General features: G+C 34.8%; 52 protein-coding genes (2 of these 52 only partly in view). 16 read left to right on the top strand and 36 right to left on the bottom strand.

The annotated features are described in order from the left end of the window. The 5 genes from MKS83_RS21750 to MKS83_RS21730 form a co-directional block, all read left to right on the top strand. On the top strand, positions 1-411 hold the 3' portion of the coding sequence (locus MKS83_RS21750; protein ID WP_240581325.1) for an SDR family oxidoreductase. Its footprint begins 327 nt before the window's first position; only the last 411 of its 738 coding nucleotides appear in the window; its start codon lies off the left edge, out of view; its stop codon occupies positions 409-411. Between the two features lie 78 nt (positions 412-489). Next, positions 490-1,500 carry a hypothetical protein gene (locus MKS83_RS21745; RefSeq protein ID WP_240581324.1) on the top strand — a complete coding sequence of 337 codons (1,011 nt, stop codon included), beginning with the start codon at positions 490-492 and terminating at the stop codon, positions 1,498-1,500. A 98-nt stretch (positions 1,501-1,598) separates the two neighbouring features. Continuing rightward, a complete protein-coding gene (locus MKS83_RS21740) occupies positions 1,599-2,438 on the top strand; it encodes an SDR family NAD(P)-dependent oxidoreductase (RefSeq protein ID WP_240581323.1) in 840 nt (279 codons plus the stop codon). Positions 2,439-2,923: 485 nt separating this feature from the next. Then, a complete protein-coding gene (locus MKS83_RS21735) occupies positions 2,924-3,838 on the top strand; it encodes a helix-turn-helix domain-containing protein (protein ID WP_240581322.1) in 915 nt (304 codons plus the stop codon). A 78-nt stretch (positions 3,839-3,916) separates the two neighbouring features. Then, positions 3,917-4,957, top strand: a complete 1,041-nt coding sequence (locus MKS83_RS21730) for a tetratricopeptide repeat protein (protein ID WP_240581321.1) — start codon at positions 3,917-3,919, stop codon at positions 4,955-4,957. Between the two features lie 55 nt (positions 4,958-5,012). On the opposite strand, the gene gldG is transcribed toward MKS83_RS21730, so the two are convergent. The 5 genes from gldG to kbl form a co-directional block, all read right to left on the bottom strand. Next, on the bottom strand, positions 5,013-6,683 hold the full coding sequence (gene gldG / locus MKS83_RS21725; RefSeq protein WP_240581320.1) for a gliding motility-associated ABC transporter substrate-binding protein GldG: 1,671 nt from the start codon (positions 6,681-6,683) through the stop codon (positions 5,013-5,015). 4 nt (positions 6,684-6,687) lie between these two features. After that, positions 6,688-7,416 carry an ABC transporter permease subunit gene (locus MKS83_RS21720; protein WP_240581319.1) on the bottom strand — a complete coding sequence of 243 codons (729 nt, stop codon included), beginning with the start codon at positions 7,414-7,416 and terminating at the stop codon, positions 6,688-6,690. A gap of 82 nt (positions 7,417-7,498) precedes the next feature. Next, positions 7,499-8,044: a CopD family protein gene (locus tag MKS83_RS21715; protein ID WP_100376937.1), complete on the bottom strand. Its 546-nt coding sequence runs from the start codon at positions 8,042-8,044 to the stop codon at positions 7,499-7,501. A gap of 108 nt (positions 8,045-8,152) precedes the next feature. Beyond that, positions 8,153-8,599, bottom strand: coding sequence for a hypothetical protein (locus tag MKS83_RS21710; RefSeq protein ID WP_240581318.1), 447 nt, complete (start codon positions 8,597-8,599; stop codon positions 8,153-8,155). 74 nt (positions 8,600-8,673) lie between these two features. Continuing rightward, complete coding sequence (gene kbl, locus MKS83_RS21705; RefSeq protein ID WP_240581317.1) at positions 8,674-9,870, bottom strand: glycine C-acetyltransferase; 1,197 nt, start codon at positions 9,868-9,870, stop codon at positions 8,674-8,676. A gap of 160 nt (positions 9,871-10,030) precedes the next feature. Between kbl and MKS83_RS21700 the strand changes: the two genes are divergently transcribed. After that, positions 10,031-10,909, top strand: a complete 879-nt coding sequence (locus MKS83_RS21700) for a cupin-like domain-containing protein (RefSeq protein WP_240581316.1) — start codon at positions 10,031-10,033, stop codon at positions 10,907-10,909. Between the two features lie 145 nt (positions 10,910-11,054). Here the strand turns inward: MKS83_RS21700 and MKS83_RS21695 are convergent, their stop codons facing one another. The 3 genes from MKS83_RS21695 to priA all read right to left on the bottom strand — a co-directional run bounded on the left by MKS83_RS21695 (position 11,055) and on the right by priA (position 17,133). Further along, positions 11,055-12,977, bottom strand: a complete 1,923-nt coding sequence (locus MKS83_RS21695; RefSeq protein WP_240581315.1) for a M1 family metallopeptidase — start codon at positions 12,975-12,977, stop codon at positions 11,055-11,057. An 81-nt stretch (positions 12,978-13,058) separates the two neighbouring features. After that, entirely contained in the window at positions 13,059-14,525 is a 1,467-nt protein-coding gene (gene dacB / locus MKS83_RS21690) for a D-alanyl-D-alanine carboxypeptidase/D-alanyl-D-alanine-endopeptidase (RefSeq protein ID WP_240581314.1), read from the bottom strand. A gap of 160 nt (positions 14,526-14,685) precedes the next feature. Next, the gene (priA, locus tag MKS83_RS21685; RefSeq protein WP_240581313.1) at positions 14,686-17,133 is read right to left on the bottom strand and encodes a primosomal protein N'; all 2,448 of its coding nucleotides are present in this window, start codon (positions 17,131-17,133) and stop codon (positions 14,686-14,688) included. A 97-nt stretch (positions 17,134-17,230) separates the two neighbouring features. Between priA and MKS83_RS21680 the strand changes: the two genes are divergently transcribed. After that, positions 17,231-17,701 carry a hypothetical protein gene (locus MKS83_RS21680; protein WP_240581312.1) on the top strand — a complete coding sequence of 157 codons (471 nt, stop codon included), beginning with the start codon at positions 17,231-17,233 and terminating at the stop codon, positions 17,699-17,701. Here the strand turns inward: MKS83_RS21680 and MKS83_RS21675 are convergent. The 12 genes from MKS83_RS21675 to MKS83_RS21620 all read right to left on the bottom strand — a co-directional run bounded on the left by MKS83_RS21675 (position 17,698) and on the right by MKS83_RS21620 (position 30,814). Then, positions 17,698-18,606, bottom strand: a complete 909-nt coding sequence (locus MKS83_RS21675) for an AEC family transporter (protein ID WP_240581311.1) — start codon at positions 18,604-18,606, stop codon at positions 17,698-17,700. The two genes, MKS83_RS21680 and MKS83_RS21675, sit on opposite strands and share 4 nt — an antisense overlap. 211 nt (positions 18,607-18,817) lie before the next feature. Next, positions 18,818-21,301 carry a beta-mannosidase gene (locus tag MKS83_RS21670; RefSeq protein WP_240581310.1) on the bottom strand — a complete coding sequence of 828 codons (2,484 nt, stop codon included), beginning with the start codon at positions 21,299-21,301 and terminating at the stop codon, positions 18,818-18,820. A 159-nt stretch (positions 21,302-21,460) separates the two neighbouring features. Next, positions 21,461-22,123 (bottom strand): copper homeostasis protein CutC, encoded by a 663-nt coding sequence (locus tag MKS83_RS21665; RefSeq protein ID WP_240581309.1) that lies wholly within the window; start codon positions 22,121-22,123, stop codon positions 21,461-21,463. Between the two features lie 12 nt (positions 22,124-22,135). Next, on the bottom strand, positions 22,136-22,684 hold the full coding sequence (locus tag MKS83_RS21660; RefSeq protein WP_240581308.1) for a hypothetical protein: 549 nt from the start codon (positions 22,682-22,684) through the stop codon (positions 22,136-22,138). 23 nt (positions 22,685-22,707) lie between these two features. Then, entirely contained in the window at positions 22,708-23,700 is a 993-nt protein-coding gene (locus MKS83_RS21655; RefSeq protein ID WP_240581307.1) for an isoaspartyl peptidase/L-asparaginase family protein, read from the bottom strand. Positions 23,701-23,802: 102 nt separating this feature from the next. Beyond that, entirely contained in the window at positions 23,803-24,267 is a 465-nt protein-coding gene (locus MKS83_RS21650; RefSeq protein WP_240581306.1) for a DUF6691 family protein, read from the bottom strand. A gap of 10 nt (positions 24,268-24,277) precedes the next feature. Beyond that, entirely contained in the window at positions 24,278-24,841 is a 564-nt protein-coding gene (locus tag MKS83_RS21645; protein ID WP_240581305.1) for a YeeE/YedE family protein, read from the bottom strand. 14 nt (positions 24,842-24,855) lie between these two features. Next, entirely contained in the window at positions 24,856-25,479 is a 624-nt protein-coding gene (locus MKS83_RS21640; protein ID WP_240581304.1) for a class I SAM-dependent methyltransferase, read from the bottom strand. Between the two features lie 49 nt (positions 25,480-25,528). Then, on the bottom strand, positions 25,529-26,950 hold the full coding sequence (locus tag MKS83_RS21635; protein WP_240581303.1) for an MBL fold metallo-hydrolase: 1,422 nt from the start codon (positions 26,948-26,950) through the stop codon (positions 25,529-25,531). A gap of 80 nt (positions 26,951-27,030) precedes the next feature. Continuing rightward, a complete protein-coding gene (locus MKS83_RS21630) occupies positions 27,031-27,822 on the bottom strand; it encodes a sulfite exporter TauE/SafE family protein (protein WP_240581302.1) in 792 nt (263 codons plus the stop codon). A gap of 72 nt (positions 27,823-27,894) precedes the next feature. Beyond that, positions 27,895-28,521 carry a Crp/Fnr family transcriptional regulator gene (locus tag MKS83_RS21625; RefSeq protein WP_240581301.1) on the bottom strand — a complete coding sequence of 209 codons (627 nt, stop codon included), beginning with the start codon at positions 28,519-28,521 and terminating at the stop codon, positions 27,895-27,897. Between the two features lie 19 nt (positions 28,522-28,540). Then, positions 28,541-30,814, bottom strand: a complete 2,274-nt coding sequence (locus MKS83_RS21620) for a family 20 glycosylhydrolase (RefSeq protein WP_240581300.1) — start codon at positions 30,812-30,814, stop codon at positions 28,541-28,543. A gap of 104 nt (positions 30,815-30,918) precedes the next feature. Between MKS83_RS21620 and MKS83_RS21615 the strand changes: the two genes are divergently transcribed. Together MKS83_RS21615 and MKS83_RS21610 are read left to right on the top strand one after the other, a co-directional pair. Then, positions 30,919-31,722 (top strand): DUF4197 domain-containing protein, encoded by an 804-nt coding sequence (locus tag MKS83_RS21615; RefSeq protein WP_240581299.1) that lies wholly within the window; start codon positions 30,919-30,921, stop codon positions 31,720-31,722. 19 nt (positions 31,723-31,741) lie between these two features. After that, on the top strand, positions 31,742-32,278 hold the full coding sequence (locus MKS83_RS21610) for a hypothetical protein (protein ID WP_240581298.1): 537 nt from the start codon (positions 31,742-31,744) through the stop codon (positions 32,276-32,278). 55 nt (positions 32,279-32,333) lie between these two features. Here the strand turns inward: MKS83_RS21610 and MKS83_RS21605 are convergent, their stop codons facing one another. After that, entirely contained in the window at positions 32,334-32,987 is a 654-nt protein-coding gene (locus MKS83_RS21605; RefSeq protein ID WP_240581297.1) for a CoA transferase subunit B, read from the bottom strand. 122 nt (positions 32,988-33,109) lie between these two features. On the opposite strand from MKS83_RS21605, the gene MKS83_RS21600 reads away from it, so the two are divergent. Beyond that, positions 33,110-34,909, top strand: coding sequence for an ABC transporter ATP-binding protein (locus MKS83_RS21600; RefSeq protein WP_240581296.1), 1,800 nt, complete (start codon positions 33,110-33,112; stop codon positions 34,907-34,909). Positions 34,910-35,142: 233 nt separating this feature from the next. Here the strand turns inward: MKS83_RS21600 and MKS83_RS21595 are convergent, their stop codons facing one another. Next, a complete protein-coding gene (locus MKS83_RS21595) occupies positions 35,143-35,844 on the bottom strand; it encodes a CoA transferase subunit A (protein ID WP_240581295.1) in 702 nt (233 codons plus the stop codon). A gap of 289 nt (positions 35,845-36,133) precedes the next feature. Here MKS83_RS21595 and rplS point away from each other — a divergent pair, with 289 nt between their 5' ends. Then, positions 36,134-36,487: a 50S ribosomal protein L19 gene (gene rplS / locus MKS83_RS21590; protein ID WP_089742977.1), complete on the top strand. Its 354-nt coding sequence runs from the start codon at positions 36,134-36,136 to the stop codon at positions 36,485-36,487. 227 nt (positions 36,488-36,714) lie between these two features. Here the strand turns inward: rplS and MKS83_RS21585 are convergent, their stop codons facing one another. The 3 genes from MKS83_RS21585 to rpsA form a co-directional block, all read right to left on the bottom strand. Beyond that, positions 36,715-37,710 (bottom strand): alpha/beta fold hydrolase, encoded by a 996-nt coding sequence (locus MKS83_RS21585; RefSeq protein WP_240581294.1) that lies wholly within the window; start codon positions 37,708-37,710, stop codon positions 36,715-36,717. Between the two features lie 75 nt (positions 37,711-37,785). Continuing rightward, a complete protein-coding gene (locus MKS83_RS21580) occupies positions 37,786-38,763 on the bottom strand; it encodes an EamA family transporter (RefSeq protein WP_240581293.1) in 978 nt (325 codons plus the stop codon). Between the two features lie 292 nt (positions 38,764-39,055). Next, complete coding sequence (gene rpsA, locus MKS83_RS21575; protein ID WP_240581292.1) at positions 39,056-40,846, bottom strand: 30S ribosomal protein S1; 1,791 nt, start codon at positions 40,844-40,846, stop codon at positions 39,056-39,058. Positions 40,847-41,159: 313 nt separating this feature from the next. On the opposite strand from rpsA, the gene MKS83_RS21570 reads away from it, so the two are divergent. Beyond that, positions 41,160-42,467 carry a DEAD/DEAH box helicase gene (locus tag MKS83_RS21570; RefSeq protein WP_240581291.1) on the top strand — a complete coding sequence of 436 codons (1,308 nt, stop codon included), beginning with the start codon at positions 41,160-41,162 and terminating at the stop codon, positions 42,465-42,467. 79 nt (positions 42,468-42,546) lie between these two features. Here MKS83_RS21570 and MKS83_RS21565 read toward each other — a convergent pair whose 3' ends face one another. Then, complete coding sequence (locus MKS83_RS21565; RefSeq protein ID WP_240581290.1) at positions 42,547-43,440, bottom strand: SMP-30/gluconolactonase/LRE family protein; 894 nt, start codon at positions 43,438-43,440, stop codon at positions 42,547-42,549. Positions 43,441-43,708: 268 nt separating this feature from the next. Here MKS83_RS21565 and ccoG point away from each other — a divergent pair, with 268 nt between their 5' ends. Further along, positions 43,709-45,151 carry a cytochrome c oxidase accessory protein CcoG gene (gene ccoG, locus MKS83_RS21560; RefSeq protein WP_240581289.1) on the top strand — a complete coding sequence of 481 codons (1,443 nt, stop codon included), beginning with the start codon at positions 43,709-43,711 and terminating at the stop codon, positions 45,149-45,151. A gap of 16 nt (positions 45,152-45,167) precedes the next feature. On the opposite strand, the gene MKS83_RS21555 is transcribed toward ccoG, so the two are convergent. Continuing rightward, entirely contained in the window at positions 45,168-46,049 is an 882-nt protein-coding gene (locus tag MKS83_RS21555; RefSeq protein ID WP_240581288.1) for an AraC family transcriptional regulator, read from the bottom strand. A gap of 319 nt (positions 46,050-46,368) precedes the next feature. Between MKS83_RS21555 and MKS83_RS21550 the strand changes: the two genes are divergently transcribed. After that, positions 46,369-46,719, top strand: a complete 351-nt coding sequence (locus MKS83_RS21550) for a MerR family transcriptional regulator (protein WP_100374939.1) — start codon at positions 46,369-46,371, stop codon at positions 46,717-46,719. A gap of 82 nt (positions 46,720-46,801) precedes the next feature. Then, on the top strand, positions 46,802-48,091 hold the full coding sequence (locus MKS83_RS21545) for a helix-hairpin-helix domain-containing protein (RefSeq protein WP_240581287.1): 1,290 nt from the start codon (positions 46,802-46,804) through the stop codon (positions 48,089-48,091). Between the two features lie 2 nt (positions 48,092-48,093). On the opposite strand, the gene rluF is transcribed toward MKS83_RS21545, so the two are convergent. From rluF to MKS83_RS21510, 7 genes are all read right to left on the bottom strand, one after another. Beyond that, the gene (rluF, locus tag MKS83_RS21540) at positions 48,094-48,816 is read right to left on the bottom strand and encodes a 23S rRNA pseudouridine(2604) synthase RluF (RefSeq protein WP_240581286.1); all 723 of its coding nucleotides are present in this window, start codon (positions 48,814-48,816) and stop codon (positions 48,094-48,096) included. Then, positions 48,816-49,397 (bottom strand): hypothetical protein, encoded by a 582-nt coding sequence (locus MKS83_RS21535; RefSeq protein WP_240581285.1) that lies wholly within the window; start codon positions 49,395-49,397, stop codon positions 48,816-48,818. The genes rluF and MKS83_RS21535 overlap by 1 nt, the downstream gene beginning before the upstream one ends. Then, positions 49,394-50,092 (bottom strand): tRNA pseudouridine(55) synthase TruB, encoded by a 699-nt coding sequence (gene truB, locus MKS83_RS21530; protein WP_240581284.1) that lies wholly within the window; start codon positions 50,090-50,092, stop codon positions 49,394-49,396. The genes MKS83_RS21535 and truB overlap by 4 nt, the downstream gene beginning before the upstream one ends. A 36-nt stretch (positions 50,093-50,128) precedes the next feature. Then, entirely contained in the window at positions 50,129-50,905 is a 777-nt protein-coding gene (locus tag MKS83_RS21525; protein WP_240581283.1) for a hypothetical protein, read from the bottom strand. 5 nt (positions 50,906-50,910) lie between these two features. Continuing rightward, positions 50,911-51,729: an undecaprenyl-diphosphate phosphatase gene (locus tag MKS83_RS21520; protein ID WP_240581282.1), complete on the bottom strand. Its 819-nt coding sequence runs from the start codon at positions 51,727-51,729 to the stop codon at positions 50,911-50,913. Between the two features lie 86 nt (positions 51,730-51,815). Next, positions 51,816-52,112 carry a DUF3098 domain-containing protein gene (locus tag MKS83_RS21515; protein ID WP_240581281.1) on the bottom strand — a complete coding sequence of 99 codons (297 nt, stop codon included), beginning with the start codon at positions 52,110-52,112 and terminating at the stop codon, positions 51,816-51,818. 2 nt (positions 52,113-52,114) lie between these two features. After that, positions 52,115-53,014: a cell division protein FtsX gene (locus tag MKS83_RS21510; protein WP_100374932.1), complete on the bottom strand. Its 900-nt coding sequence runs from the start codon at positions 53,012-53,014 to the stop codon at positions 52,115-52,117. 92 nt (positions 53,015-53,106) lie between these two features. Between MKS83_RS21510 and rsmA the strand changes: the two genes are divergently transcribed. Next, a complete protein-coding gene (gene rsmA / locus MKS83_RS21505) occupies positions 53,107-53,883 on the top strand; it encodes a 16S rRNA (adenine(1518)-N(6)/adenine(1519)-N(6))-dimethyltransferase RsmA (protein WP_240581280.1) in 777 nt (258 codons plus the stop codon). 71 nt (positions 53,884-53,954) lie between these two features. On the opposite strand, the gene MKS83_RS21500 is transcribed toward rsmA, so the two are convergent. Together MKS83_RS21500 and MKS83_RS21495 are read right to left on the bottom strand one after the other, a co-directional pair. Beyond that, a complete protein-coding gene (locus tag MKS83_RS21500) occupies positions 53,955-56,333 on the bottom strand; it encodes a choice-of-anchor L domain-containing protein (protein ID WP_240581279.1) in 2,379 nt (792 codons plus the stop codon). A gap of 112 nt (positions 56,334-56,445) precedes the next feature. Further along, a protein-coding gene (locus tag MKS83_RS21495; RefSeq protein ID WP_240581278.1) for a choice-of-anchor L domain-containing protein crosses the window boundary here: on the bottom strand, positions 56,446-57,671 show its 3' end. The gene runs 2,386 nt beyond the window's last position; 1,226 of the gene's 3,612 nt are visible here — the last part of the coding sequence; the start codon falls outside the window, past its right edge — the gene reads right to left on this strand; the stop codon is at positions 56,446-56,448.

Here is a 57,671-nt window from a genome sequence, read left to right as displayed (position 1 = left end):
GATACCAACTTCTTTGGAGTCATCAGTGTTACACAGGCTTTTCTTGATTTGCTTAAAAAATCGGACAGTCCCAGAATCAGCAATATTACTTCTGGATTAGGCTCGTTAACCCTGCATAGCGATCCGTCCTGGAAATATTACAATATCAAAACGGCCGGTTACGGAACTTCAAAAGCAGCTTTAAACGCTTATACCATTGTTCTTGCCTACGAGCTGAAAGATCTGCCTTTTAAAGTCAATGTGATCGATCCCGGATATACAGCAACAGATTTCAATGCGCACAGCGGCCCCGGATCTGTGGAAAGCGCAGCCTCTTTCATCATTAAGCATACTTTGACGGATGATCAGGCTCCAACCGGACAATATTACAGTAACGATATTGAGGATGAAACAGGAATCAGTCCTTGGTAATTTTACAATTTATTAAAAGAGCAGTTTTTTTGGTTTCTTATTTATTCTTTTATAAATTCAAACAAAAAAATAAACAAATTGAAAGATCACGAATTTGCAAAGTTATATCATGATACTTGGAACAAAGCAAAACAAAATATTAAAAAATGTTATTTTCCTGGATGTAATGAGCAACCAATTAACTCACATATATTACAAAAAAATGGAATTCTAAACCAAATTGCTACTAATAATCATATTTGGGAATATAAAATTAATCAATTTAAAAAAGAACCTTTTTATTTCGATAAAACAGGCATTAACGAAATTTATTCTTTCGATTGTTTTTGTAAAGAACATGACGATAAGCTTTTTGAAAAAATAGAAAAAAAACAAATAAACTTTAATGACTATGAATCTTGTCTTTTATTTACACTAAGAACTATATATAATGAAATATGGAGAAAAGAGATTAATATTGAACAGTATAAATTAATGATGAAATCAAAATATTCATCAGAAATAAATTTAGAGTTTCTATTAGGTAGAATTCAACAAGAACTTTTAGGAATTGATGATTTAAGAAATAATGAAGAGGATATTTGGGAAGACTATAATAATAAAACTCAAAATTTTGTTTTTCAAGTTAGAGAATTAAACAAAATTGATATTTGTTTATCTGCTTTTTATAATTATGAAACAACCTTAGAAATGTACAATTATAAAAAACTTAATGGTAAAGATATGCCTCGAATTTCTGAAGTTTTCATTAATATATTTCCTTATAACAATAAAACACTTCTATTAATGGGATATAATAAAAAAGATGAAAAAAAGTTAAAACCCTATGTAAACACTTTTTTTAAGGAATCAGAAAACAAAGTTCAAAAAAAAATCACCAATCTTTTAATGTTTGCTTGCGAAACTTGGGTTATTTCAGAAAAATTATACAAAGATAAGATTGAAAAAATAAAAGATATTTTTATTGCATGTATAAATCATGCTATAATAATTAACAATGAAAGAGAATTTTTTAATGTTAATCTTTTTAAGGATAATTATTTTAATGAAATGCAAAAGATTAAAAGACATCTTGTTAGTATTAAATAAATTTTGATTCACGATTCGGTTACATCATTCGTTGATTGAACTACTTTTCTCAACTGCCATCTTCCCACCTTTGTACCATCATTTAAAACCAATAAAAAATGGAAACAAAAAAAGTATGGTTCGTGACAGGGGCTTCAAAAGGACTTGGATTAGCCTTAATCAAAAAATTGTTAGAACAAAATTATCGCGTTGCTGCGACAACAAGAAATGTACAGTCTCTTATTTCTGAAATCGGAACAACTTCGGAAACATTTTTACCGCTTGAAGTGAGTTTAACGGATAATGAAAACGTACAATCCGCTATTGCTAAAACCATTGAACATTTCGGACAATTAGATGTTGTCGTAAACAATGCAGGTTACGGACAATTAGGTACATTGGAAGAGCTTTCTGACAAAGAAGCAAGAGCGAATTTTGATGTCAATGTTTTCGGAACACTGAACGTGATCAGAAATGCAATGCCTCATCTTCGTCAGCAAAGATCAGGACATATTTTCAACATCTCTTCAATCGGAGGATATTCAGGGAATTTTCCGGGGTGGGGAATTTACTGTTCAACCAAATTTGCTGTAGCCGGTTTAACCGAAGCTTTGGCTGAAGAAATTAAAGATTTTGGGGTAAAAGCAACTGTGGTGTATCCCGGCTATTTCAGAACGGACTTCTTATCAAAAGAATCTGTAAGAACTCCTGAAAATTCAATTCCTGAATATGAAGCGGCAAGAAATTCCGAACAGGCACATTTGGATGAAATCAACGGAAATCAGCCCAATGATCCTGATAAAGGAGCTGAAGCAATCATTGCCATCAGTGAAGTGGAAAATCCGCCGGTGCATTTCTTATTGGGAAGCGGAACTGATGAGTTTTTGGATAACAAGATTAAAACGATTACAGGAGATGCTGAGAAATGGAGTGAACTGACATTTTCTACTGTGATCTAGTTTTTCTTTTGTCTTGAAACAAAAGAAACAAAAATTCAAGACTTGGAAATTGAATGCTAAAAATAAATGCTATTCTCTAAAAATTCTAAAACTCGTGCGAAGTCATTATTGATGATTAAATTCTAAATTTGTCTCGCACTCAGACAGTAGAATTTTCTTAACGTTCACATCATTTATTTTCTTAACGCTTCATTTTCCTAGGTCGTTATAGATCCTTCGACTTCGCTCAGGATGACATTTCGCTAATACTAAACGTTGTAATATAATTAGTACGGAAAGTTTTTTCCACAGTGTCATCCTGAGCTTGCCGAAGGATCTCATTTTATTTTTTTAACCATTAAGGTTTTGTTTAAGGAATTTAGAATAGTAAGATGAGTTTTAACTCAAGTTAATTGGTATTTCTCAATAAGATTCACTTCTTACCTATCATCTTAATGGTTCAAATTCAATTCAACAATTCAAAATAATTAAATAACTTAGTCATTATGAAAAACACATTTCGTTTTAATTCGCTTTCTGATTTTCATACCTTCTGTAATCTTCCGAATCCTGAGCATCCGCTGATCAGTCTGATCGATTACAGCAAAGTCCGTTATCCTGTGGATGATACGGAACTGAAATGGATACAGAATTTTTATTCGATCGGTCTGAAAAGGAATGTAAATGCTAAGTTCAATTACGGACAGCAGGAATATGATTTTGATTCCGGTGTGTTGTGTTTTGTTTCTCCGCTTCAGTTTCTGAGTCTTGAAATGAAACCCGGTGTGGAAGTAGAACCCACCGGATATTTACTGTTGATTCATCCCGATTTTCTTTGGGGAACTTCTTTGGCAAAGAAGATTAAATCCTACGAATTTTTCAGTTACCAGATCAATGAAGCGCTTTTCCTTTCGGATAAGGAAGAAAAGATTATTGTTGATCTGTTTAAAAATATTGAAAAAGAATATCAGACGAATATTGACAAATTCACGCAGGAGCTGATTGTTGCCCAGCTCGAATTGTTCCTAATCTATGCCGAACGTTTTTATGAACGTCAGTTTTTTACCCGAAAAAAATCCAGTCACGAATTGCTGGAAAGATTTGAGGAAGTACTTTCCCAGTATTTTGAAAACGGAAGTCTTCTTGAAAACGGGATTCCTTCTGTAAAAGCCATTGCCAAACAGATGAATATTTCCCCGAATTATCTGGGAAGTTTATTGCGAATTCACACTCAACAAAATACGCAACAGCATATTCAGAATAAGATTATCGACACTGCAAAAGAACGTTTAAGTACAACCAATCTTTCAGTCAGTGAGATCGCTTATGAACTGGGATTTGAGCATCCGCAGTCTTTTAGCAAGTTGTTTAAGCAGAAGGTGAATCAGTCGCCGGGAGAGTTTAGAAGGTTGTTTAATTAAGCTATTCTTTAAGACAATTTTTAACTATAAATAATTTTCATGATGTTTTTATATATTTGAGCTATAAAATTATAAATCATGAAAAAAAATTTACTGTTAGTAATCTTCATTCCTATAATTAGTTTTTCACAGAATAAAACAGAAGCAGAAGCTAAGGTTAACGAAGGAATTATGCTTCATGACGAAGGAAAATATAATGAAGCTCTTAACAAATATGATGAAGCTCTTATTTTAGATAAAAACAATTTATTAGCGCTCTCGGAAAAAGCAATGACGCTAGAAACATCTCAAAAATATAATGAAGCTATTGAAATCTGTAAATTGGTTATAAATACATATCCTGAAAAAGATATAAAAACAGTTTATATCAGTTATGCAAATAGTTTAGACCATTTAAAACAGACTCAAAAAGCTTTGATTATTTATGATGAGGGCATAAAAAAGTATCCTAATTATTATCAGCTTTATTTTAACAAAGGAATTGCCTTAATAAATGACAAGCAACTAGAAAAAGCATTAGAATCTTTTCAAAAATCTGCAAAATTAAAACCTAATCATAAAGGCTCACTTAACGCATTAGCAGCTTTAAATTCTGAAAACAGAATTGTATCAATTCTATGTTCTCTAAGATATCTTTCTCTTGATAATAAATCCCAGCTTGCAAAAAACCATATAAAATCTGTACTTACTTTAATGAATAAAGGTGTTACCCAAAAAAATGACAATTCCATCAACTTATCTATTGATCCATCAATACTTGATAAAGCAAATGATAAAAAGAGTAAAAATAATTTTTCATCAACTGACATGGTGCTTTCAATGACCTCCGCTTTAGACTTTGACGAAAAAAATAAAGGCAAAACAGATCAGCAGAGATTCACTGATAAATTAGATTCCATGTTTGCTACTATGGAAGAAACACAAAAGGGACAGAGTGGTTTTTATTGGGAATTTTTAGCCCCTTATTTTATTGAAATGCATAAACAAAAATTAATTGAACCGTTTACGTACATTGCTTTTTCACCTCAACCTAATGACGATGTAATTAAATATTACAAAGATCATCCAGAACAAATTGAAAAGTTTTACAAATGGTCCGAAAATTATACATGGGAATAGATTCGTTAAATATCATAATAAAAAAGAGAAACTAAAAGTTTCTCTTTTTTATATCCTATCCAAACTTCTTCTTCCTCAACCAGAAGAACAATCCCCCTAAAGCACCAATAACAACTAAAGGTAACAGCAAATTGAACCATTGCCAGTTGTTTTTTTCTTCTGTAATTCTTTGTCGGTCAAGAAGACGTTCTTCGATGTTTCTGTTTCTGAGTTCCATCAGATTGCTGTCATCCAAAAGATAGTCGAGAGCATTTCTTAAGAACTGTTCGTTTCCGAACTGTTCGTTGGTCAGCATATCTACCCCTAAAGGTAAAGGCTGCCCTTTGATCACTTTATTTCTTCCCACATCTCCGTCTGCAATTACGATCATTTTATTTTCCGGACTTGTTCCTTTAAAACCAGGATAAGATTTTCTTTCAACTCTTGAAGCGTAGGCAGAATTAAATTTACCTTCCAAAGCTACTGCGTAGATCTTAGGAGTGCTTGGTTTTTCCATTTGCCCAAGACTGTCTACACTTGCAATTTCTTTCAGATCAACATAGTTCGGAACCTGTTTCAGCAATGTTCTTTCACTCGACTCAAAAAGAACTTTTGTTTTGATATTTTTTCTTCCGCCCAAAGTATCGATCGATGTAGGGAATTCAAATTTTACAGGATTGATATTTTTGGTGATCGGATCATTCTTTTCAGCAATTCCTAATGGGAAATACGGCCATGGAAGACTTGTATACTGAGGATTCCCTCCTACTTCTCCCGTTACCAGCCTCAACAATGCAAATTTCTTCACATCTTTTACCAATGCCGGATTGATTCTGATTCCATAGTTGAAGAAAAAGTCGGTCATATTGATATCTACCGGGAAAGGCATTACTTTTTTAGACCTTGTCAACGTATCCATTTCAGCGTTTACGGCATCGATCATCCACAACGTTTTTCCGCCGTTCATGATGTACTGGTCAAGAATTACTTTTTCACCGTCTGTAAAGGCTTTTCTTGGTTTTGCAATCACCAAAGCATTCATTTGCTTTAAAATCGGAACATCTGCCAATGTCAGTTCAGTCTGATTTTTAGGAATAATCGGACCTGCATCGTAATTTTCCGTTGCCAAGTGCATGAATCCCTGGAATTCCTCCGGACTCAATTCATCCTGATTGACTAAAATCCCGATCTTCTTTCTTTTGTCAACCGCAATGTTTTTGATGTTTGAAACCAGATTGTATTCTAAATTCTCAATTGATTTCGTCAGTTGCTGATCTGCATCAATCCCGTTCTGCTGAACGACCAATGGAATGGAAACTCCTCTTCCTTTGTATTTTACAACCGCATAAGGAAATAAGTAAATCTGGGAAACTTTTCCGTCTTTCACATCAGGAAGTACAGAAGGCTGCATTCCCATGGCCATCAAAGTATCCTGAGAAATTTTACTTTTAATCGGATCAATGAATTTGAAATCGATTTTCGGATTAATTTTTCTGAATTCCTCCAGCATAAATTTCGTTTCGCTCTGCAGCTGCTTGAAACTTGCAGGAAAATCTCCTTCAAGATAAACATCTACCATTACCGGTTTGTTGATCGATTCCAACACCTTGATCGTATTATCAGAAAGCGTATATCTTTTTTCTTTTGTTAAGTCTAATCTGATTCCTGAAATAGCAAGAATAACAACCAACGGCAAAATAACAAACAGTAAAATTCCGAATGGTGATTTGAATGGTATCTTCTTCATAATTCTACTTCTTTTTATTGATAAAATGGTTGGACAAAACTAAGGTAACTCCGATAATTAAAACAAAATAAGCGACATCTTTAAAATCAATAAGACCTCTTGTAAAGCCTAAGAAATGCTGATAAAAACCAATATTCTGCAATATAAAATCTGCTCCACCCAATAACTTATAACTAGCTAATTGTTCGATTCCAAAATACATGATAAAACACATGAAAACCCCCAACAAATAAGCCATGATCTGATTCTGAGAAAGTGAAGACGCTAAAATTCCTACTCCTGAGAAAGCTGCAATCAGAATAACCATTCCGAAATAGCTTCCGAACGTCATTCCCAAATCAATATTTCCTTCCGGAACTCCTAAAACATAGACTGTATAAAGGTAAATGAGTGATGGAATAAGACATAAAATCCCAACTACCCAAACTGATAAAAATTTTCCAAGAACCAGATCTGAAACTTTCAAGGGCTGAGAAAATAGCCAATTTAAGGTTCCCGTCTGCTGTTCTTCCGCAAAGGTTTTCATGGATAATGCCGGAATAATAAACATTAATAACCAAGGCACCAAAACGAAATAACTTTGTAAAGAAGCCAATCCGATATCAAAAATGTTGGAATCATTCTCGAAAAAAAACAAAAACAATGTCGCTACCAAACTGAAAGCCGCAATGATAATCCACGCGCTCCAATTGCCAAAATAACTCCAAAGTTCTTTTTTAAAAATTGCAATCATATATTAGTTAGAAGTTTTATGTTAAAAGTCAAATGTAAAATAAGAAGACATTGACTTCGCACTGCTTTTTACTTGTATCTTTTTACTTTTTACTTTTATTAACCAGTTTTACCGTCATCATGATGAGGAATACCAGAACGAAAAATCCTGTAATTAATTGCCACCAATATTCAATGACCATTGATTTTAAGATTACAGTGAAAACCACCAGAAATAAAATAAAGGTTGCGATTTCGTTAGCTTGTCGTAATTTGATATTCGCTGTTTCTAAAGTATTTCCGTTAAGTTCCTTAAGCTTTAACACTTTTTTCCAGCACCAGTAATGATAAATGGCCAAACCGATCAGGAAAGTCAGTTTTAAATGGAACCAGGGCATTTTCATTAATCCCGTATTTAAGAAAATCATCACCAGTCCGCAAACCGCCATAATTACTCCCGCCGGAACCGTAATGATATTCCAAAGCCTGCGTGCCATAAAGGTATATTGTTCCCTTAAAATCTTCTTTTTATCTTCGGCAAACGCATCGGTATCTTTATAGTAAACGAAAATTCTCACGAGATAAAAAATTCCCGCAAAATAGCTTACCATGAAGATAATATGTAAAGCTTTGATGATGGTATACAGCATCCTAAAAATTTGTTTGCAAAGATAGTTTATTTCGGAAAAAAAGAGAATTTAATCTAGAAAATTCGAATGAAACTTGCTATATCATTTTAAGAAAATCTGTCTTTACGCCTATTTATTGTTTTTTCTTGCAGGAATACTATCAGTTTTACTGCCCTCATAATATTTCTTGGTATATAAAAGGTTTCCTTTATTGTCATAATATTTCCAGTCTCCGGAATAAAACCAATGACGTTCATGCTGAGAAATCTCAAGCTTAGTCTGCCCTTTTTCCATGATGGTTCCGGTTGGAAAATATCTTTTAATTTTAGTAATATCTTTTCGGATGCTTTCCTTTTGATAAAGCTTATCGTCAAAATACGTTTTCCAAACGCCTACTTTTTCTCCTTTCTTATATTTTCCTACAGCCACAAGAGTTCCTTCGTTAGTAGGATATTCTTCTTTCCACTTGCCATGTCTTTTCTGAACGTTTTTGCTCACTTTTATATACTGGTTCATCTTCGTCTGGCAGGAAAGTGTAAATAATGACAATACTACAGCAATAAATATTTTTTTCATAAAAAAAACAGGATTTCTGTAAATATAAGAAATCCTGTTTTATTCTACAAATGTAGAACAGATTTATTTTTGTCTTAAGAAATCACTCCTAATTCTTTTCCAACTTTTTCGAAAGCAGCAATTGCCTTATCCAAATGTGCTCTGGTATGAGCGGCAGAAAGCTGAACTCTGATTCTCGCTTTTCCTTTTGGTACAACAGGATAAAAGAATCCTATCACATAAATTCCCTCATCCATCAGTTTTTCAGCCATTTTCTGAGCCAAAGGCGCATCATAAAGCATTACCGGAACAATAGCAGCATCTCCATCAGGAATATCGAAACCTTTCGACTTCATTTCTGCTCTGAAATATTCTGCATTTTCCATTACTTTATCACGAAGAGAAGTATCTTCAGAGATCATATCCAATACTTTCAAAGCGGCACCCACGATTCCCGGAGCCAAAGAGTTTGAAAATAAATACGGTCTTGAACGCTGTCTCAACATATCGATGATCTCTTTTTTCCCGGAAGTAAATCCTCCTAAAGCACCTCCAAGAGCTTTTCCTAATGTAGAAGTAATAATATCTACTCTATCCATTACTTCATTCGCTTCGTGAGTTCCACGACCTGTTTTTCCGATGAAACCAGTGGCGTGAGAATCATCCACCATTACCAAAGCATCATATTTATCAGCTAAATCACAAACTCCTTTCAGGTCTGCAACGATTCCGTCCATTGAGAACACACCATCAGTAACAATAATTTTGAAACGGTGATTTTTTTCAGAAGCTGCAATCAGCTGAGCTTCCAAATCTTCCATATTATTGTTTTTGTAACGGTATCTTGCCGCCTTACAAAGACGAACACCATCAATAATTGATGCGTGGTTCAATTCATCAGAGATAATCGCATCTTCTTCCGTAAATAACGGTTCGAAAACACCTCCGTTGGCATCAAAACAAGCTGCATAAAGGATCGTATCTTCCAATCCTAAAAAGTCAGCAATTTTTTGTTCCAATTGCTTATGAATATCCTGAGTTCCGCAGATAAAACGTACCGAAGACATACCGTAACCGTGAGATTCGATCATATCCTGAGAAGCCTTCATCACTTCCGGATGGTTGGATAATCCCAAATAATTGTTCGCACAGAAGTTCAGCAGCTTTTTTCCATTCGCTTCTATTTCTGCACTCTGCTGAGAGGTAATGATTCTTTCTCTTTTGTAAAGCCCGTCGTTATCAATATTTTGTAGTTCGTTCTGTAAGTTTTCAAGATACTTTTTAGAGATCATTTCTAATAATTTTTAAGATGTGCTAATTTAATAAAATCGCGGTAAACTCATAGCTTTTCTGTTTTTTATTCTAAGTGCTTAAATAAAATTCAACTATTTTTCACTATTAGTCTATAATTTTAATAGACTATTATTTATATTTGTTGTTAAATTCAGTAAAATGCGATTATCACCAGTACAAAAAATTGAAAATATATCCTCCGGAGACTTTCTCAAAACTTATCTGAAACCTGCAAAACCTGTCATTTTAAAAGATTTTGTCGATCCTGAAAGTCCGGCCTTCAAAAAATGGAACTATGATTATTTTAAGGAAATTGCAGGTGACCATAAAGTCAATATTTACGGAAGTGAAATCGAATCATTAGACAGAGTGGCCAGCAAACCGATCGGCCAAAGCACTTTTTCTGACTATCTCGATTTAATAACTTCCTCTTCCACTGAACATCGTCTTTTTCTCTTTAATTTATTAAGCATTAAACCTGAACTTAAAAATGATATTCAATACAATGATGTTACGAAAGGAAAAATTTTGAAATGGCTTCCTTTTATGTTTTTTGGAGGTGAAGGTTCCATCACCCGGAATCATGTGGATATTGATATGTCACACGTTTTCATTACCCAGTTTCAAGGCATCAAAAAGATCTGGCTATTTCCGTGGGAACAATCGGATCTCCTTTATAAGCTTCCTTATAATTTTCATTCGATTACCAACATCAAAGAACCGGATTACCAGGAATTTCCCGGTTTGAAATATATAGATGGGTACGAAGCAGTCATCAGTCCCGGAGAAACACTTTATATTCCTTCCGGTTGGTGGCATTATATTCAATATGAAACAGAGGGATATTCTGTTTCCATCAGAGCTTTACCTTCAAGCTGGCTGGAAAAATGGAGAGGCTTTAAAAATCTCGTTCTAATAAGACATTTTGATAATGTCATGCGAAATCTGTTCAAAGAAAAATGGTTCGATTTTAAGGTAAGAAAAGCTATCAGAAAAGCCAACAGAGCAATTAAAAAGCAGAAAAACTTTCACATCTAAATAAATACTAATCTTTAAATAAACATATTATGGAATTAATTTATCTTATTCTTTCAGCGGAAAGGCCAACGTATTCTTTCTATCCGATCTCTTTTCATTAATATTTATGAAACAAAAAACCTTCAGAAATTCTGAAGGTTTTATTTTATTTTTTTAAGAATTTTATGTTCTTATCTTTAACCTTAAAAATATAAGTTCCGGGAATCAATTCCGAAATATTAATGGCTTTTCCCGGTTGATACACATGTTTTCTTACTAATTTTCCATCAATAAAATAGATGGTGAAATCTGTAGCCCTGTCAATGCCTTTTATATTGATTTCATTTTTTGCAGGATTTGGATACAATGCAAATTCATCTTTATTAATCTCCGAAGTACTCAAAGTATTGTCCTGGGCTACCGTCGAATTTTTTTCGATGATCTGATATTCATAATTAAACTCTACACTACTTACTGGAAATGTTACTGCTTGTGTAAAATATTGATTATTTACGGTATTATCTAGAGTAAAATAAGCAATCTGTCCACCTGTTCCCGTAACTTTAATCGGTAAAGGCATTTCGTAAAAACTTACAGAAGAATGACTCTGAGTCTGTGAAGCTTTAAAGGTAATCTGATTTCCCACTTGCTTCCAACGAATATCATAGGTGGGGTAACCCTGCCCATAAATCCAATCATTAAAAAACTCGGTAAGATCTTTTCCTGTAGATAACTGAATAGAATTTTTAAGATCCGTGGTTCTTACATAGTTATATGCTAAAGCAGGTCTTGCATGATAATCCTTTAAGGCCTGATAAAAAGCAGTTTCGCCCAGAATCCATTTCATCATTCTCACCACATATCCACCTTTGGAATAAGACAGCCTTCCGTTAAAAATAGCATTGATATTATTCAAATTAGCATCGGCAACGTATACACTTCCATCAGGAAGACTTGTGATATAGTTTTTTTCCGATAACAAGAAATTCATAAACTCAGTATTAGTCATCAGCAGTTTTTCATTGGCCAAATGTGCTCCAAATGTTGCAAAACCTTCGTTAAGCCATATATCGTTCCAGGCGCCGCAGGTTACCTTATCTCCAAACCATTGATGGGCCAGTTCGTGGGCGATAAGTCCTTTATCCCAGCCTCCCATAGATGACATAGTCTGGTGTTCCATTCCTCCTCCGTATTCAAATTCCATATGTCCGTATTTTTCATTTCTGAAAGGATAAGGCCCGAAATAGGTTTCAAAAGTATTCATGATCTGCTTGGTCCAGTTGATATTGGCCATACTCGCAGTATTATTTGCTGTAGATGGATACACATAATTAATAAATGGAAATGGCGGAGTTCCCATTGTATCGGTAATCTTTACATAATTCGTAATCGAAAGCGCAATAAGGTATGCGGCAGTAGGGTACATTGTTCTCCAGAACGTCAATTTCTGTCCGGGAGGAAGTATCGTTTCAGACATCAACAACCCGTTTGCAGCTACATTATACTGAGAGGGTGTTGTTATTTTAAAATCAAACTGTTCGATTTTATCATTCATACTTTGCTTGGTCGGAAACCAGTCCTGAGCGCCGTATGGTTCGCTTAAAGTAGAAAGAATCGGTGATCCGCCCTGAGACCCCGTTGAAAAGGCATTGTTTGCTGTTGGTGGCGTTCCGGAATACTGAATCGTAATAGAGTCTAATACATTCGCAGGAAGTGCGTTTGGAAAATCAATTTTCACTTCTTTTGTCGTTAGCTGCTGAAAGGTAAGACTCTGATTATGATAGGTTACCTGAGAAACCGTCAAGGCGTTGGAAAGATCAAAGTAGATATTGCTCATACTCTGATTCGGCTTAAAATGAGAAGTTACCGATCCTGAGATCATATACACTGAAGGATCCAGACTCACATCCATTCTCTGATACTGAAGATCGTAGTTCAGGGTATTAGGATTGATATTGTAAGCGATCATTTTATTGGTAAATGATTTCATTTCCTTTGCCCGGAACGATTTCATTTCAATGTTTTCATGCTGCGCAGAGATCTGCTGAAAAGTAACAATACTTAGTATCAGAAGATAAAAGTGTTTCATTATAAATTATTATAAATCAAAGATAAAAAAAACCTTCTAATCAAAGATTAAAAGGTTTTTAGATTTATTCTTACGGATAGGTTAAAGTTCCAAAGTCGGCTCTATAATTTTCTCCATTCTTTTTTTCACCATATCTACAGACCCGGCATAATTATTTACCAAAAGTGAGAATACCAAGGTTCTTCCCGAATTCGTTTTTATATAACCTGCCAGTGTTTTTACCTTGTTCAGTGTTCCTGTTTTAGCAAAAACCTGTCCGTTTCCGGTTATATTAAACATTCTTTTTAATGTTCCGGACTGCCCGCCAATCGGTAATGAAGTCAGATAGGTACCATAATACTTTTCGTTCATTAAAGAGGTAAGATATTTTGCCTGAGCAATTGGAGTTACCGTATTGCTTCTTGACAATCCGCTTCCGTCCATATAATTTAATCCTTCTGAATCAAACGCAATATCTTTAAGATGATCTTTTACCACAACTCTTCCACTTTCACTCGTCTGATCTCCTTTCTTAAAAAAGCCCACCGTTCTCAGCAATGCTTCTGCAAGCGAATTATCACTGTGCTGATTGGTATAGTAAACAATATCTGCCAATGTAGGAGATTTATAAGCTGAAACCAATTTTCTGGCTTCCGGAGCAGCATCGGTCATTTTTGGCGTCACTTTTCCTGTTACAGCAATTCCGCTTTTCACCAAAGTTGTTCTGAATGAATTGGCAAGATAAGCCGGGGCATCCGGTAATTTTGTGGTTAGAGCCCCATCTCCTTCATATTTTTCTGCATATACCATTTGATTGGCATAAGGAGAAACATAGAAGAATTTTTTATCTGCTGAGAAATTATTCTTTTTTACGATCAGCTTTTCGTTTGCAGGACTAATCTCGCGGGTTGTACCTACCGGTAAATAGTAATTGTTATTTTCCAACCATACAACATTTTCCGGAAGTCTTGAAATATTACCTTTGAAAAGCGCTGTCTGAATGATGATATCACCATTTACTTTTTTTATCCCCTCACGTGAAAGCCCGTTTACAAAATCTGAAATGATTTCTCTGTAAGATAATGCTCCTGCTTTATTGGTTCCTAAAGAAGGATCTCCACTTCCTACAATGTATAAATTTCCGTTCAAAACCCCGTTTTCATCCACTTGACCTGAGTATTCAAGCTGTGTCATCCAGCGGTAGTTTTCTCCCAACAAATTCAGAGCAGTTTCTGTAGTCAATAATTTTGTAGTGGAAGCCGGAACTAAAGGCATATTTTCATTATAAGAAGAAATAATCTTTTTGGTTTTAGGATCATATACCACGAATCCCCAGTTGGCGTTTTTCAACACAGGGTCCGTTACCATTGTATTTAGATTTACATCTATCAGTTCTTTTGGCGATAAAATTGTTTTTTCAATCGCCGCCGCAGGAGAAGGCAGATTCAAGCTGGATTTCTGACTATCATATGTGGGGGAAAAAAGAACCGTAGAAACGGTAGACTGAGCGAGGAATAAACCAGAAGCTAATACCGTAATACCTGAAATATATTTTCTGAAATTTACCATCTAATTTTTCTTTTTATTACTTAATTTGGATGCCACAGAATAACGAGAGTTAAATCCAAAAGCACAACCAAACATATAAGCAACGATCAAATGTAGAAATTATTGCTATTAATCAGTTATTTAAGGTATAATAAAACGTTATAAAATTTGTTAAAGTTTGTTAAAAATCAACAAAAACGTCTTTTTTGATGCTTTGGTAAGCAGTGATTTCATCAAATTCTTTTAAACTTAATAAAACCATTTTTTTGAATTTTTCGTAGTTCTTCCCTCTTGGAAGTTTAAGTAAAATCTGAAACTGGTATAAATTATTAAGTCTTGCAATTTGGGATTTTTCCGGTCCTAATACACAGTCTTCAGGAAGGTATTTTCTTAAAACCGAACCTAAAAACTGAGACGCACGATTCACTTTATCTTCTCTTCTGTGCTTAAGCTCAATCATAATTAGCTTCGTAAAAGGCGGATAATGAAACTTTTGACGTTCTGTAAGAATATATTTATAAACCTTAGCCGGATTATTCATTTTAATCAACTGAAAAACAGAATGATCCGGATTAAAAGTCTGAATTAAGATTCTTCCTTTCCCGGACACTCTTCCCGCTCTGCCGGAAACCTGTGTAATAAGTTGATAAGCCCTTTCCTCTGCTCTGAAATCCTGAACATACAATAAGGAATCCGCTTTAGGAATGGCAACCAGTTCAATATGATCAAAATCCAGTCCTTTGGAAATCATCTGAGTCCCGACAATAATATCGGTTTCGCCGTCTTCAATTTTTTCGTATAATTTTTCATAGGCGAATTTTTTCCGCATTGAATCCACATCCATACGATCGACTTCATATTCAGGGAATAATTTGGAGACTTCTTCATGAATCTGCTCAACCCCCACTCCTCTTTCATTCAGATTTTCGGAATGACATTTCGGACAGGTTCTTGGTTTGGAAGCTCTTTGACCGCAATAATGGCACTTCATTTCGTTTGCAGCCTTATGATAAGTCATTACCACATCACAATTTGAGCAGTAATTGACATATCCGCAGCTTTCACATTCTATTACATTGGCATAACCACGACGATTATGAAGCACAATTGCCTGATTTTTTTCGTCTAAAGTTCTTTTTAATTCGTCAATTAATCTCAAAGAAAAGTTCCCGGATACTTTTTTGGAATCCTGAGCTTCCTTAAAGTTAATTAACTCATATTCAGGAAGGGTTACCTTACCAAAACGTTCTTCAAGGAAAACATATTGTATCCTGTCTTTTCTCGCGTTATAATAACTTTCTACGGAAGGTGTTGCAGATCCTAAAATCACATGGGCGCCGTAAAAATTTCCCAGAACCAACGCAGAATCTTTTGCATTGAAATAAGGTGATACTTCACGAGGTCTGTAAGCAGAATCATGCTCTTCATCCACAACGATTAATCCCAAATTCTGAAAAGGCAGAAACAAAGCATTTCTTGTTCCTATAAGGATTTTAATATCATTCTGCCTGATTCTTCTCCAGACTTCCACCCGTTCAAAATCGGTAAGTTTCTGGTGATAAAAACCGAGCTGTCGACCGTATTTTTTTTCTAGCCTTTGGGTAATTTGTTTCGTTAAAGAAATTTCAGGAAGCAAAAACAGAACATTTTTTCCTTCACTGATGCATTCTTCAATTTTTTCTAAATAAATATGTGTTTTTCCTGAGGAGGTTACTCCATGAAGCAAAACATTTTTTCCTTCCTCAAAAGCTTCATCAATCGTGATCTTAGCTAATTTTTGAGCTTCTGAAAGCTCTTCGATTTCTTCAATTTCCCCTTCATAGCTTTCAATCCTGTCTTTCTGCATATAATATTCCTCCACCAGGTTTTTATCTGCCAAAGCTTTGAAATGGGAGCTTCCAAAATAGCCGTCTTCAAACAGATCAGATTTTTTAATCGGTACATCTGGATGTTCTGTCTGTTTTTCTAAAATATGGAGGAAAAGATCTTTCTGTTTCTGAGCCCTTTTTAAGCTTAAAATAATTTCCGTAAGATTCTGATTTTTTAGAACCTCATCATGAATTCTGACATAAGCAACTTCTTTAGCTTTGTATTTTTCCGCAATTTTTTCATCAATCTCGATGTATTGAAGATCAATCAAAGAATTAATGGTTTTAATAATATCTTTTTTCGAAATGAAAGCTTCAATATCCGTCAGATTAATAAGTTGTCGGACCTCCAATGCCTGGATAAGATACATTTCATTGACATCCAGATTTTCAAAATCTATTGTAGTATTGGGTTTTAGCTTTAAATACGTTTCACTTTCCAGTTTCAGAGATGAAGGAAATGAAAAACGGTAAATTTCTCCTAAACTGCATAAATAATAGTCTGAAAGCCAGTTCCAGAATTGTATCTGCTCTTGCGGAACAATAGGTTTATCATCCAAAAGACTGATAACTTCTTTGGCTACAAAACTTTCCGGAGCATTGTCATGAAGTTCAAAAACAATCCCTGTATAAATCTTCTTACCACCAAAAGGAACCAAAACCCGCATTCCTACCTGAATTTCGGATAGTAATTCCTGGGGAACTTTATAGGTAAAAGATCCTTTTAGATTTAACGGTAAAACGATTTGGGCGTAGTTCAAGAGAAATATTTAAAGTGTAAAATTAATTTTTTCTTTTGTGAACTGCAATAATTTCTATTTTTATCGTTCTAATATTATTCAAATTAATAAACTAACTATGAAAAGACTTTTATCAATTGTATCACTATTTGCGGTAATCATCATCCAGGCTCAGGAAAAAATAGGTTTCAACAAAGGCGAAATCACTATCCCGATTGGTAAGGAAATCCTCCTTAAACCTGAAATAAAAAATAATAAAATCATCGGTTTCGAAGCTGTTAAAGAAAAGGATATTACCGGAAAAATTGACTTTTTTGATATGCTCCACCATTTTAAAAAGGATAATATAAAGGATAACAGCATTGAGCTGCTATTCAGTGAAGGTCAGCTCATGGGAGCGCCAATTTTTGTTTTAAACGTTATCCAGAAAACCGGAAAGAAAATGAACTTCAAAGCTAAAATAAGACTAAAAGGAAGTTCTTCATACCAGCAAACATCAATCACTCCAGCTGTAAGCAATTCAGCCCATATGGAACAGTGGAAAGACAATATAGATTCTATTATACTGTATGATTTTGAACTGAATTAAAAAAGGACATCAATAATTTTATACCAAATTGCAGAGGTAAAGAGGCCGATAATGATGCTAAAACCGATCGTTAGATTGGTCAGCTTTGTATTTAACCTGAACTGCTCTGCAATAATACTTGAGGTAAGAACTGTTGGCATCGCAGATTCGAAGATGGTGATTTTGGCAATATTCCCTTTTATTCCCAATAAAAGCGCTAATCCTAATGTAATGGTAGGTGCCAAAATTAATTTATAAAACATGGAAGCAGACATTTGAGGAATCAGTTTTTTCCAGCCGTTGAATTTTAATTGCAGCCCTACTGAAAATAACGCCAGCGGACTTACGGTAGCGGCAAGTTTATCAAAAAACGGTTCCGCTAAAGTAAAATCTATAAATCTTGATAATACCAATGCAGCAATACAGCCTACCAAAGGCGGAAAAGTGAACAATCTTTTCAGGATGAAAGCTGCACTCACTTTCCCTGACTGGCTTCCTCCTCGTAAAGCTGCAATAATTCCTAATGTAGAAAGAGAAAAAAACATCGTCTGATCACAAATAATAGCAATACTCAAAAGACTTTCACCATAAAAGGCAGAAACAAGTGGAAATCCGATGAAGGAAGTATTGCTGTATCCGCTTATCAATTCCAACGTACTTCTTGAACGTCTGGAGTATCCTTTGCTTTTGCTGTAAAACATCATAAAGAAAAAACAAAGCACGGAGGTAAGCAAAGTAGCTACAATCGGGAAAAGCATTTCTGTTGTCCAGTGAACTTTTGGCAGATATTTGAACGAAACTGCCGGAAGTGCCAAATAAAGAATCCATGTATTGATGCCTTTATGCGCATCGGGATGAATGGATTTTGTAGCTTTGAGAACCATTCCTGCAATAATACACACCGCAATCAGAACAAAATTCGCCATAGTTGAAAGATATGATACGAATTTACGGCTCAATTCTTTTTTAACGCGACGTTTTCAAAGATTTTTTTGAATTGTTTCATCTTTATTTTATTCGATGAATAGTATTTATGAAGTCATTCTGACAAAGGAAGATTTCTGTTTAATTATGACAAGAAGAGATTCTTCACTCCGCTTTGCTACGTTCAGAATGACAAACTGTATGTATTATTTTTTAGTTCATTGTATCAAATAAACTCATTACTTCAACTTTTTCCAAAGGTTTTGAAAGTTTGATTCTTTTAGAAGTTTTCGGAAGCAAATCGAAGAAATTATCACTGAAATGCGTATCTCCCATTAAGTAAACATCTTTCGCCAAAACATCTGTAGAAACTTCGATTTCTGTCGGAGAAATTTTCTTAATCTGAATTGTAGGTTTTGTAAGCTTTAAATCTTTTGATTTGGAGAAGAAGTAATTTGATTCTGCAATTTTATTGCCTTTTTTATCAACTAAAACTAAGTTTAAAAAAGAATTATCTCTTTCTGATTCTGAAATAAAAAATGAAGTTTTTGGAGATGCTAATTTTAAAATTCCATCCAAACATCTCTTTTTACAATCTGTTCTTCTTCTTACTATAGTATCTCCATTAAATTTTTTAGCATAAACTATTAATGATACATCTTCAAATTTCTTCAACTCATCATTAACAGCATAAAAGTTCAAAACCCCATCTTTCTCTTCAGTTAGAATTACCTGGTTTTCAAAACTTCTTTTAATCTGGTAATGCAACGCTTTCCAGTTTCCTAAATAGTCGATTGAAGACCATGAAACAACAGGCCAGCAATCGTTCAATTGCCAGTACAAAGTTCCCATATTGTAAGGTTTTGCACGGCGATGTGCTTCAATGGCAATCTGCATTCCGCGAGCCTGAAGCAGTTGAGAAACATAATTATATTTTACAAAATCTGTCGGAATATGGTAATCCCGTTTCATATAATTATCTATAATTTCCCAACCTCTCGAATGTTTTTCGTGTGCTTTTATTGTTCCGTTTTGTAAGCTTAAATCCGGAGCTCCGGAAAACATCGATTTCGTAGTTTCCAATGTGGGCATTCCCTGAAAACCATATTCTGAAGCAAATCTCGGAACTTTTTCGTTATAAATTTCAAACGGCTGTTCTCCCCACCAAACGCCCCAGTAATGGGAGTCACCTTCCGTTAGGCTTTTTTGGTGTCCCCAACCGATGGATGGTGAACTTGGCCAGTAAATCTGCTTGTCATTGGTTGCATATTTTTTAATGGCATTCGGAATCACCTCATGGAAAATCTTTTTATAATCTTTCCAAACCTGCACCGAATCTTCTTTTGAGTACTTGAATTGCTTCTGATATCCCCAGTTTACGATCGCTTCATCCACTTCGTTATTTCCGCACCATAAAGCCAATGACGGATGATTCTGAAGCCTTTCTACCTGATCTTTGACCTCCATCTCAACATTCTTTTGGAAATTTTCGTCAGAAGGGTAAAAGCTTCCTGCAAACATAAAATCCTGCCAAACCAAAATCCCGTTTTCGTCACAAGCCTTGAAAAATTCATCGTCTTCGTAAATTCCGCCTCCCCATACCCGAATCATATTCATGTTGGCCTCTTTACAATCTTTGATCAGTTTCTGATATTTTTCCTTTGTTATTCTTGGGGTAAAGCTGTCAGAAGAAATCCAGTTTGTCCCTTTTGCGTACATTGGATTTCCATTCACTTTAAAATAGAAAGATTTACCCTTTTCATCTTTTTCCTGAATTAATTCAACTGTTCTTAGTCCAATTCTTTCAGACTTTTCTGCAATGGTTTTTGAATCTTTTTGTACTGAAATTTTTAACTGATATAAATTCGGATCGCCCCAACCGTTGGGTTGCCATAATTTTGGATTTTGAATCTGATAGGGAATTGAAATCATATTTTTTCCTGATTTTAAAGTAATATTCTGAGAGATTTTATTGATTAAAAAACTATATTTCCCTTCTTTTTCAGCAAAAATTTCAGCATGAATATTTAAATCTGCTTTTTGTCTGGTTAAAGCTTTCTGCTCAATTTTTACATTTTCAAGTTTTGCCTGATTCCAGAAGTTTAACTGTACATTTTTCCAGATTCCGGCAGTCACCAATCTTGGTCCCCAATCCCATCCGAACTGATATTGTGCCTTTCTTACGTAGCTTCTTGGAGATTCAGGCGTGGTAAAAGGAACTTTTTTAGCCAGTTCTTTTCCAACATTTACCGCCGATTTAAATTTAACCTGTAAAATATTTTCTCCGGTTTTTAAGTTCTGTTTTACCGGAATCGTCCATTTTCTGAACATATTATCCGTCGATTGTAATAATTTTCCATTTAAATAAATTTCTGAAAAGGTATCCAATCCATTAAAAACCAAATCAATGTTTTGATTAGCCAATTCTTTCGATGAAATATTAAATGAAGTCTGATAGTCCCAATCTTCATTTTCTACCCACTGAACTTTTTTGTCATTTTCATCTTGGTAAGGATCAGGAATGATCTTATTATTCATCAAATCCAAATAAACCGTTCCCGGCACGGAGGCCGTGAGCCATTTATTTTCTTTGGAATTTTTGAACTTCCATTTTTCCGATGATAGGTTTCGCTCGGAAAATTGAGCGAATAGGATATTTTGAACGAAAAGAAAAGAAAAAAGTATAGATTTGTTCATCAATAAATTAAGTTATATAATTTATAATTGTAAAGTTTAAAACATACAGTTGTCATTCTGACGAAGGAAGAATCTAAACCATTAAGATTAAAGCTTAGATACTTCACTACGCTTCGCTACATTCAGAATGACAAGCTGTATGAAATTTTTCTGGTAAGTTTATTTATCTTTCAAAGCAACCACCTCACCGGGATTTGCAAAAGCTCCACCATCCGTAATTGCAGAAGAGTGAAAATACCCTGCTTTGGTGAAGTCTCTTAGTTCCTCAATATTGGTAGAGCGAAGTCCACCACCTACAAGAATTTCGATTCTTCCGTTGGATAGTTCAACCAATTTTTTCAGACTTTCTTTTCCTTCTGAGACATTAGGTTTCTGTCCGGAAGTAAGGACTGTTTTAAAACCACATTCGATCACCTTTTCTAAAGAATCTTCTAAACTTTTTGCACGATCAAAGGCGCGATGAAAAGTACATGGAAAGGGTTCTGCCAGTTCAACCAATTCTTTATTTTGTGCTACATTGACCTCATCATTTTCATCTAAAATTCCGAATACGAAGCCATCAACATTTAATGTTTTTAATTGAATCAATTCAGATTTCATTTGTGTAAATTCTTCATCAGAATAGGTAAAATCTCCACCACGGGGACGGATCATCACAAAAATAGGAATATTGATTTTTTCCCTCAGTAATTTTGCTGTTTCAAAGTCTGGAGTTGTTCCGCCTTCGCTTAATCCGTCGCACAATTCTATTCGATCCGCTCCATTTTCAAAAGCAATGATTGCGGACTCAGGATTGAAGCATGCTATTTCTATTTTTGACATTATTTTTTTAATTTAATCTTTTTCAATTACATCTGCGATCAGAAACTTATTGTCTTTTTTGACAACACCTATTTTACGTTTAAAAATAGCTTTGGCTGCATCATCAGCTAACTCAACATCAAAAACAAATGCTTCATCTCCTGAAATAGCATCTAATTCACATTTTCTAACTTCAATATTTGTCCAATCCTGTGCAGAGATCAGAAATCCCGTGTTTATTCCTGCATATTTTGTATTGTATTTATTTCCCCATTTTTGCTGAAAATCTTTTAAACTAAGACTTCCATCCACATCCATATCTACGTTTGTTGCGTCCGTTTTGTATTCATAGTAGTCTTTGGTTGTGATATTCTGCATTATTTTTTGCTGATCAGAAATATCTGCTTTAAAATAACTTAGAATACTACTTTTCAGCCAGTTTTTTGCGGCTTCAGCTTCACCTTTTATATCGGTTACATCTTTATTTTCTACTACAGAAGTATTAGTGTTTTCATCCGTTTTTTTAACATCTTTACATCCAATCATTAGAAATAAAGAAGCAACAATTGCATATTTTATCATTAAATCAATCTGTTATTTTATTCTTATTTTAAAGCAAATTCAGGTTTTTCCAGACGGTTTCCTTTCTGGTCATACACCGCAAAGTTAAATCCGTCCTGAATACAATAAGAACCATATTCTCCTTTTTTATTGATCGCAATAAAACCTACCTGAATATCTTTCAGATTTTTATTTCTTCTTTGGGTAATCTTCACAATTCTTTCAACCGCTTCTTTACAAGCTTGCTGCGGATTTCTGCCCTGTCTCATCAGTTCAACGACTAAATGAGTTCCTACCGTTCTGATAACTTCTTCACCGTGACCTGTCGCTGTTGCTGCCCCGACTTCATTATCAACGAATAAACCGGCTCCAATAATTGGAGAATCTCCTACTCTTCCGTGCATTTTGAAAGCCATTCCACTGGTTGTACACGCTCCTGAAAGGTTTCCGTTGGCATCCAGTGCGATCATCCCAATAGTATCGTGGTTTTCAATGTTTACGATGGGTTTGTATTTGCTTTCTTTCAACCATTCTTTCCATTCTTTTTCGGATTCAGGGGTCAAAATATTTTCTTTTTTAAATCCTTGGGAAACTGCAAATTGCAAAGCACCATCACCTACCAACATCACGTGTGGTGTCTTTTCCATGACTGCTCTTGCTACGGAAATTGGATTTTTAATATTTTCCAGGCAGGCCACTGAACCGATATTGTAGTTTTCGTCCATAATGCAGGCATCCAGCGTTACTCTCCCGTCCCTATCGGGACGTCCTCCGTAACCAACACTTCTTTCAGTAGGATCATTTTCAACTAAGCGTACTCCTTTTTCAACTGCATCTAGAGCACGACCTCCTTTTCCCAAAATGGTCCACGCTTCTTCGTTGGCTTTTAATCCAAAATTCCATGTAGAAAGAACAATGGGTTTATTGACTGTTTTATTATTTTCGGGAAGTTCTTTAGCGATCAGATCCAGCGGATTCATAGCCAATGCCAAGGAAGCTACTGCCGATCTTTTTATGAATTTTCTTCTACTCTGCATACTTGATTTATTTGGCCACAAATTAACGATTTTCATATTAGCATAAAACAAAAAAGCTGCAGATTATTTTCTACAGCCTTTTCCAATATTTATCTGACAAAATTAATGCGGTAACTTATCTCTCAGATATCCATAAATCCAAGTTCCGAAAATCGCACTTAATAAAGTAATGATCACTGCGAAAGCTCCTGTTCCTATCTGAGCAAAAAGTGGTCCCGGACACGCTCCCGTAATTGCCCATCCGAAGCCGAAGATCAATCCTCCGTAAATTTGTCCTTTGTTAAACTTCTTAGGTGCTATTGTAATCGGCTCTCCATCAAGAGTTTTTATGTTAAACCTTTTAATCAGCCATACGGAAATCATTCCTGTAAGTACCGCACTGCCTATAACTCCATACATATGGAACGATTGCAAACGGAACATTTCCTGAATTCTGAACCAGCTGATAATTTCAGCTTTTACAAAAACAATCCCAAATAAAATTCCCACTAAGAGGTATTTAAGGTTATAATACCATTTATTTTGAACAGTAATTTCATTATTGCAAACTGCATTATTATTTTTCATTGTTTATTTTTTATAGTGAAAGAATAATCGGCAACACAACATTTGCCACAAAAAAACCACCGATCATGAAACAGATTGTTGCCACTAAAGACGGCCACTGCAGATTGGAAAGTCCCATAATAGCATGACCACTTGTGCATCCTCCTGCATACCGGGTTCCAAAGCCTACTAAAAATCCGCCAACAACCATGGTTAGGAAGCCTTTTAAAGTCAATAAGCTTTTAAAATTCATTAACTGGGTGGGAACGAGATTGCTGTAATCTGTAATTCCGTAACCGGCTAATTCTGCTTTAAGCTTTGGATTCACGATAATTTCTCCCGGATTCATCAGAAAATTGGCAGAAATCACTCCGCCAAAGAAAATTCCTAAGACAAAGAACAAATTCCAGCTTTCTCTTCTCCAGTCGTATTTAAAAAAATTAATATTTCCTGGTATGCAGGCTGCACAAATATGTCGCAATGATGAACTGATCCCAAAAGATTTGTTTCCTAAAATCAGTAATATCGGAACGGTAAGTCCTATTAACGGACCTGCAACGTACCAAGGCCAAGGTTCTTTTATAATATCCAACATAAGTTTATTTCAATTTATTTCTTTTTGAACTGACAGAAAATAAAGTTCTGAACAGTATTAAACGGTGTAATATGATCTTCTGTAAAAAATTTCACCAGCTCAAAGCTATCCGAAAATATAGCTTTCAAACGGTTTTCGTCATATTGTACAATTGGTAACCCACTGCATTTTTGCGGACCATTTACAGAAAATGTTCCAATAATCAGTGTATCGGAAACTGCGTTTTTGACAATCTCTGCGTATTTTTTTATTTCTTCTTTTGTTGTTAGAAAATGAAAAGCCGCTCTATCATGCCAGATGTCATACGTTGTTTGTGGTTCAAATTCTATAATATTTGTAGCAATCCAATCTACATTTTCAGCTTGGGATCCTAATCTTTCTTTTGCTTTTTCCAGTGCTTTTGAAGAGATATCCAGAACGGAAATATTTTCAAATCCTTTTTCCAATAAAAAATCGACCAAGTTACTGTCTCCACCGCCAATATCTATAATTTTTGAAGACTTGTCTTTCGAAGCCTCTTCTATAAGATCCAAAGAAGTTTGCGGGATTTTTTGCGTCCAGCTTACCTCATCCGGATTTTTGGTTTCATATACATTTTCCCAATGGTTTTTATAATTCTGCTGTTCAAAATTTATCATTATTTCGTTCTATTTTTATAAATAATATATTTTATAAGTCACGTAGATTTTAACTAATATAGGGAAAAACCTTAGTCTGACATACAAAATCGCTTTTAGGAATATCAGTTTGGGCAATCGCGTTAAACCCTCCTTCAATTTCGGTAAAATTCCGGTAACCTCTTGCCTGAAGAATACTCCCTGCCATCATACTTCTGTATCCACCCGCACAGTGCAGATAAAAGTGTTCTTCAGGATTAATCTGACTGATCCATTCATTGATATATGCCAAAGGCTTGTTGTAGGCCTCGTCGATGTGCTCTGCATTATATTCGCTTTCTTTTCTTACATCGATAACTTTTACTGCTTTGTCCTTAATTTCATCTTCAAACTGCTTTGCTGAAATCCGATGAATTGAATCCACCTCTTTTCCGCTATCTTTCCAGGCTTCAAAACCACCTTGTAAGAAACCTAAAACATGATCAAACCCAACTCTGCTCAGTCTGGTAATTGCTTCTTCTTCCTCATTTTCATTCGTCACCAATACAATCGGCTGTTGTACATCAGCAATTAAAGCTCCTATCCAGGGTGCAAAATCTCCATCCAGTCCTATATTAACGGATTGCGAAATAAAGCCTTTTGCAAATTCATTATTGCTTCTTACATCAAGAATCAAGGCTCCGGAAAGCTCTGCTGTTTCTTCAAATTCATCGGGAGATAATGCTTTCGAGCCATGAGATAAAACCTCATCAAAACTCTCGTATCCTTTTTTATTCATCGCTACATTCATCCCAAAATAAGCGGGAGGTGGCAAAAGTCCGTCAGTTACAGCCTTTATAAAGCTTTCTTTATCTTTTTGATTTAAGGCATAGTTGGTTCTTTTCTGATTTCCCAACGTGTCTACCGTTTCTTTCTGCATATTTTTACCACAAGCCGAACCTGCGCCATGAGCCGGATAAACGATAATATCATCATTTAAAGGCATAATCTTCTGATATAAGCTGTCATAAAGCAGTCCTGCCAATTGTTCCTGAGTCATATCCGCAGCTTTCTGAGCTAAATCGGGACGACCGACATCTCCCAAAAACAAAGTATCTCCGCTGAATAATGCTGTCTCTTTTCCATGTTCATCCATTAACAAAAAAGAAGAACTCTCCAGCGTGTGTCCCGGGGTATGCAGCACTTTAATTTTAATTTTTCCAATCTCAAAAACCTGATTGTCTTCTGCAATAATCGCTTCAAATTCCGGTATTGCAGTTGGTCCATAGACAATAGGGGCTCCTGTCTTTTGGCTTAAATCTAAATGACCACTTACAAAGTCCGCATGAAAATGGGTTTCAAAGATATATTTAAGCGTTACTTTATCTTTTTCCAAACGGTCCAAGTAAGGTTTTGTTTCTCTTAAAGGATCAATAATAATCGCTTCCCCATCGGAAATAATATAATAAGCTCCCTGAGCCAAACATCCTGTGTAAATCTGTTCTATTTTCATTTTTAATAAATTTTGTTTTGTTGAGTACAAATTTCTCTTTTTAGTATTTCCTGCACAGCTACTTTTGTTACATAAGGTTTTTAGAGAAAAATTTCTTTAATGATGATATAAATTCCCATAACCAAAATAAACCATCCGAATGCAGGCTTCAGCTTTTTCCCATCAATCTTTTTCGATAAATATGATCCTATTATGATTCCTACAACAGCGATTGCTGATACGGATAATAGAAATCTCCAATTAATAAGTGTTCCCTGAATGGAGGAAAAAAATCCGATCAGAGAATTTAAAGAAATGATAACCAACGAAGTTCCGATCGCCACTTTCATGGGTGTTTTCAGAAGATTAACCAATGCCGGAATAATCATAAATCCTCCGCCTGCTCCGACTAATCCTGTTAAAACTCCGACAACAGAGCCTTCTCCTGCTGCTAAAAGGGTATTATTTTTATTTTCTTGCTTTTCGTCCGGCTGTTGCACATCTTTCCGGATCATTTTGTAGGAAGCTACCATCATTAATCCTGCAAAAATCAGCAGCAGAAAAATATCTTTGGTAATCATCAGATTGTTGATTCTTAAAACTTCATCCGGAATGAGAGGCAAAAGATAGTTGCGGGTAAGAAAAATGGAAATTACAGACGGAATTCCGAAAACTATAGCGATTTTAAAATTCACCAATTTTTTTTTGAAATACGCCATTGAACCCGCCACACTGCTTATTCCTACAATAAAAAGCGAATATTCTGTAGCCAATAATGCATCTATCCCAAAAAGATAGACAAGAACGGGAACGGTAAGAATACTTCCACCGCCGCCAATTAATCCTAAAGAAACACCAATTAAAACTGATGCGATATAACCAAAAATTTCCATTTTTACTTCCTTTAATTTGAAAGCAAAAATGGAAATTCCATTATTTCTGTACAGTTACTTTTGTTACATAACTTAAAATAAAAGCTGAATTTTATTTCTACCGAGTTTCAACTGTCCTTCTTCTTCCAGCTGTTTCAGTAACCTGGAAACAACAACTCTGGCTGTTCCCAATTCGTTTGCCAACTGTTCGTGAGTGATGATAATTGTGGTCGAATTCGATAGTTCTGATTTTTTTTGAAGCAGATTCAGCAGTCTTTCGTCTACTTTTTTAAAAGCGATTGCGTTGATAATATCCAGCAATTCTTCGAACCGTTTATGGTAAAGACGGAAAATATAATCTAACCATTCCGGATATTCTTTAATGAAAAGCGAAACTTTATCTATGGGTAAAAACAGAATCTCGGTATCTTCTTCCACTTCAGCTTTTACAATGCTTTTTTCATTGTGCATTCCACCGAGAAAAGACATGATACAGCTCTCTCCGGCTTTGATATAGTATAATAAAATTTCACGCCCGTCTTCCTCGGTACGAATAACCTTCATCATACCTTTCATCACGATAGGAATCGAACGGATAGAGGAATTTTCATCTAAAATGATATCTCCTTCATGATAGGTTTTGGTGATTCCATACTGATAAAGCTTTTCAACCAGCTCAGGAGAGGAATTAAATTCTGAGGATAAAATGGTGCCTTCCATAATCTTATTAAATTCCTTACTAATTTACGCCAATTTCATCAACAAAAAGCCATGCTTTTGAATCAGCCCCTGGATTTCCGACAGGGATAATTCCTGCATTTTCTATTTTAACTTTAATATATTTTGAGTTTTGACTTCCTATCGTAAGCTTAATCTTTCCTTTGGCATTCAAAATTTCTTCTTTTCCGATTTCTTTAATCATTTTAAAATTCATTCCGTCATCAGAGATAAAAATCTGAGCCGATTTCGCAAAGTGAATCCAGCTTCCTTTATTGTCTAATGTATTAAAATAGACTTCTGAAAACTGGGTTTTCTGTCCGAAATCAATCGTTGCCACCACATCTTTTCCCTGAAATCCCAACCATGTTTTTCCCAACTGCCTTTGGTTTCCGATAATTCCATCTACCAAAGTTAAAGCTCCTCCAAAAGAATAATTCTCACTCGGCTGCTGTTCCAGTGTTATTTTTTTACCTGTCGTTTTTGAAACTGTAAAAGTTTGTGATGAAACAGCACTTTTTAATTGTCCGTTTTCAAAATAAGCAGATTTTACCGTTAAAGATTTTGAAATTGAAACAGGAGTTTTATAAACCTGCGAATTTGCCGTCGGATCTGTTCCATCCAGTGTAAATCGAATTCCGTTAGGATCCTGTGACGTTGACAATTCATAAGAAACCCCCGTATTAGCAGCTGTTACTTTTCCGGTAATATTATACATGCTTTTTGCATAATTCACTCCCAATTTATCCAAAACTTTAAACTGATCAATTACTCTTCCTTCAAATTCTTTGTAATTTTTAGGATCTGAAGTTCCCCATCCCACCTCAGAAAGAGCGAACAATCTTGGGAAGATCATATACTGAACCTGCTTAAAGTCTAAAATATATTCCGTCCATAAGTTAGCCTGAACTCCTTTGATAAATTTTGCCTGCTCCACGTTCAATTCACTTGGAATTGGATCATAAGAATATACTTTATCTAATGGCGTAAATCCTCCAAAAGCATTGGGTTCCGTAGCAGGATCTCCCTGATAATGATCGAAATAACAATAAGAACCCGGTGTCATTACGGCAAAATGCCCTGATTTTGCAGCTTCAATTCCACCATTTACTCCAGTCCAGCTCATTACTGCCGCATTGGGTGCTAATCCGCCTTCTAGAATCTCGTCCCAACCGATAATCTTTCTTCCTTTTGAGTTAACATATTTTTCAATTCTATGGATGAAATAGCTTTGTAAACCATGCTCATCTTTTAAATTATTCTTTTTAATCAATTCCTGACAATGGGCACATTCTTTCCATCGTGTTTTCGGACATTCGTCACCACCGATGTGAATGTATTGTGAAGGGAAAAGCGTCATCACTTCATCCAGAACATTTTCTAAAAACTTAAAAGTTTCATCTTTTGGACAGAAAACATCATCAAAAACGCCCCATTTGGTAGCGGGTTCGAAAGGACCTTTTGTACAGGCCAGTTCAGGATAAGCTGATAATGCAGCCAAAGCATGACCCGGCATTTCAATTTCGGGAACTACGGTAATATGTCTTTCTGCCGCATATTTTACCACCTCTTTGATCTGATCCTGTGTATAAAAATAGGGACCGTAAGGTTTTCCATCAAACGTATTATCAACATAAGCACCGATCATGGATTCTTTACGTTTTGAACCAATCTGCGTCAGTTTCGGGTATTTTTTAATTTCAATTCTCCAGCCCTGATCATCTGTTAAATGCCAGTGAAAAGTATTCAGCTTGTACATGGCCAGATAATCAATATACTGCTTTACTTCTGCAACCGTGAAGAAATGACGGCAAACATCCAAATGCATTCCTCTCCAGGCAAATTTTGGTTCGTCTTCAATTTTCATTGCTCGAATTTTTCCTGAATCTTTATACTGTCCAAATAATTGGATCAGTGTCTGAAGAGCCAGAAAATATCCCTGTTTTGTATAAGAATTTATGATAATACGTTTTGGAGAAATATAAATAGAGTATTTTTCTTTTTTTTCTTCATCCTTTTTAGGTATATGTGATAAAGTTGGCGGGTATAATGAGTATACTAAATGAACAGTATTCTTATTTTTTTCATTTTTAAATTTAAATACCTTATCAATATGCTTCTTAAAGTATTCTGTTTCTTCTTTAGGGAGAGATTCATCCAATATAAAGGTTTCCGGAATTATAAATTCTCCTTCCAGAAATTCAACTTTTTGCGGATAAGGAATTAAGTTCAGTCTTTTTTGAGAAAAAAATAGAGTTGAAATAAATAAAGAAAATACCAGTAAAAAACGTAGCATAATACGGGATTTAAGATTTTAGCGAATATACTTAATTTCTGAAATTCACTTATCCTTTTTAACTTATTAAAAGTATAAATATCTAATTTTGCAAAAAATAAACGATGAGAAAAACAATTGTATTGGCTGGAATGTTATTATTTTCAGTTTCCACACAGGCACAGATTTTAGATGCTATCAAATCTGCTGTAAAAGATAATACCGGTATCGATCTTAATACACCCGTAAAAACAACAACCTCAACAACCACTCCCAAAAATACTTCCGCCACTTCTTCTCCAATTAATCTTGGAAGCCTTACTTCCACTCAGATCTCATCAGGATTGAAGGAAGCTTTAAGTCTGGGAGTGAATGAAGGAGTAAAAAAGCTGGGCGTAACAGATGGTTTTTTAAAAAATGAAGCTGTAAAAATATTAATGCCCGAAAAACTACGAAAAGTTGACACTACCCTTCGTTCTTTAGGATTGGGAAGTCTTGCCGATCAGGGTGTTAAATTGCTCAACAGAGCTGCGGAGGATGCTGTAACTGAAGCTGCACCTATTTTTACAAAAGCCATCACTTCGATGACGATTACGGATGCAAAAAATATTTTATTGGGTAGCGATAATGCGGCAACCAATTATCTACAGACAAAAACGCAATCTCAGTTATTTACTGCTTTTCAACCTAAAGTAAAAGCTTCTCTCGGAAAAGTAGGTGCAGACAGTGTCTGGAAAGGAATTATTTCAAAATATAATACGTTAACAGGACAATCTGTAACCACCGATCTTAACGAATATGTAACCACTGAAACCATCAACGGAGTTTTCAAAATGGTTGCAGACAAAGAAAGCGGAATCCGAAATACGCCTGCCATGAGGACGACGAGTATTTTGCAAAAGGTTTTTGGTGCTCAGGACACTAAATAAAAATCTAAAAGTTATATCAATGAAAAAATTGATTGTATTTCTTTTTATTTTTTGCTCAAAACTTTTTTTTGCTCAGGCTTCTTCAAGTGCACAATTTAATTTAACGATATATTTTGAGAAAAATATTCCTGTTGAGAAATTACAGGCATACTGCTATACAAAAGCAGGAAATACGATCAAAGCAGTAGATGTGAGGGTTGACAAGGAAAATAATTCTGTTATTTTGACAGGGACTAATCATTTTGTGATCCCCGTCAGTTTTCCTATTTTATATTTTTCGTACACTGATAAAGTAAAAATAAACGATCAAACGAAGCAGGAACTGGAAAGAAACAACATTTTTTATCTGGTTTCCGGCTTCAGTATTTCATCCTATGCTGAAGATAAAAATCGTATCATAAAATTTTCAAAGGAAAAGCCCAACATCTTAATTACTTCAAAAATAGAAAATGGAAAGAAAATATTGGATATCGAAAATTTTAAAGATTGGGATATTAATGCTCAACACTTTAAAGAATACCTGGATATATCAAATACTTCTTTAAAGTTAAATTAAAAAATAAAAGCCGAAAAGATTTCCTTTTCGGCTTTTTTATGTTTTTGATCTATTTTTAAAACTGCATTTCAGGGATTTCACCTTCAATGATTAAATCCGCCTCTGTCGCTTGAATAATGTGTTCTACCGAAATTCCCGGAGCTCTTTCCACAAGCTTAAATCCGGCAGGTGTGATGTCTAGAACAGCTAATTCAGTTACAACTCTTTTCACACAATTTACTCCTGTTAAAGGTAAAGTACATTTTTTAAGAATCTTGCTTTCTCCTGCTTTATTCACGTGCATCATTGCTACGATGATATTTTCTGCTGAAGCCACCAGATCCATTGCTCCTCCCATTCCTTTTACCATTTTCCCGGGAATTTTCCAGTTCGCGATATCTCCGTTTTCCGAAACTTCCATAGCGCCAAGAATAGTAAGGTCTACTTTCTGAGCACGAATCATCCCGAAACTGAATGCTGAATCAAAAAAAGAGCCTCCATCCAGAATAGTTATCGTCTGTTTTCCTGCATTGATAATGTCCGCATCTTCTTCTCCTTCGAAAGGAAATGGCCCCATTCCCAAGACTCCGTTTTCACTCTGAAACTCTACAGAAAGATTGTCCGGAACATAGTTCGCAACCAATGTTGGAATTCCGATTCCTAAATTTACATAATATCCGTCTTTTACTTCTCTGGAAATTCTTTGTGCAATTTGTTCTTTAGTTAGCATAGCATAATCTTATCCCGCCAAATTAGCCATTTTTTCAGAATTACGAAATAGTTTCTTTTCTTATCCTATGATAAATTTTGCTTTTCAATTTGTTGTAAATTTGTGAGCTTTTAATTTTACTCATGAAAATTTTATTAAATTATTTAAAACCATATAAATGGCTGATCGTAGCCTCTCTTTTATTAGCTTCAATCAATCAGGTGTTTTCGTTATTCGCTCCGGCTATTACAGGGAATATATTAGACAAACTGGTTACCCATCCCAACTTTTTTGATAAAGAAAAACTTCTCCCGAGAAGTATGAACGAATACCTTTACGGAACCGATATCTATCATGGAGTATTTTATTTTTTAGGACTGCTTATCGGAACAGCGATGGTAAGCCGAATTGCAAAGGCATTTCAGGATTATGTAGTGAATGTGATTATTCAAAAATTTGGAGCTAAAATATTTACTGACGGCTTAAAACATTCTATGAGATTGCCTTTTCAGGAATTTGAAGATCAGAGAAGTGGTGAAACGCTCTCCATTCTAACTAAAGTTCGGGAGGATTCTGTGAAATTTATCAATAACTTCATTAATGTATTTTTCGGAATTTTGGTAAGTATCATTTTCGTTTCGGTCTACGCGATTCGTTTACACTGGACAATTATGCCTGTGTATGTGGTGGGAATTGTTCTTATTGCGGTTGTCACTAATTTATTAAGCAAAAGAATTAAGACCATTCAGAAAAATATTGTAACAGAAACCACGAATTTAGCAGGAAGCACCACTGAAAGTCTCAGAAATATCGAGATTGTAAAAAGTTTAGGACTGACTAACCAGGAAGTGGAACGTCTGAACAACAATACCTATAAAATTCTGAATCTTGAATTAAGAAAGGTAAAAAGCATCCGTTCTTTAAGCTTTGTACAGGGAACTCTAGTTAATTTTTTACAGCAAACGATTACTTTCACTTTACTATTACTGATCTTTAAAAATATTGTAACTCCGGGACAGTATTTATCATTGATGTTTTATGGATTCTTTATTTTCGGACCGATGCAGGAAATCGGGAATATTATTATTTCTTACCGTGAAGCTCAGGCTTCTTTAAATAATTTTGACAGGGTGATGAAAAAAGAGATTGAACCGAAACCTACCAACCCGAAAAGAATCGGAGCTATCGAGGAACTGGAATTTCAAAAGGTATCTTTTCAGCATCAGACCGCTCATTATAAGGCATTAAATTCTATTTCATTTGATGTTAAAAATGGAGAGACCATTGCTTTTGTCGGACCCAGCGGATCAGGAAAAAGTACATTGGTAAAATTATTGGTTGGTTTATACAGGCCTCAGGAAGGAAACATCTTTTATAACCATATCAACGGAAAAGAATTTGATTTTGATGAATTACGAAATCAGATCGGCTTTGTTACACAGGATACCCAGCTTTTTGCAGGGACAATTAAAGAAAATCTTTTGTTTGTAAATCCGGCCGCAACGGAAGAAGAGCTTCAATTGGCTTTAAAAAAATCCAGCTGCACAGCTCTTTTGGAACGTGCTGAAAACGGAATAGAAACGGTAATCGGTGAAGGCGGATTAAAACTAAGCGGTGGTGAAAAGCAAAGAATCGCCATTGCGAGAGCTTTATTGAGAAAACCACATTTGCTTATTTTTGATGAGGCCACTTCTGCATTAGACAGTATCACGGAAGAAGAAATTACAACGACCATAAAAGAAATCTCAAAGGAAAAAGAGCAAATTACAGTTCTCATTGCCCATCGTTTAAGCACAATCATGCATGCGGACAGAATATATGTTTTAGAACGCGGACAAGTAGTAGAAACAGGGTCTCACCTACAGCTTATTGAAGAAAAAGGATTGTACTATGCAATGTGGAGACAGCAGATCGGAGAGCGTAAACTGACTGCGGGAGTATAAATCATTAACATTTTGTATTGTCATTCTGACGAAGGAAGAATCTCTTAATATTCTTAATCTCTAAATAGATCTTAATGTTTCAAATTTAACCATTAAGTTTTAGCTTAAGGTATTAAGAATATTAAGAGATTCTTCATTTCACTTCGCTCCAGTCAGAATGACAATATATCAATAAAAAATTACCCCGAAAGTGACTTCGGGGTATTTTATTTTAGAAACTGTAAGCTAAAATATTAATCTCTTTTTCTTACCGTTCTCTGTTCGATTCTTTTTTCAAACTTTTCACCCTGGAAAATTCTCTGGATCATGATTCCAGGAATGTGAACCTGATTCGGATCCAATTCTCCCGGCTCTACCAGCTCTTCCACTTCTGCAATCGTAATTTTCCCCGCTCCGGCCATCGGATGGTTAAAGTTTCTCGCTGAACCTTTGAAAATCAAATTTCCAGCATGATCCCCTTTCCAGGCTTTTACAATTGAAAAATCAGCTTCGTAAGCATGTTCTAAAATATGTGGTTTTCCTTTGAACTCTTTTACTTCTTTTCCTTCAGCCACTTCAGTTCCGTAACCTGCAGGTGTGTAAAAAGCCGGAATTCCAGCCTGAGCTGCTCTGCATTTTTCCGCCAAAGTTCCCTGAGGAGTCAATTCTACCTCTAATTCTCCGGAAAGCATTTGTCTTTCAAATTCTGCATTTTCCCCTACATAAGATGAAATCATCTTCTTGATCTGTCTTTTATGAAGCAATAATCCTAATCCGAAATCATCAACACCAGCGTTGTTTGAAATACAGGTAAGATCTTTTACATTACTATCTACCAATGCATTAATTGAATTTTCAGGAATTCCGCAAAGACCAAACCCACCCAACATCAGAGTCATTCCATCCTGAATTCCTTCAATCGCTTCTTTTGCATTTTTTACTCTTTTATCTATCATTATTATAGTATTAGATTTTCAGTTCTAAATTTAAACATTTTTGTGAAACCGTGAAAACAAGTTCATATAAAGCAATATTTAAGACTTTTATTAGAACCATTAAGGAATTAAGATAAATTAAGTTACAATATTGTTTTAAATTTCTATTCTATTTCTCCTGTATAAATTTCATAAAATATTATGTAAGGTATTGGTTTTTATATAAAAAAGTTATATTTTTGCATCCTGTTATTCAACCTCTGACGATAACCGTGTAAGTTGCTTAGCTTTAACATTTTATTTATTAATAATGGATTTATTAAAGTACGTACAAGATAAGTACATTGCGAAAAAAGAATTTCCTGAATTCAAAGCAGGTGATACAATTACTGTGTATTACGAAATTAAAGAAGGACAAAAGACAAGAACTCAGTTCTTCAAAGGAACAGTTATTCAATTAAGAGGTACTGGTTCTACAAAAACTTTCACGATCAGAAAAATGAGTGGAGATGTAGGTGTTGAGAGAGTATTCCCAATCAACATGCCAGCTTTACAAAAAATTGAAGTGGATAGAAGAGGTAAAGTTAGAAGATCTAGAATTTATTACTTCAGAGACCTTAGAGGTAAAAAAGCTAGAATTAAGGACGTTCCTTACAAGAAATAATTCAGACAACAATACATACAAAAAGAGGCTTTCTATTCTAGAAAGCCTCTTTTTATTTTAGAGGACAATTTGATTTTAAATATCTCGTTTTTAACCACCCCGTCAAAAATTTCTTTGAAATTTTTGACACCCCTCCTGAGGAGGGGAATCTTGAGAATATCTAAATTATAATGGTTATTTTCTGTAAATTATTATTTTCATTTCCAACACTCTCAGCTTTAAGCTTCCTATCTAATAAACTCATACAAAGCGTTCCAGAATTTATCATAGACTTCTATATGCGGAAGATGCCCTACATTTTCAATTTCAACCAGTTTTGAGCCTTCAATCTGCTGCTGGGTTTTCTTTCCTAATTCCTGATACTGTCCCATTTTTGGTTGTAATTCTTTCGGAGCTCTGTCTTTCCCTATGGCTGTTCTGTCTCTTGTTCCGATAATTAATAAGGTTGGAACTTTGATATTTTTAAACTCATAGCAAACCGGCTGATTGTAAATCATATCTGAAGTTAAAGCTGCATCCCAGGCTACTTTTGGATAATCAGGATGTAACGTCCAACCTGCAATTAAATCCAGCCATGGTTGATATTCTGCTTTCCATTTATTATCATAATAGAATTTCAGCTGATAATTTTTATAAGTTTCAGCCGTATTTTTAAGTTCTGACTGGTATGCCTGATCTATTGTCTGATAGGCTGCAAAAGTTTTATAATCTTCCAATCCTATTGGGTTTTCCAGGATTAGCTTCTGGACTCTTTCTGGGTATAACAAAGTAAATCTAGTTGCTACCATACCTCCCATTGAATGTCCTAAAACAATAGCTTTATCAATTTTTAATTCATCCAAAATAGCTTTTGTATTATCTGCCAATTGAGAAAATGAAAACTGGTAGCTTTGCGGTTTTGAAGATTTTCCAAATCCGATCTGATCCGGAACGATCACTCTAAAGCCTTTTTCGGAAAGATCTTTTGTTGTTCTTCCCCAATACGCTCCGTTAAAATTTTTGCCATGAAGAAGCAAAATTGTTTTTCCGTTTGATGTTTTTGGCTGTACATCCATATAAGCCATTTTCAAATCGTTATTCTGAGATTTCAAGTTAAGAAAATGCACTTCATAAGGATATTTGTAGTCTGTAAGTTCCGCATCCAGAGGTTTGACCTGAGAAAAAGCAAAATTTGAAGCAATCGACAACATTAAAGCAGCACTAATATTCTTAAATTTCTTCATACAAATCATTTTAAACATTAAAATTAAAAAACCGTTCCCAAAGAAACGGTTTGTAATGTATTAATTATAATTTTTTTAAGATAATTGTGGTATCATACTCCTTCTGGGTGGTAAATTCATTAAAACGATAGCAAAAAGGATCAGCGCAATTCCAATCCACTGAATGAAAACCACTTCTTCTCCCAATAAAACAAAAGCCATCGTAACGGAAACAGGAAGTTCTAAAGATGAAACTATACTCCCTAATCCCAAACCAGCATTCGGAAAACCTATATTAAATAAAACAGGAGGAATAATAGTACCAAATAATGACAGGACCAAACCATATTTCCAAAGAATGGAATAATCAAAAGCCCGAATATGTTCTGTATTTTCTGTAAAGTTTAAATAAACCGACTTCAGTCCATCTATATATAAAGGTCCGATCTGAGCAAAAAATAAAAATGCAAAAATAACTATAGACCCACCACAAAGCATTATAAAACTCTTTCTGAAAACCGGAAGATGAGTTGCTAAAGTATTTGATGTAAACATGGTCAAAGTATAAGAAGCGGCTGCCATTAATCCCCAGAAAAGACCTTTCCAGTCAAGCTCAATTTTCGAGTTAATTAAATTGGTCGCTAAAACGGTGCCCAGCAAGACAATAATTACAGATATTATCTTTCTCGTATTAGGTAGTTTTCTGGTCATAAAACTTTCCACCACCACACTGAACCAAACCGACTGCATCAATAGAACAATAGCTACCGAAACATTGATATACTGAACCGCGATATAATAAAATAAGCTTGTACAGCCTAATGAAGTCCCCGCCAACATTAGATTTCTTACCTCTTTAGAACTTGGAGTTGATAAGTCTTTTTTAGAAGTTGCAGTTTGAATAAGGTTTAAAATTAAAAGTCCAACTAACCCCAATACAAACTGAGAGGTAGTAACTTCCGATGTTGTATATCCGTCCTGATAAGCAAGTTTCACAAATGTAGCCAACATACCATAGATACTAGCTCCGACTCCAACAAATAGAACTCCTTTAAAAATATTTTTCTTCTTCATAATTCATTTTTTGAACAGCCTGCAAAGGTAAGATATAATAATTAAAATTTTCGCTGATAAAACCATTATAGATAAATAAAATCGCCGCGAGCTTTGCTCGCGGCGATTTTATTATATTAAGCTATAGAATTGACTATTATTTTTTAACAATAATAGGTAGAATTATGTCTTACTTTACTAAAAAAGCGAATTTATAAATATTCAAACACATTACAAAACCTCTATTTTCTGGAACTCAACAACATAAAAAGCCACTCAAATGAGTGGCTTAATATTTTAAATGTGATGAAGATTATTTACCTTCTTCCATTTTTCTTTTCAATTCTGCTAAAGCATCAATGTCTCCAAGAGTTGATCTTTCTTCATTATTTGAAGAAGAAGTTACATTTCTAGAAGTAGATTCTTTTACATTTTTCTTCTCTTCGTCTCTGAAGATACCTGTGTGAGAAACTACTACTCTCTTGAATTCCTTGTTGAACTCGATTACTTTGAATTGAGCCTCTTCACCTTTCTTGATTTTAGATCCATCTTCTTTCTCTAATAATCTTGATGGGCAGAATGCTTCAACTTCAGCATCTTCGAATTGTACAGAAGCTCCTTTATCGTGAACTTCTACAGCTTTACCAGCGTGGATAGTTCCTTCAGCATACTTAGTTTCGAAAGCATCCCATGGGTTTTCAGTCAATTGCTTGTGACCTAGAGATAATCTTCTAGCTTGGATGTCTAATTCAAGAACTACAACATCTAATTTATCACCTACTGCGCAGAACTCAGATGGGTGCTTGATTTTCTTAGTCCAAGAAAGATCAGAGATGTAGATTAATCCGTCGATACCTTCTTCTAACTCTACGAATACACCAAAGTTAGTGAAGTTTCTTACAGTTCCTACATGCTTAGACCCTACCGGATATTTAGCTTCAATATTTTCCCATGGATCTTTAGACAATTGCTTGATACCAAGAGAGATTTTTCTTTCTTCTCTGTCTAAAGTAAGTACTTCAGCTTCTACCTCATCACCTACTTTTACAAAGTCACCTGCAGATCTCAAGTGAGTAGACCAAGACATTTCAGAAACGTGGATTAATCCTTCTACACCTGGAGCGATTTCTACAAATGCACCATAGTCAGCAAGAACTACTACTTTTCCTTTTACTTTATCACCTACTTTTAAGTCAGCAGAAAGAGCATCCCAAGGGTGAGCTTCTAATTGCTTCATACCCAATTGGATTCTTGTTTTCTCATCATCAAAGTCAAGGATAACAACTTTTACAGTTTGTCCGTCCTCAAGGATTTCAGATGGGTGGTTCACTCTAGACCAAGAAAGATCTGTAATGTGGATCAATCCATCAACACCTCCAAGGTCGATGAACACACCGTAAGAAGTAATATTCTTAACAGTACCTTCAAGAACTTGTCCTTTTTCTAACTGAGCGATGATTTCTTTTTTCTGACCTTCGATATCTGCTTCGATCAATGCTTTGTGAGATACAACTACGTTTTTGAACTCAGGGTTGATTTTCACAACTTTGAACTCCATAGTTTTACCTACGAACTGATCATAATCTTTAATTGGCTTAACGTCAATTTGAGAACCAGGTAAGAATGCTTCGATTCCGTGTACGTCAACGATCATACCTCCTTTAGTTCTAGATTTCACAAAACCGTTAACGATTTCTCCAGTTTCGTGAAGCTCATTTACTTTATCCCAAGCTTTAAGCGTTCTAGCTTTTCTGTGAGATAACTGTAACTGACCTGTTTTGTCTTCTCTTCTGTCAACCATTACTTCAACCTCATCACCTACTTTTAGGCCTTGGTTGTAACGGAATTCGTTAAGAGAAATAACACCTTCAGATTTGAAGTTGATGTCTACGATAGCTTCTTTGTCAGTTAATCTTACAACTTTTCCAACTAAAACGTCATTATCGTCTAGGTTGTTCAAAGATCCGTTGTAGATTTCTTCTAAATCGCTTTTTTCTTTTCTCGCATCTGCATCAAGACCTGATTCGAAAGAATCCCAATCAAATTGTTCTGGTGCTACGTTTTGGTTTAATAAAACCTCTGCTGAATTTGTCTCTTTTGACATTTTCTAATAAAATTTGTATTCCTTCTTTTTTAACGGTTTGATAAATGCGGATTAAAAAATACGGAAGTAATTAATTTTGAGTTATTTACTTTTCAAACCTTCTCGCCACAAAAGTGGGTGCAAAGATAGGGATTTTATTTAACATAAACAACAATTCCCAGTATAGATTTTTCAATCATAAATCGCTGACAGACAATATTTTTATTTAAATATTAAAGAATTAAAAAATTATTGTCATTGCTAACAAACAATAAACCCTGAATCTAAATAACCATCAACTAACAACCAATAACGAAATAACTATCTTTGCACCATGGAATTAGAATCTATTTACAAAAAACTGCAGATTCAGGAGATGAATCAAATGCAGAAATCCACCTATAAAGCTACAGAAAATCAACAGGACGTTGTACTGCTCTCTCCCACCGGTTCAGGAAAAACACTGGCATTTTTATTTCCTGTTCTTCGAAACTTAAAGAAAAACATTTCCGGAATTCAAACGTTGATTCTGGTTCCTGCAAGAGAACTGGCATTACAAATTGAACAGGTTTTCAAAGCTATGGGAACAGATTTTAAAGTTTCGGTTTGCTATGGAGGTCATGATAAAAAAATTGAAGTTAATAATTTGATTGAAGCTCCTGCTGTTCTGATCGGAACTCCGGGAAGAGTTGTTTATCATTTAAGAAACAACAATTTTGACCCTAAAACCATTCAGACCTTAGTTCTGGATGAATTTGACAAAGCTCTGGAACTTGGTTTTCATGACGATATGGAATTTATTTGCAATTCGCTGAAAGGACTTTCCCAACGAATTTTAACTTCTGCAACAGCGATGAATGAAATTCCGGCGTTCACAGGATTAAAAGATGAAAAAGTCATTGACTTCTTAAAATTAAATGAAGCAAAACCTGATATCCAGTTAAAAAAAGTGATGACCATTCCGGAAGAAAAGTTGGATACACTTTTTAATTTAATCTGTAAAATAGGCAATAAAAGAACCTTGATTTTCTGTAATCACCGTGAAGCTGTTGACCGTATCTCCGAACTTTTACGTGAAAAAGGAATCGACAGAGAAACCTTTCATGGCGGCATGGAACAGGACGAAAGAGAACGTGCTTTACTGAAGTTCAGAAATGACTCTGCAAGAATTTTAATTACAACAGATTTAGCAGCAAGAGGTCTTGATATTCCCGAGGTTGAATCTATCGTACATTATCAGCTGCCATCAAAAGAAGACGCTTTCACCCACAGAAACGGTCGTACCGCGAGAATGAATGCCAAAGGTTTTGCCTATCTCATTATGACGGAAGACGAAAATTTCCCTTTCATTAAAAATAATACCCCCGAAGAAAGCGTTGCCGGATTTAATAAAGTACCGGGAAAAACGCCTTTTCAAACCATTTACATCAGTGCGGGTAAAAAAGACAAGGTGAATAAAGTAGATATTGTTGGATATTTACTTAAAAAGGGTGAACTCCAGAAAGAAGATGTAGGATTGATCGAAGTGAAAGACAATACTTCTTATGTTGCTGTTTCAAGAAATAAAGTAAACTCCTTATTGAAAAAGCTAAGCACTGAAAAGCTTAAAGGAAAAAAAGTAAAAATGGAAATTGCTTATTAAGGCTAAGATTTAGGTTAAGGTTAAGGTTAAGGTTAAGATTAATATTACTTATAATCTTAATCTTAACCTTAACCTAAATTTACTTCTCTCCTTTCACTTTTGTTGGCAAAACATAGACAGATTCCGAAGCGGTAATAAACAGAACATTTCCGTTTTCACCTCCGAAAGTTACATTGGAAGTCCATTTTTCAGGAATCGGAATCTGATAGATTTTCTTTCCTTCCCTGTTAAAAACGGAAACTCCGTTTCCTGTCAGGTAAAGATTGCCAAATTTATCCAACGTCATTCCGTCTGAACCCATTTCGCAAAAAAGTTTCTTTTCAGAAAGTTTTCCTTCACCAAGAATATCATAGACATACGTTTTTCCGGCATCAATATCTGAAACGTATAATTTTTTAAATTTCTCACTTCCTATAATTCCATTCGGCTGAGTGAACGTTTCCAATTTAGAGATTTTCCCTTCTTTATTTCTGTAGTACAGGTTTTTCTGAGAAATTTCCTGCTTAAAATTCACCCAGTAATCTCTTTCATACAAAGGATCGGTAAAATATATTCCTCCAAAAGAATCTATCCACAGATCATTAGGACCGTTTAATCTTTTTCCTTCAAAACCCTTTGACAGAACCTCTACCTTCTTGTCTTTCGAAATCTTCCAGATTTCTCCCTGATCATCAGAACAGGTTATCAGGTTATCTTCTTTATCAAAATAGGTTCCGTTTGCCCTGCCTGTTTTATCTAAAAACTCAACAATTTTATTGGTTTTCCAATCCCAGTAATAAATTTTATCATTAGGCTGATCGGTAAAATATACATTCCCATTTTTATCCGAAGCCGGACCTTCCGTAAAACTGAACTTATCAGAAACTTTTTCGGGCTTTACACCATCATAAAACATTTTGCTACTATTTACTGATTGACAACTTAGTAATACTAAAACCAAACCAACCCAGCCGGTTTTCAATATTTTTTTCATTCTGCACACATTTTTTAATAGGCACAATTTACAACATGTATCATCGGATTCAAAGATTATTTTCTCATTTTGAAGCATTTAACCTACTATTTTAAAATGTCCGAATAATACTATTTAAGAAGAAGATAATATTAGTAGTAAAACTATTTAATTGAGAGATTTGCAGAAGCAGAAAGAATGAAAGAGCTCAATTTAAAAATTTTAAAAATGAGTATTTACTAAAAGTAATAATGCTTTCTGTGCATCATATAATACAATTTCCAATACAATGAATATACAATCCGATAACTTTCAGCCGATAGAAACAGATTATGAGGACTTCAGAAATTCGGTGGGAACGATGGACCAATCCGGAAAGAGAAAATGGGTATTTCCAAGAAAACCAAAAGGAAAATATACGAATTATAGAAACTATTTAAGCTACCTTTTACTCGCTTTATTTTTTGGTTTGCCATTTATTAAAGTCAATAACAATCCTATTTTCTTATTCAATGTGGTAGACAGGAGATTCTTTATTTTCGGACAACCTTTTTATCTTCAGGATTTTTTCATTCTCGCTTTAGGTGCTGTAACTTCTGTCATCTTCGTAATGTTATTCACTGTTGTTTTTGGAAGAATCTTTTGCGGCTGGCTTTGTCCACAGACCATTTTTATGGAAAGTGTTTTCAGGAAAATAGAATACTGGATAGAAGGAGACCGAAACAAACAGATGAAGCTCGACCGACAGGAATGGGACGCTGAAAAAATCAGGAAAAGACTTACAAAATGGACTCTTTTTGCTTTAATATCGGTAATTATTACCAATGTCATGTTTATGTATATTGTAGGTTATGAAGAAGTTTTTAAAATAATCACGGAAGGTCCTGTAGATCATTCTTTGAAATTCTTAGGAATGATCGGATTTGCTATAGCTTTCTACTTTACTTTTGCATGGCTCCGCGAACAGGTTTGCACGCTCGTTTGTCCGTATGGAAGACTTCAGGGCGTTTTAATTGACAAACAAACTATCAATGTGTATTATGATTTTAAAAGAGGAGAAAACCGTTCAAAATGGAGAAATAATGAAGATCGGAAAGCCGTAGGAAAAGGAGATTGTATTGATTGTCATCAATGTGTGGTGGTTTGCCCTACAGGAATTGATATCAGAAACGGGCAACAGCTAGAATGCGTGAACTGTACCGCCTGTATTGATGCTTGTGATGAGATTATGGAGAAAGTTGGACTTCCAAAAGGTTTGATCCGCTATGCCACGGAAGCAGAAATTGAAAGCCAGGAGAAATTCAAATTCACATCAAGAATGAAAGCTACCGCAGCATTTCTCTGCCTGCTGATTGGATTTTTAGGTTTTCTAATGTATGACAGAGGTACAATGGAAGCAAAATTCATTAAACCGGCAGGATCTACATTCTTTGTAAAAAACGGAAAGATTACGAATTCTTTTATTTACACCTTATTAAATAAGACCAATGAGAGAAAGGTATTGACTCTTAAGGTAGTTGCTCCCCAAAACGGTGAAATTGATTTCTTTGGTCCCAATACAATTATTTTAAAAGGAGATCAGATTTTAAAAGGAAACATCAATATTACTTTCCCTGAAAAAGAAATTCAATTCTCAAAGCAAAATATGACCATCGGAGTTTTTGATGAAAAAGGTGAAATGGTAGATTCTTTTGAAACGATATTCGAAGGACCTTTCAAACTTTTACTATAAATCAGGAATGTAAACTCTAAACCTTGTATTTTTTAATAAACTGCGTGGGAGTCATTCCGGAAGTTTTTCGGAATACTCTCACAAAATAAGAATACTCTTCATACCCCAGTCTGAAGGCAACTTCCACCAGACTTTCATCCAGATACATCAGCATTCTTTTAGCTTCAAGAATTGTTCTTTCGGTGATCACATCTGTTGCTGTTTTTTGCACTACCGTCTGAGCAATACGGTTTAAATGTTTTGGAGAAATATTCATTAATGAGGCATAAAAAGCAATCGATTTTTCTTTGCTGAAATATTGCTCTACGCAATTTTCAAAATCCTGGTAATGTTTTACATAGGAAATACTTACCGAAGAAGCGAGATCATCAAAATCTCTGGAAAACTGCCTCGTAGATTTTATAAAAACCTGCGACATCAACGACAGTATATATCCGTTTTTCATCATATCCCAGCTGTGATATTCTCTTTCCAACTCAAGAAACAAATTAAGATTTTCTTTTAATTCGGCTTCATTAAGCTGTAATTTTCGCGGGAAATTGACTGATCCGAAAAAAGGAAAGTTTCTCAGCTTCTGATTCACATAATGCATTTCATAAAAATCCTGCAAACAGAAGAAAAGATAGCCTTCAATATCCTCTGAAAGTTCCCAGCTGTGGATTTGTCCCGGAGACATAAAAAACAGGCTCCCTGCAGAAACATCATATCTTTGAAAATCAATCTCATGAATTCCGGTTCCTTTTGTAAATAAAATGGTAGCATAAAAATCATGACGGTGTGCTTTCTCAAGATGACGATGGCCTACAATGAGATGATTTTGTAGTGTACTGAAATAAAAATCAGAGGCTCTTTTCCCTGACTGAAACAGATCAATATGAAGCACTGAAATAGAATCCAATATAATTTTTATTTTAGGCGACTATATACAATTTTACAATCATTGTCATTCTGACGAAGGAAGAATCTCATGATAGCTTAGATTCTTCATTTCACTATGTTACATTCAGAATGACAGAATCATAATATTAAGATATCAGGATTAATGTAAAATTGTATATAATTACCTTATTTTAAATCAAAAATAATGAAAACAAAAGTATTTTCTGCAGAAATCAGTAATGATTTTCACTTTTATTATACTGTGAAAACACAAACAGAGCTTATATATTTGTAGCGTTTTTTAAAAATTTTTATCTTTGAAGATTAGGATTCAAAAAATGAAGATAAATTTACCCGATAAGCTGTATTATTCAATAGGAGAAGTTGCAAAAGCATTTGATGTAAACACTTCATTAATACGTTATTGGGAACAGGAATTTCCTATTATAAAACCCAAAAAGAATAAAAAGGGCAACAGATATTTCACTCCGGAAGATATCAGCAACTTACAGATGATTTATCATTTGGTAAAAGAAAAAGGTTATACATTAGACGGAGCCCGTGTTGCGCTTACAACCAACAGCAAAATTTCTGAAACCGTTACTTTAATAGACCGCTTAGAATTCGTAAAAGCAGAACTTTTAAAACTCAAAGATTCTTTGGCAGAAAAGGATTCTGAAGGTGTTTGATTTTCGGAAATCATTCATACTAAAATTCAATTTATTTCACACATTGTTAGATTTAATATAGCTTATATATTAAATTTACTTTATGATGAAAAAAAGCTATTATACACAAATAGCAGGATTAGGTATTGTCCTGCTTATTCTTCTTGCATTTAAGAATTATTCTAAAGCGGAAAGTGAAAATTTTCCGGAGATTAAATTCATTTCAGAAAACAGCCCTGTTTTAAGTTTAACAGATTTTGATCCGAATGATCTGAATGAAGAACAATGGCAGCATTTAGGCTTTTCTTCAAAACAGATAGCCACAATTCTGAATTATAAAAAGATGATAGGTGGGAGATTTATTTCTAAGGAACAGTTCAAGAAGTGTTTTGCCGTTTCCGCAGAAAAATATTTAGAACTGGAAACTTATATTCTATTACCTGAAAATAATAAAGAAGCAACGTCAAATAAATTCAAAAATTTTGAAAAAAGGACTGTCACAATCTCAGGAAGATTCAATCCAGATCATTATTCAGCCAATGACTGGATACAAATGGGATTCAGCGAAAAACAGGCAGATGCTATTTTGAAATATAAAAAATATTTGGGAGGCAGTTTTGTAAGCAAGGAAAAGTTTAAAGAATGTTTTATCATCAGTGAGGAAAATTTCCAAAAAATGAGTCCTTATTTAATCCTTCCGGAAAAGACTCCGGCAAACTTCACTCATTATTCTAAAAACAACAAATATGAAAAGACCAACATTCAATATCATCTTTTTGATCCGAATACACTAGATCTTGAAGGATGGAAATCTTTTGGTTTTTCTGATAAGCAGTCGCAAACCATTATTAATTATCGTGACCGGAATCTAAAAGGAAGTTTTAAAAGTTTAGAAGACCTACAGAAGTGTTTTGTGATTTCTGCAGAAAAGTTTGAAGAAATGAAACCTTTTATCAGATTAAGTTCAGCTCCAAATAATGAGAACAAAATAAAGCAGCAGGAAAAAACCGATTTTTCAAAAGTGGATTTAAATGCTATCACTTTCAAACAGCTTATCGAATTCGGTTTTGATGAAAAAGCAGCCGGTTCTATGATTGGTTTCAGGAAAAAACTGGGTGGATTTGTCAATAAAGAGCAAATTCTGACTACTTACAATATTGATCCGGAATTAACTCAAAAGCTGCTTACTAATGCTCAACTGAACACTTCAAATGTTCAGAAATATACCCTAACAGAAGCTCCTGAAGAATGGCTGAGAAATCATCCCTATTTCAAATATTCTGCAGATAAAATCATTTATTACAGAATCAGTAATCCCGATGACAGAAAAATCTGGAAATATTTAAAGCTAAAACCTGAGTATGAAACAAGAATGAGATTGTATACCAAATAATTCTACTCAGCAGTTTTACTTGAATCTTCCAGAAGCATATTCAGCGCAGCAAGCTCTTCATGTGTCAGATCTCTCCATTTACCGATCGGAAGATCTAATTTTATATTCATGATACGGATTCTTTTAAGCTTTTTCACTTCATAGCCTAAAAATTCACACATTCTACGGATTTGACGGTTCAAACCTTGTGTAAGCACAATTCTGAAGTTCATCTCATCTATTTTTTCAACCTCACATTTTTTAGTTACAGTATCTAAAATAGGAACTCCATTTCGCATTTTCTCCAGGAATTTTGGCGTGATTGGCTTGTCAACCCTTACCAAATATTCTTTTTCATGATTGTTCCTCGCTCTAAGGATTTTATTCACAATATCGCCGTCACTTGTCAGCAGAATAAGACCTTCACTAGGTTTATCCAGCCTTCCGATCGGGAAAATTCTCTTCGGATGATTGATGTAATCAACAATATTGTTTTTTTCGCGTTTCGTATCTGTAGTACAGACAATTCCGACAGGCTTGTTGAAAGCAATATAAACCGGTTTATCTTGTGGTTCCCGGATAGGCTTTCCGTCAACTTCTACAAGATCTTCATCAGAAACTTTTGTTCCCAATTCAGGAATTTGACCGTTTATTTTAATTCTTCCTTCTTCCAAAAGCTTATCTGCTGCTCTTCTGGAACAGTATCCGACTTCTGATAAATATTTATTGATACGCGTTTTTTCCATTAATCGTCTCCGTAACCTGTATAATTTTTATTGCTGAAAATGGTAATTCCGTAGCTTAATCCGATAATGAACGGATTTTTATGAGCATTCCCAAGTTTATATCCCTCCAGAATAATTCCGCCTTCCTGGCTTAATCTCTTTGAATAAGAAACCTGCATTCCTAATCTCGCACCCCAAAATTCAGAATCTGAAACTACTGAATTATTGATCTGTTTCCCATAATTAAGATCTATATAAAACAGTTGATCACCCGGAGTAAAGATAATTTTCGGCTGAATCATCACATACACCAAATGATAATTATCTTGTATAAAGCTATATTTGATACCTGTTCCCAAGGCAAAGTTAGGAAGAAAATTATAACCACCAATTGCCGTAATTCCGTAGCTGATTTTATTAGGTGCTTTTGGTACGATATATTGGGTGTTATTAGGAACTTCTTTTTCTTTAAGTATATTATATCCTAAATTCACAGAAGGATTAAAATAAAAATCCATTTTCTGTTTTTTAGCTTCCGTATTTTGTGAAAAGGACAATAAAGAACCACATAAAGTGGCTAATAAAAGTATTTTTTTCATCATAAATTATTAAATTTAAATTCGTTATCTAAAAAGTCGGATGTTGCATTCTCTATTGTATAGTCTCCGATTTTTGTTCTTCTTAATTGTGTTAAATAAGCTCCCACTCCCAATTCCTGACCGATATCGTGAGCAAGACTTCTGATATAGGTGCCCTTTGAGCAGCCTACCGTAAAGCTTACTAAAGGCAGATCGATTTTAATATCTTCAATATAAAGGATTGTTGTTTTCCTTGATTTCATTTCTACCTCTTCTCCTGCTCTCGCCAAGTTGTAAGCTCTCTGTCCGTCAATTTTTATCGCTGAAAATACGGGAGGTTTCTGTTCAATTTCACCTATAAATTTTTCTAAAACGGTTTTAATCTGCTCTTCTGTAATATGCGAAAAATCCTGATGCAGAATTTCAGGTTTTTCAGTATCATAAGATTCTGTCTGTACTCCGATTTTTATCTCGGTCCAGTATTCCTTTGGAGCATCCTGAATTTCAGGAATCTTTTTTGTGAATTTTCCACAGCAAACAATTAAAAGCCCGGTTGCTCTCGGATCTAAAGTTCCGGCATGCCCAATTTTGAATTTTTTGGGAAGATTAAACTCTCTTTTGAGCTTATATTTCATTTTATTGACCGCCTGAAAAGAGGTCCAATCCAAAGGTTTGTCCAATAAAAATATGTGTCCTGATTGTAAGTCTTCTGCGGTCATTTTATGAGTAATAGATACATTATTTAAAATCAATTATTAATTAAGGCTCCTCAATTTAAGATTAGGATAATCAATAATTTCCGGAAAAAATATTTGGTAGCGTTCCGGATCCTGCTGAAAAAAGTCACGCCTCTTTTTAATAAAAATCATTTTTTGTTCATTAGACAATTCTTTCAGAGGATAAAAAGAAGCATACTCTCCTTCATGTCCAAAACTGCAAGAATACATTTCTTTCACAATAATTTCCTTATCTATAAGTTCCTCAAAGAAGTAATTATTCTTATTATCCGTCAGAAAATCTCTTTTTTTATCTCTCGGACAACATGCAGAGCCAAAAAATTCTGAATAATAAGAAACAATAGCATTTTTAGAACCTACAGTCATTTTATTTTTAAAATTGATTGTAGGATAGTTTTGAGAATTCAACGAAATACTGTCCCATTTTGATTCATTTCTTTTTACAAAATAAAATTTATCCGTTTTCATGGGTTCTGCGCAGCCTTTTATTCTATTTGCAAATTCTCTTACGCTTTTATAATATTCTTTATCAGGAGAAATTAAAATAAATTCTTTAACCTGAGGCAAAAAAACTTTTTCATCAAAAAATAATTTATTAGGAACATGAGAAGCGTTGTAAAAAATCAAACTTTCTCCACTGTTTATTTTCAATGGAATATCAATTAAAATTAATTTCTCGGATTGAAAAACATTTTCATCTTTAATCAAAATAACATCACTAAAAATTTTCTTATTCCAATTTTGAGAAAAGATAAGATTAGAAAATAAAATGAAAGTCAGAAAATATTTTTTCAAATCTTTTATTTAAAGAAATAAAAATAAATCAACAAAGCTATCCCAACGAAAATACGATACCATCCCCAAGGTTTAAAGCCGTATTTATTTAAAACTCCGATGAATGCTTTTATGGCAATTAAAGCCACAATAAACGCAACCACGTTTCCTACAATAAAAATAGTGATGTGATCTTGTGATGCCATGATCATTTCATACCCTTTTTGCGGAGTTGCCGTTTCTTTTCCCCAGGTTTTTACAAAAACCGAATATACCGTAACAGCCAACATGGTAGGAACTGCTAAAAAGAATGAAAATTCTGCAGCAGCTTTTCTTGTTAATCCTTGCGCCATTCCTCCGATAATGGATGCCGCACTTCTACTCGTTCCCGGCATCATGGCTAGACACTGCCAAAAACCAATGGTAATTGCATTTCTTACGGTAATTCCTTTTTCATCATCAATTTTAGGATTTTTAAACCACTGATCAGCAAAAAGCAACACTACTCCACCCAATACCAAAACAGATGAAATGGCGATTTGATTTCCCAAAACCGCTTCAATTTTATCATCGAATAAATATCCTAGGACCAAAGCAGGAACTACAGCAAAAGCCAGCTTATAATAAAACTTAAGGTTTTTTAAATCAAAGAATTTTTTCCAATAAGCAACCACCACCGATAAAATAGCTCCAAACTGAATCGATACCTGAAACATTTTTAAAAATTCATCCTCAGGTAATCCCATTAAATTGGCGGTAAACCCCATATGAGCCGTTGAAGAAATAGGAAGATATTCTGTTAATCCTTCTATAATTGCAATAATAATTGCTTTGATTAAATCCATAATTTAAAGAATGTTTTATCAAAAAAAACTTTGTCAAAGTTCAGAACTTTGACAAAGCTAGTATGTCATTTTCTTTAGAAACGCATTTATTTTTTTTTCAAAATCGCGTATACCTCTATGGCAAAACCAATGACTACCAACAGAGGAGCAATTCTGATTCTGCGGATAGAAAAGATATCGTCATTCCAGGAATTCGGATCAAATTTTCCATCCACTGTATTGGCATCCGGTCCCATCATCAAAAGGAATCCAACTACAATACATGCTAAACCGATCAACATCCATTTAAAGTTTTCTTTTCCGAAGTAAAACGTATTTTCTTTGGAAGCTTCCGTTTCTTTTCCGAAATCCGCTGCGGAAAATTTATTTGTTTTATTGCTCATTTTTATGAATAATATAAGTCGTCAACATTTGTTCTCAGGAATCTCCAGGTAGCAACTACCGTACTCAAAACGGTAATGAAAATACCTACTCCCAACACTAATAAGACTAACCAGAAATATTGTTGCGTATCCTGTACGAATGCTGAACCGATTTGACTTGTAAAATAGTACCAAACCCCGAATAACGCCAAAAGACCTATTACGGAACCAATAGCGCCTAAAATAATGGCTTCTATGATAAAAGGTTTTAGAATAAATCTTCTTTTTGCTCCTACCAGCTGCATGGTTTTAATGATAAATCTTTTCGAGAAGATCTTCAAACGAATTGAATTATTAATCAAAACAACTGCTAACACCAAGAATAAAAGTGAAAAACCTAAAATCCACTTTAAAATTCTATTCAGGTTATTGTAAACATCTACCATCAGACTGCTGTCGTTTTTCACGTCTACAATTCCCGGAACTGAACTTATAATTTTAATGGCTTCATTTATTTTTGCAGGATCTACATATTCCGGTTTTAAAGCAACTTCTATAGATGAAGGGAAAATGTTTTCTTCAAATAGCGCATCACTATCAATTCCCATACTTTTTTTGGCTTCCTGAGCCGCTTTTTCTCTGGAAATATAGGTTGCTCTTTTTACGGGAGCCAAAGTCTGTACTTTTTTAAAAGTTTCTTCTTCCAGTTTTGCAATTTTCACAGAGTCTTTAGCATCATAATTTTGATCAAAGTAAGCATTCACAACAAGCTGTTCCTTGATGTAGTCAGAATATTTCTGAGCATTAATCAAAATAAGCCCCATTAATCCCAACAAAAATAACACTAAGGCAATACTTATTACTACTGTAATATTGCTAGACCTAAGCCTTTTCTTATTAAACTCATCTACAGATTTAGCCATTAATATTAAAATTTTTGGCTAAAATAGAAAAAAACTTCCGAAATTTGGGAACGAAAAAGAGAAAATCACTGTTAATAAAATCATAAAAAACATTGAGTGTAAAAGCAAAAAAACATCTTGGTCAGCACTTTTTGACGGATGAAAACATCGCAAGAAAAATCGTAGAAGGTCTTAGTTTTGAGAACTATAATAAGGTAATGGAAGTAGGGCCCGGAATGGGTGTTCTTACCAAATATCTTTTGGAGAAAGACCAACATATCTACCTTGCAGAAATTGATAAGGAATCGATTGAATATTTAAAAAACAATTATTCCAAAATAAACGAAGAAACTTTTGTAGGAGATTTCCTGAAGCAGGATTTTCAATTTACCAACGGAGAACAGATTGCTATTATCGGGAATTTCCCTTACAATATTTCATCCCAGATTTTATTTCAGATCATAGATCATTATGAACTGATTCCAGAAATGGTGGGAATGTTTCAAAAAGAGGTTGCCGAAAGGACTGCTGCTGTTCCGAGAACGAAAGATTACGGAATTCTATCGGTTTTGGTCCAGGCTTATTATGATACATCCTATTTGTTTACTGTCCACGAGAATGTATTTAATCCACCTCCCAAAGTAAAATCAGGAGTGATCAGGTTAACAAGAAATCCAAAGGAAGGATTGGCCGGAAACGAAATTCTTTTTAAACAGATTGTAAAAGCAGGGTTTAATCAGAGAAGAAAAAAACTATCAAATGCATTGAAAGTTCTCAATATCCCGGAAGCTTTAAAGACTCACGAGTTTTTAGATAAAAGAGCTGAAGAACTGAGTGTTTCAGATTTCATTTTATTTACTCAGCTCTGGAAAGAAAACCAAAACCAATAACCTTTCAAATTCTGAATCATAAAAAAGCCTTTCAAAATTTGAAAGGCTTTTTTATTTATTTAAAAGAGATATTATTCTCTATTTTTCAACATGATCCATCCAGAACTGTTCATCTGTACTTTTGATTTTGGATACTGGAAATTAAATTTATACCAATACGTAGCAGTAGGCAATCTTTTTCCTCCTACAGTACCATTCCAAATCGGATTTTGTTTTGTAAATCTAAAAATTTCAACTCCATATCTGTCATAAACAGAGCCTGTAAAATTATCGAAATTTCCTAAAGATGTAAGATCAAGAACATCATTAATACCATCCTGATTCGGAGTAATAATATTGTTGATATGCAATGTGAAGAAATCCACTGAGTTTTCACAGCTTCTTCCCTGTGTTTTAACATAGACTGTATAGTTAGCATTATTGGTCAGTCCACTGAAAACATTTGAAGTCTGCCAATTGATTCCATCAATAGAATATTCTAAAGTTGTAGGAATGTTATTAATCGAAGGATTAATAGCAGTTACGGTAAGCGTATTATTGTTATCATAATTCAGCGCTGTAATGAAAGGAGAAGCTGCTGCCAATACTTTTGCAGTGAAAGTTCTCTTACAGTATCCGTTATCAATAACTACAGAATAAATTCCAAGTTTATCAACACTGATAGTCTGTGTAGATTCTCCAGTACTCCATAGATAAGTATAATTAGGTCCTGTTCCTGCATCTAAAGTAACTCTGTCTCCAATACATGTTTCAACATCCTTTAAAGCCGTAACAATTTCAGGAACAACTTCAACCGTAATTTTTGCAGGTAGCGTAGAAGTACAACCTTTAGCACCTATTGCATATACTTCAAATGTTGTTGTATGATCCAATGTCACTGTCTGAGTTGCTCCCGTTCCTGAAAAATTACTCCAATGATAAGTCGTTCCGCCTGTAGCCGTTAAAAGCACTGAATCTCCCGGGCAAATCTTAAATTTCGAAGTCGTTAAAGTTGCTACTGGGGTCGTTTCTTTTGCAAGGGTCAATTTAACCATTTTACTACAGAAACCACCATTTGAAACCACTACATAAAGAATTTGTCCGTCAGTCCCGTTAAAATGATACGGATCCTGGATATAATTATTATTTTGAGCCACTGCATCGGCCTGATTTACATAAAAGTGAAATACTGCTCCCGGTGTATTACTAATTAATGGTTTTGCAAAGTTTAAGTCAAAATTAGGAACATCCGGAGTCGCACAGAACAGCAAGGTAGCATCTTGTGCTGAAGGCGTGGTTCCTCCATTAATAATAATAGAAGCCGTTCCCGGACAAGGACTTCCCGGATAGCTTACTTCTACGGTATAAGTTCCAGGCTGAATCGCAGTAATAGAATTTGTTGTTGCTCCCTGTACAACAGTAGTAGTAGTTCCGTTATTGTAATACCATTTATAGTTAACGTTCGGGTCACTTACAGAAGCTGTAATTACCTGAGGTACATTGTCACAAACATTAATTTCCCCCGGTAACGTAGCCCCACTTGGATCCAACAATTCAACTCCGATATTAAATGATCCTCCTTCTAAAAAAACAGCAGAGTCATAGGCCGTATCACCTGCATCCGCAATTACCATTTTAAAATGATAAGCCTGCCCCGCAACCACTGTAGCAGTTGCAGTCAAAGGAATAGTTCTACCATTAAAATTGGTTTCAATATTAGTGGTATTGTATCCTCCAAAATAGGCCGCATTTACAGCACCACATCCTATCGGACTTCCATTAAACTGAACATTCGGACGGATATTGGTTACACTTACAGGACCTGCACTTCCCGGAAGAACAGCCATATTTTGATAAGGTCCTCCCGCTACCGGTCTAAGTAATAACGCAAATGCATCTGAATAACTACAAGGGAATGTTCCGGTATATTCTTCAGAAGCAAAAAGATAATTGAATTTCACTTGTGTAGAAGTCGGAATAAAATCAAACTCAAGGATTACAGCATCTTTTAAAGCCTTACTAGGGTTTGTTGCTGCTACCAGATCGGGATCAGTTCCCGTTCCTACTATATCACTTAGTGGGCTGTTTACATCGATATAATTATTTCCTGTATTCTTTGCTTTACCCGTTACTAATACAATTCCGTCTTTAAAAGGGAAATTGGTTGTACCTCTGTGAAAATACCCCCATGCTCTGTCTTCATTACTTGCCGGTAAATTCGGACTTACCTGAACATTTGAAACCTGAGGGGTTACACAAGAATTAGTTCCGGAAGATATCAAGACATCCTTAACCAATTGAGTAATATTAAAACTTGATTCAGCATATGTAGGTGCATTTACATCAATAAAAGCACCTTGCTTTTTTGCCAATCCGGTATTAGGCTTAGGGACCTTTCGAGTTTGTTCCGCTTGTGAGAATAGCAGATTAGTAGATAAAAGAAAAGAAAAAGCTAGTAAATATCTCCTCATAGCATTATTTGTTTAAACAAATTTAATTTATTTTTAAATAAATGACACATATTTATTCATTTTTATATAAAAAAAATAACCTCCTATTATCCGGAGGCTATTTTCAATAATTCTAATTTCTATTCTTAAGTAAAATCCAGCCGCTTCGCTGTTCCAGCTTTTTACTAGCCGGATTTTCCCATTGCACTCTATACCAGTATGTTCCGGTCGGAACGTTCATATTTTTAATATTTCCGTTCCAAACTGTATTAGATTTATTTGCTTTAAAGACTTCTGCCCCGTACCTGTCAAAAATAGATGCGGCAAAATTATTGTAATTGCTTATACCTGAAAAATCAACCTTGTCATTTATTCCATCCTGATTTGGAGTAATGGCATTATTAACGACAAAAGTAAAGAACTCTAAAGGTGTACTACATTTTGCATCTTTTATTCTTACTCTTAAATTGTAGTTTGTATTCTTTAAAACATTATAAAATATATTCGAAGCCTGCCAAGTCACACCTCCGTCAATAGAATACTCTAATACACCTCCTGTAGGGTTTGTTGCAGATAAAGTAAAAGTTCCGTTATCATATACAACATTAGTAAATTGAGGTAAATTAGGATTATACAGATGAGCCGTAAATATTTTTGAACAAGTACCATTACTAATTTCAACGGTATAGGTCCCCGGAATATTTGTTGTCATAGTTTGAGTAGTCACTCCATTACTCCACAAATAGGTATAGTTCGGACCGGCTCCTGCATCAAAAATACCGGAATCTCCGGCACAAGCATATACATCTTGTAATGTTGAAACAATAGCAGGAACTACTTCTATAGTTATCGTAGCCGGGTTAACAGATGAGCACCCGTTTCCTCCCAAAGCATATACAGAGTATGTTGTAGTAGTTGTAGGGGTAACTACCTGAGTATTTCCAGTTCCTGTTAAACCTACCCAATTATAAGTAATACCTCCTGTCGCCAATAGAGTAACTGGCTCTCCGGCACATATTTTAGATTTGGAGGCTGAAATTCCCGCCGTAGGAGGCCCCACCACCACAGTCACAGAAGCCTGATTCTGAGAGATACATCCGTTTGCTCCCACTGCATATACCGTATAAGTTGTAGTGGAGGTTGGTGAAACAGTTTGAGTACTTCCAGTTCCTGTAAGACCATTCCCCCAATTATATGTTGCTCCACCACCGGCAGTAAGAGTAAGAGATTCACCCGAACATATTTGAGCTACAGACGATGTCAAAGTTGCAACAGGGGCAACCTTATTTTCTGTTACGGTAACATTTGCCGTATAAGTACAATTTAAGTTTCCTGGCTGTGATGTGTTCGAAACGGTTA

It is taken from the genome of Chryseobacterium sp. Y16C (genome assembly GCF_022488405.1).
In the GTDB taxonomy this organism is placed as follows: domain Bacteria; phylum Bacteroidota; class Bacteroidia; order Flavobacteriales; family Weeksellaceae; genus Chryseobacterium; species Chryseobacterium geocarposphaerae.
The sequence above is the reverse complement of the archived record's forward strand: the minus strand, read 5'-3'. Positions and strand labels throughout refer to the sequence as shown.

Bases quoted from the DNA above. Each gene is read 5' to 3' on its own strand.
- MKS83_RS21710 (WP_240581318.1), bottom strand. From the start codon at position 8,599: ATGAAAAAAATATTTATTGCTGTAGTATTGTCATTATTTACACTTTCC.
- MKS83_RS21720 (WP_240581319.1), bottom strand. From the start codon at position 7,416: ATGATTGCAATTTTTAAAAAAGAACTTTGGAGTTATTTTGGCAATTGG.
- MKS83_RS21660 (WP_240581308.1), bottom strand. From the start codon at position 22,684: ATGATAAAATATGCAATTGTTGCTTCTTTATTTCTAATGATTGGATGT.
- MKS83_RS21665 (WP_240581309.1), bottom strand. From the start codon at position 22,123: ATGTCAAAAATAGAAATAGCATGCTTCAATCCTGAGTCCGCAATCATT.
- MKS83_RS21580 (WP_240581293.1), bottom strand. From the start codon at position 38,763: ATGAAGAAGAAAAATATTTTTAAAGGAGTTCTATTTGTTGGAGTCGGA.
- rplS (WP_089742977.1), top strand. From the start codon at position 36,134: ATGGATTTATTAAAGTACGTACAAGATAAGTACATTGCGAAAAAAGAA.
- MKS83_RS21510 (WP_100374932.1), bottom strand. From the start codon at position 53,014: ATGGCTAAATCTGTAGATGAGTTTAATAAGAAAAGGCTTAGGTCTAGC.
- rpsA (WP_240581292.1), bottom strand. From the start codon at position 40,846: ATGTCAAAAGAGACAAATTCAGCAGAGGTTTTATTAAACCAAAACGTA.
- MKS83_RS21500 (WP_240581279.1), bottom strand. From the start codon at position 56,333: ATGAGGAGATATTTACTAGCTTTTTCTTTTCTTTTATCTACTAATCTG.
- MKS83_RS21635 (WP_240581303.1), bottom strand. From the start codon at position 26,950: ATGAAAATAGAACAGATTTACACAGGATGTTTGGCTCAGGGAGCTTAT.
- MKS83_RS21610 (WP_240581298.1), top strand. From the start codon at position 31,742: ATGAAAAAATTGATTGTATTTCTTTTTATTTTTTGCTCAAAACTTTTT.
- MKS83_RS21605 (WP_240581297.1), bottom strand. From the start codon at position 32,987: ATGCTAACTAAAGAACAAATTGCACAAAGAATTTCCAGAGAAGTAAAA.
- MKS83_RS21565 (WP_240581290.1), bottom strand. From the start codon at position 43,440: ATGAAAAAAATATTGAAAACCGGCTGGGTTGGTTTGGTTTTAGTATTA.
- MKS83_RS21670 (WP_240581310.1), bottom strand. From the start codon at position 21,301: ATGAACAAATCTATACTTTTTTCTTTTCTTTTCGTTCAAAATATCCTA.
- MKS83_RS21545 (WP_240581287.1), top strand. From the start codon at position 46,802: ATGATGAAAAAAAGCTATTATACACAAATAGCAGGATTAGGTATTGTC.
- MKS83_RS21570 (WP_240581291.1), top strand. From the start codon at position 41,160: ATGGAATTAGAATCTATTTACAAAAAACTGCAGATTCAGGAGATGAAT.
- MKS83_RS21620 (WP_240581300.1), bottom strand. From the start codon at position 30,814: ATGCTACGTTTTTTACTGGTATTTTCTTTATTTATTTCAACTCTATTT.
- MKS83_RS21655 (WP_240581307.1), bottom strand. From the start codon at position 23,700: ATGCAGAGTAGAAGAAAATTCATAAAAAGATCGGCAGTAGCTTCCTTG.
- MKS83_RS21650 (WP_240581306.1), bottom strand. From the start codon at position 24,267: ATGAAAAATAATAATGCAGTTTGCAATAATGAAATTACTGTTCAAAAT.
- rluF (WP_240581286.1), bottom strand. From the start codon at position 48,816: ATGGAAAAAACGCGTATCAATAAATATTTATCAGAAGTCGGATACTGT.
- MKS83_RS21550 (WP_100374939.1), top strand. From the start codon at position 46,369: ATGAAGATAAATTTACCCGATAAGCTGTATTATTCAATAGGAGAAGTT.
- gldG (WP_240581320.1), bottom strand. From the start codon at position 6,683: ATGAAGAAGATACCATTCAAATCACCATTCGGAATTTTACTGTTTGTT.
- MKS83_RS21615 (WP_240581299.1), top strand. From the start codon at position 30,919: ATGAGAAAAACAATTGTATTGGCTGGAATGTTATTATTTTCAGTTTCC.
- MKS83_RS21595 (WP_240581295.1), bottom strand. From the start codon at position 35,844: ATGATAGATAAAAGAGTAAAAAATGCAAAAGAAGCGATTGAAGGAATT.
- MKS83_RS21735 (WP_240581322.1), top strand. From the start codon at position 2,924: ATGAAAAACACATTTCGTTTTAATTCGCTTTCTGATTTTCATACCTTC.
- MKS83_RS21715 (WP_100376937.1), bottom strand. From the start codon at position 8,044: ATGCTGTATACCATCATCAAAGCTTTACATATTATCTTCATGGTAAGC.
- MKS83_RS21675 (WP_240581311.1), bottom strand. From the start codon at position 18,606: ATGGCGAATTTTGTTCTGATTGCGGTGTGTATTATTGCAGGAATGGTT.
- ccoG (WP_240581289.1), top strand. From the start codon at position 43,709: ATGAATATACAATCCGATAACTTTCAGCCGATAGAAACAGATTATGAG.
- MKS83_RS21740 (WP_240581323.1), top strand. From the start codon at position 1,599: ATGGAAACAAAAAAAGTATGGTTCGTGACAGGGGCTTCAAAAGGACTT.
- MKS83_RS21680 (WP_240581312.1), top strand. From the start codon at position 17,231: ATGAAAAGACTTTTATCAATTGTATCACTATTTGCGGTAATCATCATC.
- MKS83_RS21625 (WP_240581301.1), bottom strand. From the start codon at position 28,521: ATGGAAGGCACCATTTTATCCTCAGAATTTAATTCCTCTCCTGAGCTG.
- MKS83_RS21695 (WP_240581315.1), bottom strand. From the start codon at position 12,977: ATGAAACACTTTTATCTTCTGATACTAAGTATTGTTACTTTTCAGCAG.
- MKS83_RS21515 (WP_240581281.1), bottom strand. From the start codon at position 52,112: ATGAGCAATAAAACAAATAAATTTTCCGCAGCGGATTTCGGAAAAGAA.
- MKS83_RS21585 (WP_240581294.1), bottom strand. From the start codon at position 37,710: ATGAAGAAATTTAAGAATATTAGTGCTGCTTTAATGTTGTCGATTGCT.
- MKS83_RS21630 (WP_240581302.1), bottom strand. From the start codon at position 27,822: ATGGAAATTTTTGGTTATATCGCATCAGTTTTAATTGGTGTTTCTTTA.
- MKS83_RS21640 (WP_240581304.1), bottom strand. From the start codon at position 25,479: ATGATAAATTTTGAACAGCAGAATTATAAAAACCATTGGGAAAATGTA.
- MKS83_RS21600 (WP_240581296.1), top strand. From the start codon at position 33,110: ATGAAAATTTTATTAAATTATTTAAAACCATATAAATGGCTGATCGTA.
- MKS83_RS21730 (WP_240581321.1), top strand. From the start codon at position 3,917: ATGAAAAAAAATTTACTGTTAGTAATCTTCATTCCTATAATTAGTTTT.
- dacB (WP_240581314.1), bottom strand. From the start codon at position 14,525: ATGGTAAATTTCAGAAAATATATTTCAGGTATTACGGTATTAGCTTCT.
- kbl (WP_240581317.1), bottom strand. From the start codon at position 9,870: ATGATCTCTAAAAAGTATCTTGAAAACTTACAGAACGAACTACAAAAT.
- MKS83_RS21535 (WP_240581285.1), bottom strand. From the start codon at position 49,397: ATGATGAAAAAAATACTTTTATTAGCCACTTTATGTGGTTCTTTATTG.
- truB (WP_240581284.1), bottom strand. From the start codon at position 50,092: ATGACCGCAGAAGACTTACAATCAGGACACATATTTTTATTGGACAAA.
- MKS83_RS21520 (WP_240581282.1), bottom strand. From the start codon at position 51,729: ATGGATTTAATCAAAGCAATTATTATTGCAATTATAGAAGGATTAACA.
- MKS83_RS21645 (WP_240581305.1), bottom strand. From the start codon at position 24,841: ATGTTGGATATTATAAAAGAACCTTGGCCTTGGTACGTTGCAGGTCCG.
- MKS83_RS21700 (WP_240581316.1), top strand. From the start codon at position 10,031: ATGCGATTATCACCAGTACAAAAAATTGAAAATATATCCTCCGGAGAC.